This is a genomic window from Streptomyces sp. NPDC045778 (assembly GCF_056431945.1).
Genome location: NZ_JBWKJZ010000004.1, coordinates 1 through 57,347 on the forward strand (window position 1 = coordinate 1; position 57,347 = coordinate 57,347).

At 74.0% G+C, this 57,347-nt stretch carries 46 protein-coding genes and 1 pseudogene (1 of these 47 running past the window's edge); 19 read left to right on the forward strand and 28 right to left on the reverse strand.

Annotation, left to right across the window (positions count from 1 at the left end; all coding sequences use genetic code 11):
- Window positions 1-263 precede the first annotated feature (263 nt).
- The 6 genes from AC07GB_RS06200 to AC07GB_RS06225 form a co-directional block, all read right to left on the reverse strand.
- Window positions 264-1,400 (reverse strand): acyl-CoA dehydrogenase family protein, encoded by a 1,137-nt coding sequence (locus AC07GB_RS06200; protein ID WP_478842083.1) that lies wholly within the window; start codon window positions 1,398-1,400, stop codon window positions 264-266.
- Window positions 1,397-2,578 (reverse strand): acyl-CoA dehydrogenase family protein, encoded by a 1,182-nt coding sequence (locus tag AC07GB_RS06205; protein WP_478842084.1) that lies wholly within the window; start codon window positions 2,576-2,578, stop codon window positions 1,397-1,399. The genes AC07GB_RS06200 and AC07GB_RS06205 overlap by 4 nt, the downstream gene beginning before the upstream one ends.
- Window positions 2,575-3,552: an NADPH:quinone oxidoreductase family protein gene (locus AC07GB_RS06210; protein ID WP_478842086.1), complete on the reverse strand. Its 978-nt coding sequence runs from the start codon at window positions 3,550-3,552 to the stop codon at window positions 2,575-2,577. The genes AC07GB_RS06205 and AC07GB_RS06210 overlap by 4 nt, the downstream gene beginning before the upstream one ends.
- A 75-nt stretch (window positions 3,553-3,627) precedes the next feature.
- Window positions 3,628-4,257, reverse strand: a complete 630-nt coding sequence (locus AC07GB_RS06215) for a helix-turn-helix domain-containing protein (RefSeq protein WP_478842088.1) — start codon at window positions 4,255-4,257, stop codon at window positions 3,628-3,630.
- A 65-nt stretch (window positions 4,258-4,322) separates the two neighbouring features.
- Window positions 4,323-5,084 carry a PIG-L deacetylase family protein gene (locus AC07GB_RS06220; protein WP_478842090.1) on the reverse strand — a complete coding sequence of 254 codons (762 nt, stop codon included), beginning with the start codon at window positions 5,082-5,084 and terminating at the stop codon, window positions 4,323-4,325.
- 170 nt (window positions 5,085-5,254) lie between these two features.
- The gene (locus tag AC07GB_RS06225) at window positions 5,255-6,556 is read right to left on the reverse strand and encodes an alpha/beta fold hydrolase (RefSeq protein WP_478842092.1); all 1,302 of its coding nucleotides are present in this window, start codon (window positions 6,554-6,556) and stop codon (window positions 5,255-5,257) included.
- A 146-nt stretch (window positions 6,557-6,702) separates the two neighbouring features.
- On the opposite strand from AC07GB_RS06225, the gene AC07GB_RS06230 reads away from it, so the two are divergent.
- Genes AC07GB_RS06230 through AC07GB_RS06245 form a run of 4 tightly spaced genes read left to right on the forward strand, consistent with a single transcriptional unit; the run spans window position 6,703 to window position 10,784 of the window.
- Window positions 6,703-7,470: a (Fe-S)-binding protein gene (locus AC07GB_RS06230; RefSeq protein ID WP_478842094.1), complete on the forward strand. Its 768-nt coding sequence runs from the start codon at window positions 6,703-6,705 to the stop codon at window positions 7,468-7,470.
- Window positions 7,467-8,942: a lactate utilization protein B gene (locus tag AC07GB_RS06235; protein WP_478842096.1), complete on the forward strand. Its 1,476-nt coding sequence runs from the start codon at window positions 7,467-7,469 to the stop codon at window positions 8,940-8,942. The genes AC07GB_RS06230 and AC07GB_RS06235 overlap by 4 nt, the downstream gene beginning before the upstream one ends.
- Window positions 8,939-9,598, forward strand: a complete 660-nt coding sequence (locus tag AC07GB_RS06240) for a LutC/YkgG family protein (protein ID WP_478842098.1) — start codon at window positions 8,939-8,941, stop codon at window positions 9,596-9,598. Before AC07GB_RS06235 ends, AC07GB_RS06240 begins: the two co-directional genes overlap by 4 nt.
- A gap of 22 nt (window positions 9,599-9,620) precedes the next feature.
- Window positions 9,621-10,784 (forward strand): ABC transporter ATP-binding protein, encoded by a 1,164-nt coding sequence (locus tag AC07GB_RS06245; RefSeq protein ID WP_478842100.1) that lies wholly within the window; start codon window positions 9,621-9,623, stop codon window positions 10,782-10,784.
- 153 nt (window positions 10,785-10,937) lie between these two features.
- Here the strand turns inward: AC07GB_RS06245 and AC07GB_RS06250 are convergent, their stop codons facing one another.
- The 3 genes from AC07GB_RS06250 to AC07GB_RS06260 are packed head-to-tail and all read right to left on the reverse strand — an operon-like array spanning window position 10,938 to window position 13,299.
- Window positions 10,938-11,942: an ABC transporter substrate-binding protein gene (locus tag AC07GB_RS06250; RefSeq protein ID WP_478842102.1), complete on the reverse strand. Its 1,005-nt coding sequence runs from the start codon at window positions 11,940-11,942 to the stop codon at window positions 10,938-10,940.
- Window positions 11,939-12,625: an ABC transporter permease gene (locus AC07GB_RS06255; protein ID WP_478842104.1), complete on the reverse strand. Its 687-nt coding sequence runs from the start codon at window positions 12,623-12,625 to the stop codon at window positions 11,939-11,941. Before AC07GB_RS06255 ends, AC07GB_RS06250 begins: the two co-directional genes overlap by 4 nt.
- Complete coding sequence (locus tag AC07GB_RS06260; protein WP_478842106.1) at window positions 12,622-13,299, reverse strand: ABC transporter permease; 678 nt, start codon at window positions 13,297-13,299, stop codon at window positions 12,622-12,624. Before AC07GB_RS06260 ends, AC07GB_RS06255 begins: the two co-directional genes overlap by 4 nt.
- A gap of 122 nt (window positions 13,300-13,421) precedes the next feature.
- On the opposite strand from AC07GB_RS06260, the gene AC07GB_RS06265 reads away from it, so the two are divergent.
- The 8 genes from AC07GB_RS06265 to AC07GB_RS06300 all read left to right on the forward strand — a co-directional run bounded on the left by AC07GB_RS06265 (window position 13,422) and on the right by AC07GB_RS06300 (window position 25,062).
- Complete coding sequence (locus AC07GB_RS06265; protein WP_478842108.1) at window positions 13,422-14,438, forward strand: peptidyl-alpha-hydroxyglycine alpha-amidating lyase family protein; 1,017 nt, start codon at window positions 13,422-13,424, stop codon at window positions 14,436-14,438.
- Window positions 14,439-14,725: 287 nt separating this feature from the next.
- The gene (locus AC07GB_RS06270; RefSeq protein WP_478842110.1) at window positions 14,726-16,234 is read left to right on the forward strand and encodes a glycoside hydrolase family 3 protein; all 1,509 of its coding nucleotides are present in this window, start codon (window positions 14,726-14,728) and stop codon (window positions 16,232-16,234) included.
- 509 nt (window positions 16,235-16,743) lie between these two features.
- Window positions 16,744-17,775: a phytanoyl-CoA dioxygenase family protein gene (locus tag AC07GB_RS06275; RefSeq protein WP_478842112.1), complete on the forward strand. Its 1,032-nt coding sequence runs from the start codon at window positions 16,744-16,746 to the stop codon at window positions 17,773-17,775.
- A gap of 14 nt (window positions 17,776-17,789) precedes the next feature.
- Complete coding sequence (locus tag AC07GB_RS06280) at window positions 17,790-19,121, forward strand: DUF6271 family protein (RefSeq protein WP_478842114.1); 1,332 nt, start codon at window positions 17,790-17,792, stop codon at window positions 19,119-19,121.
- Between the two features lie 19 nt (window positions 19,122-19,140).
- A complete protein-coding gene (locus AC07GB_RS06285; RefSeq protein WP_478842116.1) occupies window positions 19,141-20,361 on the forward strand; it encodes a type III PLP-dependent enzyme in 1,221 nt (406 codons plus the stop codon).
- Window positions 20,358-20,894 carry a GNAT family N-acetyltransferase gene (locus AC07GB_RS06290; RefSeq protein ID WP_478842118.1) on the forward strand — a complete coding sequence of 179 codons (537 nt, stop codon included), beginning with the start codon at window positions 20,358-20,360 and terminating at the stop codon, window positions 20,892-20,894. Before AC07GB_RS06285 ends, AC07GB_RS06290 begins: the two co-directional genes overlap by 4 nt.
- Window positions 20,895-20,899: 5 nt before the next feature.
- Window positions 20,900-22,105, forward strand: a complete 1,206-nt coding sequence (locus AC07GB_RS06295; protein ID WP_478842120.1) for an MFS transporter — start codon at window positions 20,900-20,902, stop codon at window positions 22,103-22,105.
- A gap of 164 nt (window positions 22,106-22,269) precedes the next feature.
- Complete coding sequence (locus tag AC07GB_RS06300; protein ID WP_478842122.1) at window positions 22,270-25,062, forward strand: alpha/beta hydrolase; 2,793 nt, start codon at window positions 22,270-22,272, stop codon at window positions 25,060-25,062.
- A 69-nt stretch (window positions 25,063-25,131) separates the two neighbouring features.
- On the opposite strand, the gene AC07GB_RS06305 is transcribed toward AC07GB_RS06300, so the two are convergent.
- The gene (locus tag AC07GB_RS06305) at window positions 25,132-25,674 is read right to left on the reverse strand and encodes a hypothetical protein (protein WP_478842125.1); all 543 of its coding nucleotides are present in this window, start codon (window positions 25,672-25,674) and stop codon (window positions 25,132-25,134) included.
- 291 nt (window positions 25,675-25,965) lie between these two features.
- On the opposite strand from AC07GB_RS06305, the gene AC07GB_RS06310 reads away from it, so the two are divergent.
- On the forward strand, window positions 25,966-26,469 hold the full coding sequence (locus tag AC07GB_RS06310) for a nucleotide triphosphate diphosphatase NUDT15 (protein ID WP_478842680.1): 504 nt from the start codon (window positions 25,966-25,968) through the stop codon (window positions 26,467-26,469).
- 128 nt (window positions 26,470-26,597) lie between these two features.
- Here AC07GB_RS06310 and AC07GB_RS06315 read toward each other — a convergent pair whose 3' ends face one another.
- From AC07GB_RS06315 to AC07GB_RS06350, 8 genes are all read right to left on the reverse strand, one after another.
- A complete protein-coding gene (locus tag AC07GB_RS06315) occupies window positions 26,598-28,052 on the reverse strand; it encodes a glyceraldehyde-3-phosphate dehydrogenase (RefSeq protein WP_478842127.1) in 1,455 nt (484 codons plus the stop codon).
- Between the two features lie 99 nt (window positions 28,053-28,151).
- Window positions 28,152-28,781, reverse strand: coding sequence for a Pycsar system effector family protein (locus tag AC07GB_RS06320; RefSeq protein ID WP_478842129.1), 630 nt, complete (start codon window positions 28,779-28,781; stop codon window positions 28,152-28,154).
- Entirely contained in the window at window positions 28,778-29,926 is a 1,149-nt protein-coding gene (locus AC07GB_RS06325) for a hypothetical protein (protein ID WP_478842131.1), read from the reverse strand. Before AC07GB_RS06325 ends, AC07GB_RS06320 begins: the two co-directional genes overlap by 4 nt.
- A 1-nt stretch (window position 29,927) precedes the next feature.
- On the reverse strand, window positions 29,928-32,315 hold the full coding sequence (locus tag AC07GB_RS06330; RefSeq protein ID WP_478842133.1) for a hypothetical protein: 2,388 nt from the start codon (window positions 32,313-32,315) through the stop codon (window positions 29,928-29,930).
- Complete coding sequence (locus AC07GB_RS06335) at window positions 32,312-33,109, reverse strand: hypothetical protein (protein ID WP_478842135.1); 798 nt, start codon at window positions 33,107-33,109, stop codon at window positions 32,312-32,314. The genes AC07GB_RS06330 and AC07GB_RS06335 overlap by 4 nt, the downstream gene beginning before the upstream one ends.
- A gap of 68 nt (window positions 33,110-33,177) precedes the next feature.
- Window positions 33,178-33,885, reverse strand: a complete 708-nt coding sequence (locus AC07GB_RS06340; RefSeq protein ID WP_478842137.1) for a Crp/Fnr family transcriptional regulator — start codon at window positions 33,883-33,885, stop codon at window positions 33,178-33,180.
- A gap of 341 nt (window positions 33,886-34,226) precedes the next feature.
- On the reverse strand, window positions 34,227-34,619 hold the full coding sequence (locus AC07GB_RS06345) for a VOC family protein (protein ID WP_478842139.1): 393 nt from the start codon (window positions 34,617-34,619) through the stop codon (window positions 34,227-34,229).
- A gap of 66 nt (window positions 34,620-34,685) precedes the next feature.
- Window positions 34,686-35,729: an EamA family transporter gene (locus tag AC07GB_RS06350; protein WP_478842141.1), complete on the reverse strand. Its 1,044-nt coding sequence runs from the start codon at window positions 35,727-35,729 to the stop codon at window positions 34,686-34,688.
- Window positions 35,730-35,798: 69 nt separating this feature from the next.
- Between AC07GB_RS06350 and AC07GB_RS06355 the strand changes: the two genes are divergently transcribed.
- Complete coding sequence (locus AC07GB_RS06355) at window positions 35,799-36,671, forward strand: LysR family transcriptional regulator (RefSeq protein ID WP_478842143.1); 873 nt, start codon at window positions 35,799-35,801, stop codon at window positions 36,669-36,671.
- Window positions 36,672-36,841: 170 nt separating this feature from the next.
- Complete coding sequence (locus tag AC07GB_RS06360) at window positions 36,842-37,831, forward strand: NADP-dependent oxidoreductase (RefSeq protein WP_478842145.1); 990 nt, start codon at window positions 36,842-36,844, stop codon at window positions 37,829-37,831.
- Here the strand turns inward: AC07GB_RS06360 and AC07GB_RS06365 are convergent, their stop codons facing one another.
- A complete protein-coding gene (locus tag AC07GB_RS06365; protein WP_478842147.1) occupies window positions 37,832-38,245 on the reverse strand; it encodes a Fur family transcriptional regulator in 414 nt (137 codons plus the stop codon).
- Between the two features lie 294 nt (window positions 38,246-38,539).
- On the opposite strand from AC07GB_RS06365, the gene katG reads away from it, so the two are divergent.
- Window positions 38,540-40,762 carry a catalase/peroxidase HPI gene (gene katG, locus AC07GB_RS06370; RefSeq protein WP_478842149.1) on the forward strand — a complete coding sequence of 741 codons (2,223 nt, stop codon included), beginning with the start codon at window positions 38,540-38,542 and terminating at the stop codon, window positions 40,760-40,762.
- A gap of 63 nt (window positions 40,763-40,825) precedes the next feature.
- On the opposite strand, the gene AC07GB_RS06375 is transcribed toward katG, so the two are convergent.
- Window positions 40,826-42,220 carry an NAD(P)/FAD-dependent oxidoreductase gene (locus AC07GB_RS06375; protein WP_478842151.1) on the reverse strand — a complete coding sequence of 465 codons (1,395 nt, stop codon included), beginning with the start codon at window positions 42,218-42,220 and terminating at the stop codon, window positions 40,826-40,828.
- A gap of 267 nt (window positions 42,221-42,487) precedes the next feature.
- On the opposite strand from AC07GB_RS06375, the gene AC07GB_RS06380 reads away from it, so the two are divergent.
- Both AC07GB_RS06380 and AC07GB_RS06385 read left to right on the forward strand, forming a co-directional pair.
- Window positions 42,488-42,919, forward strand: a complete 432-nt coding sequence (locus AC07GB_RS06380; RefSeq protein ID WP_478842153.1) for a PPOX class F420-dependent oxidoreductase — start codon at window positions 42,488-42,490, stop codon at window positions 42,917-42,919.
- A gap of 149 nt (window positions 42,920-43,068) precedes the next feature.
- Window positions 43,069-45,957 (forward strand): ATP-binding protein, encoded by a 2,889-nt coding sequence (locus tag AC07GB_RS06385; protein ID WP_478842155.1) that lies wholly within the window; start codon window positions 43,069-43,071, stop codon window positions 45,955-45,957.
- A 60-nt stretch (window positions 45,958-46,017) separates the two neighbouring features.
- Here AC07GB_RS06385 and AC07GB_RS06390 read toward each other — a convergent pair.
- Window positions 46,018-46,953, reverse strand: a pseudogene (locus AC07GB_RS06390) (chitinase); the annotation flags it as partial.
- A 456-nt stretch (window positions 46,954-47,409) separates the two neighbouring features.
- Between AC07GB_RS06390 and AC07GB_RS06395 the strand changes: the two are divergent.
- Window positions 47,410-48,006 (forward strand): hypothetical protein, encoded by a 597-nt coding sequence (locus AC07GB_RS06395; RefSeq protein ID WP_478842157.1) that lies wholly within the window; start codon window positions 47,410-47,412, stop codon window positions 48,004-48,006.
- A gap of 70 nt (window positions 48,007-48,076) precedes the next feature.
- Here AC07GB_RS06395 and AC07GB_RS06400 read toward each other — a convergent pair whose 3' ends face one another.
- From AC07GB_RS06400 to AC07GB_RS06430, 7 genes are all read right to left on the reverse strand, one after another.
- Window positions 48,077-48,841, reverse strand: coding sequence for a methyltransferase domain-containing protein (locus tag AC07GB_RS06400; protein ID WP_478842159.1), 765 nt, complete (start codon window positions 48,839-48,841; stop codon window positions 48,077-48,079).
- A gap of 4 nt (window positions 48,842-48,845) precedes the next feature.
- Window positions 48,846-49,601, reverse strand: coding sequence for an SDR family oxidoreductase (locus AC07GB_RS06405; RefSeq protein ID WP_478842161.1), 756 nt, complete (start codon window positions 49,599-49,601; stop codon window positions 48,846-48,848).
- A complete protein-coding gene (locus AC07GB_RS06410) occupies window positions 49,598-50,437 on the reverse strand; it encodes a TauD/TfdA family dioxygenase (protein ID WP_478842163.1) in 840 nt (279 codons plus the stop codon). Before AC07GB_RS06410 ends, AC07GB_RS06405 begins: the two co-directional genes overlap by 4 nt.
- 57 nt (window positions 50,438-50,494) lie before the next feature.
- A complete protein-coding gene (locus AC07GB_RS06415) occupies window positions 50,495-51,751 on the reverse strand; it encodes an aspartate aminotransferase family protein (protein WP_478842165.1) in 1,257 nt (418 codons plus the stop codon).
- A gap of 81 nt (window positions 51,752-51,832) precedes the next feature.
- Entirely contained in the window at window positions 51,833-56,068 is a 4,236-nt protein-coding gene (locus AC07GB_RS06420; RefSeq protein ID WP_478842167.1) for an amino acid adenylation domain-containing protein, read from the reverse strand.
- An 8-nt stretch (window positions 56,069-56,076) separates the two neighbouring features.
- Window positions 56,077-56,661 (reverse strand): DUF6309 family protein, encoded by a 585-nt coding sequence (locus AC07GB_RS06425; RefSeq protein WP_478842169.1) that lies wholly within the window; start codon window positions 56,659-56,661, stop codon window positions 56,077-56,079.
- A 16-nt stretch (window positions 56,662-56,677) separates the two neighbouring features.
- Window positions 56,678-57,347, reverse strand: partial view of a phytanoyl-CoA dioxygenase family protein gene (locus tag AC07GB_RS06430; RefSeq protein WP_478842171.1) — the 3' portion only. 131 nt of this gene lie beyond the right edge of the window; the window shows 670 of its 801 coding nt (coding positions 132-801); its start codon lies off the right edge, out of view; its stop codon occupies window positions 56,678-56,680.

Here is a 57,347-nt window from a genome sequence, read left to right on the forward strand (position 1 = left end):
GGTTGGGGGTGGCGAGCACGAAGAAGAACGAATACCCCCGTACCCCCCCCAGCCCCTCTTCTAACACCGACGCCCGCCCCGCCCCCACACCCACCCCCCCACCCCCCCTCCCCCGCGACCGCGCCCGTGGTCCGTATGGATCGGGCCCTCATGCTCCACACCCCTACTGAAGATCAATCCTTCTTGCGAACAGCTCGCAATTATGCCTCAAGTAATGGGCGTGTAAGGCACGGGTGCCCTACGGATTCCGGACTACGCCCAGGTCAGGGCGGGGGCAGCGCGACGAGGGCGGCCAGGGCCTCCTTGTGCCGCCCGGCCGTGCCCAGGGCGATGGAGTCGGCCTTGGCGCGTTTGAGGGCGAGATGGACAGGGTGTTCCCAGGTCATGCCGATGCCGCCGTGCAGTTGCAGGGCCTCCTCGGCGGCGCGTACGGCGACGGGGGACGCGTAGGCCTGCGCGAGGGCCGTCGCGAGGGCGGGCTCGTCGCCGGTGGCCAGGGTGTCGCCGCCGGCGGCCAGGGCGTCGCCGCCGGTGGCCAGGGTGTCGGCGGCGTGCCGGGCGGCGGCGCGCAGGTTCACCACGTCCAGCCAGACCTGGGCGAGCCGGTGCTTGAGCGCCTGGAAGGAGCCGACGGGGCGGTTGAACTGGTGGCGCTCCTTCGTGTGGCGCACGGTCTCCGTCAGGCACCACTCGGCGAGACCGAGCTGCTCCGAGGCGAGCAGCCCCGCCCCGGCGCGCAGGCCGCGGCCCACCGCCGCGTCCGTGTCCGCGGTGAGCAGGCGCCCGGGAGCCGCGTCGAAGGTGACCGTGGCGAGCGGGCGGGTGCGGTCGAGGCAGGTCAGCGCGGTGACGGTGACGCCGCCCCGGTCGGCGTCGACGGCGAACAGGCCGCCGTCGCACGGGACGAGGAGCACGTCGGCGGCGGCCGCGTCCGCCACGCCGGGCACCTCGCCGCGCAGGACGCCGTCCGCGTACCGCGCGAGCGGATACGCGTCCCCGGGAGCGGCGGCGAACGGCACGGCGAGCGCGCCGACCGTGCGGCCCGACGCCAGGGCGGCGAGCAGGCCCGCGCCCGCGTCACCGCAGGCGAGCAGCGTCTCGGTGGCGATGACGGCGCTCGTCAGATACGGCACGGGCGCCACCGCGCGCCCCAGCTCCTCCAGGACCACGGCCGCCTCGCGGTGCGTGGCGCCCTGCCCGCCCCGGTCCTCCGGCACCAGGAGGCCGGCGAGGCCCATGCCCTCGGTGAGGGCCTTCCACAGCTCGCGGTCGTGCGGCTCGTCCGATTCGGTGCGGGCGAGGACGGCGGCCGGGTCGCAGCGGTCGGCGAGGAGGGCGCGCACGGCGGAGCGGACCGCCTCCTCTTCCTCCGTGTAGAGCAACTGGCTCGGCGAGGTCATCGGTTCAGGTCCTTCCAGGCGACGTCCTTGTCGGTGCGCGGTTCCTGCGGCAGACCGAGGACGCGCTCGGCGACGATGTTCAGCAAGACCTCGCTCGTGCCGCCCTCGATGCTGTTGCCCTTGGCGCGCAGATAGCGGTAGCCCGCCTCGCGCCCGAAGAAGTCGACCGCCTCGGGCCGCCGCATGGTCCAGTCGTCGTACAACAGCCCCTCCTGGCCGAGGAGTTCGACCTCCAGGCCGCTGATGGCCTGGTTGAGGCGGGCGAAGCCGAGCTTCATGCCGGAGCCCTCGGGGCCCGGCCTGCCCGCCACGAGCTGCTGCCGCAGGCGCTCGCCGGTGAGCCGGGCGACCTCGGCCTCCACCCAGAGGGTGAGCAGGCGCTGGTGCAGGTCGTGGGTGCGCAGCTCCGGGCGCTCGCGCCAGGTCCGCGCGAGGGGCTCGATCATGCCGCCCTCGCGCGGCAGACGGGTGCCGCCGATGGCCACGCGCTCGTTCATGAGCGTGGTCTGCGCGACCCGCCAGCCGTCGCCGGCCTCGCCGAGCCTGCGGTCGTCGGGGATGCGGACGTCGGTGAGGAAGACCTCGTTGAACTCGGCCTCGCCGGTGATCTGGCGCAGCGGGCGCACCTCGACGCCCGGGTCGGTCATGTCGCACACGAAGTACGTGATGCCGCGGTGCTTGGGCACGTCCGGGTCGGTGCGGGCGATGAGGATGGCCCAGCGGGCGAGGTGCGCGCTGGACGTCCACACCTTCTGCCCGTTCACCACCCAGGTGTCGCCCTCGCGCACCGCGCGGGTGCCGAGCGCCGCGAGGTCGGAGCCCGCGCCGGGCTCGCTGAACAGCTGGCACCACACCTCGTCACCGACCCACAGGGGCCGCAGGAAGCGGCGCTTCTGCTCCTCGGTGCCGAAGCCGAGGATCGTCGGCGCCGCCATGCCGAGGCCGATGCCGATGCGGCGCGGGTCGTTGTCGGGGGCGCCCGCGGCCTCCAGCTCGGCGTCCACGACGGCCTGGAGGGAGCGGGGCGCGCCGAGGCCGCCGAGGCCCTCGGGGTAGTGCACCCAGGCGAGCCCGGCGTCGAAGCGGGCCTTGAGGAAGGCGCCGCGCTCCGTCGTCCCCGGCGGGTGCGCGGCGAGGAACTCCCGAGTGCGGCGGCGCAGTTCGGTGGCCTCACTCACGCGGCCGCTCCGTCCGCGAGGCCGGGCAGCACGACGACGCGCCCGGTGGTGGCCCCGTCGGCGACGCGCTGCACGGCCGCCGCCGCTGCGGCCAGCGGCACCCGCTCGCTCACCAGGGGCTTGACCACGCCCTTGGCGGCGAGAGCGGTGAGGTGCTCGTGGCAGTCGAGGACGGCCCGCGGGTCCTTCGTGGCGTACAGGCCCCAGTGCAGGCCGACGCTCGAGTAGTTCTTCACCAGGGCGTGGTTCAGGGCGGGCGCCGGGATGGTGCCGCTCGCGAAGCCGACGACGAGGACGCGGCCCTCGAAGGCCACGCACTTGGCGGACTGGGTGTACGCGGCGCCGCCCACGGGGTCGTAGACCACGTCGGCGCCGCGCCCGCCGGTGGCGACCTTCACGGCCGCCACGACGTCGTCGGCGTGCCGGTCCACGACCGCGTCACAGCCCAGTTCGCGCGCGACAGCGGCCTTCCCTGCGCCGCCGACGACGCCGATGACGCGGGCGCCCGCGGCCTTGCCGAGCTGCACGGCCGCGCTGCCGACGCCGCCCGCCGCCGCGTGCACCAGGAGCGTCTCGCCCGCCTGGAGCCGGGCGCGCCGGTGCAGCCCGAACCAGCCGGTCTGATAGCCGATGTGCAGGGCCGCGGCCTCGGCGTCGTCGAGGACGTCCGGGGCCGCGAGGAGGGCGGCGGCGTCCGCGACGGCGTACTCGGCGAAGCCGCCGTACGGCAGCACGGGGTTGGCGATGACGCGACGCCCGTCCGCCGTCTCGCCGCAGATCTCCACGCCGGGCGTGAACGGCAGCGGCGGGGTGATCTGGTACTGGCCGCGGCACAGCAGCGCGTCCGGGAAGTTGACGTTCGCTGCCCTGACCCTGAGCAGCACCTGACCGTCGCCGGGTACCGGCGTGGCCGCCTCTTCGAGCCGCATCACCTCGCCCGGCTCGCCGTTGCGGGGTACGTGCCATGCGTGCATGCGGGGCCTCCACGGGGCGTCGGTGGACCGTGCTCCAGCGCATACTAAGCGGTCGCTTGCCCCAAGGGAACAGGGTCAGGCCTCCCCCGCCTTCCTGGGCTTGGCCCGTACGTGCATGCGCTCGCCCTGCGGCCCGAACAGGCTCAGGAACTCGGCGGGGCCCTCACCGGTGGAGCCGAACCAGTGCGGCACCCGGGTGTCGAACTCGGCGGCCTCGCCCGCGGTCAGCACCACGTCGTGCTCGCCGAGCACGAGGCGGAGCCGCCCGGACAGGACGTACAGCCACTCGTAGCCCTCGTGCGTCCTCGGGTCGGGTTCGACCGTGCGCTGGGGCTCGATGACCTTGTACGCCTGGAGTCCGCCGGGCTGGCGCGTCAGGGGCACCATCGTGCGGCCGTGCCGCACGATGGGTTGGGCGCGGACGCGGGGGTCGCCGACGGGCGGGGCGCCGACCAGCTCGTCCAGGGGCACCTGGTGGGCGCGGGCGATGGGCAGGAGCAGTTCGAGGCTCGGCTTGCGCCCGCCCGACTCCAGGCGCGAGAGGGTGCTGACGGAGATGCCGGTGGCGGCGGAGAGCCCGGCGAGCGTCGCGCCGCGCTCCTTGCGGATCTTGCGGAGGCGGGGGCCGACGGCGGTGAGGACCTGGTCGGTCTCGCCGCCGTCCGCCACCGGCGCCTCAGGGGGGTGTGTCTCTTCGCGTGCCATGCGCTCATTGCAGAATCGGCAACGCGTGATGTCAAACCCGCATCAACAGCCCCCGCCCGGAGGCGTCAGCGGGCGAAGACCTGGAACGCCACCGCGGGGACCCCGCCGAAGCGGGGCGCGAGCTGCTCGGCGATGCCGCCGAGGAAGGAGCGGCAGTATTTCTCCGGGTCCTCGTCGGTCAACGCCTCCAGGTAGGCGCGGTGTTCGAGCAGCGACTGGACGGAACGCTCCAGGCCCGGGCGCGCGTCCGCCGCGTGCGTGGGCCGGTCGGTCCCGGCCACGGCGATCCAGCGCACCCCGTTCCACGGCTGAAGGCCCTGCTCGATCAGCTCCGGGAAGATCCAGCGGTTGCCCGCGTCGGCGACCGCGTCCAGGGTGGCGCGGCCGACGGCGACGTGGTCGGGGGTGTTCCAGGCGACGCCGCCCCACGTGTCCTGGTAGTTGAGCGTCACGACCAGTTCGGGCCGGTGCCTGCGGATCGCGGCGGCGATGTCGCGGCGCAGCGCCGTGCCGTACTCGATCACGCCGTCCTTGTGGTCGAGGAACTCGACGGTGTCCACGCCGACGACGGCGGCGCTCGCGCGCTGCTCCCGCTCCCGCACGGGCGCGGCCTCGGCGGGCGCCAGGGTGTCGATGCCCGCCTCGCCGCGGGTGGCCAGGAGGTAGGCCACCTCGCGCCCGGCGTCCGTCCAGGAGGCGATGGCCCCCGCGCAGCCGTACTCCAGGTCGTCCGGGTGGGCGACGACGGCGAGGGCGCGCTGCCAGTCCTCCGGCATGGGGGCCAACTGCTCGGGCGCGCTCGTACTTGTGCTCTGCGGCTCGGTCATGCGCGCAGCCTAAGCGCTCCGCTGGGTTCACCGTGCCGTGCCGTCGTTCGCCTGCGGGGTCTTCGTGGCTGGTCGCGCCCACGCGGCGGAGCCGCATCTCGGCACAGCCCCGCGCCCCTTCGGGGCGCTTCCACCGTGCAGCGGGCTTCATCATGCCCGCTCGGCCGGTGTCAGATCTCGCCCCGCACCAGGTCGAGCAGCCGCCCGACGACCCGGTCCCCGCTCGCGCGGAGCCCGTCGTGCTCGTACTCGTCGGTGACCCAGGTGCGCAGGTGCCCGATCGCGCGGGCGGTGCGCAGGGACGCGGCGGTGTCGACGTACAGGTCGTCGTGGTAGACGGCGGCGGCCGCCGGCACCTCGTTCGCGGCCAGGCGCTCGGTGTCGTACAGCGGGGCCCAGTCGGCGCGTTCGGCGAGCAGGTCCGCGGTCTCGCGCAGCGGGCGGAGCGTCGGGTCGCAGTCGAACATCCAGCGCTGCACGGCCTCCCCGGTGAACAGGACCGGTTCGCCGCCCGCGAGGCTCTTGCCCGCGTCGAACGCGGGGAACTCGCCGCGCACCCGCTCGGCCGACCACGCGGTGGGCCGCCCGCCCTGGGCGTAGCAGGCCTCGTGCAGCAGCGCGTACAGCGGGTGGCCGGCGTACGACAGGAGGGCCTGGACCCGCTCCTGGAAGGCGTCCGACAGCTCATGCCCGCCTGCGGTGCGCACGAAGGCGTCTTCGAGGAGGTAGTGCAGGCGGTGGCTGCCGTCGCCGGTGCCGAGCAGGATGCCCAGGGACTGGAAGGCCTCGACGGTGAAGCGGTAGCCGCCGTTCAGGACCGGCTCGTGCTCGGCGGCGTACTCGGCGACGCGGCGGGCCCGTTCGGCGTCCTGGGGGTAACGGGCGTAGTGGGCGAGGGACTTGCGCTCCATGCGCGGGTAGGCCGCGCGGTACACGTCGTCCGCGTGCCCGTCGAGCGTCGGCAGGCCGCCGGTGATCAGCGCGGCCTCCAGGCCCTCGGGCGCGGCGGACAGGTAGTGCGTGGCGCAGAAGCCGCCGAAGCTCTGGCCGAGGACGGTCCAGGGGGCGCCTCCGGTGACCTCGCGTCTGACGGCCTCGCAGTCGCGCACGATCGCGTCGGCGCGGAAGTGGCCGAGGTAGTCGGCCTGTTCGCGGGGGCCGCCGCGCAGCGGCAGCGTCTGGCGTCCCGCGGGCGTGGACGCGCCGGTGCCGCGCTGGTCGAGCAGCAGGACGCGGTAGTCGCTGAGGACGCGGCCGAGCCAGGCCTGCTTGCCGCTGAAGCGGTCGGCCCCGAAGCCGGGGCCGCCCTGGAGGTACACCAGCCAGGGCAGGTCCGCGTCCTGCCGCGCCGCCGCCACGCACTCCCGCGCGAACAGCTCTATCCGCTCCCCCGCCGGGTCCGCGTGGTCGAGCGGGACACTGAACCGGCGGTCGGTGAGCACGACTCCGGGCTGACGGTAGGTGTGGCTCAAGGCGTCTCCTCGACAAGGTGTGACAGGGAACGGTCCCGGGGGAAGCGGAACCGTCCTAGTTGAGCACACCGACTTCCGGGGCTCGTGTGGCGCCGCCCGCGCAAGTACGCTCGGGCCATCCGATGATCGACGAGGAGGAACGCACCATGCGTGTCGCACTCTTCCTGACCTGCGTCAACGACACGCTCTACCCCCGCACCGGCCGCGCCACCGTGAAACTCCTGACCAGGCTGGGCGTCGAGGTGGACTTCCCGGAGGCGCAGACCTGCTGCGGGCAGGCGCACTACAACACCGGCTACCGCCGTCAGGCGGAACCGCTAGCCCGGCATTTCTCCGATGTCTTCCAGGGGTACGAGGCGATCGTGACGCCGTCCGGCTCGTGTGCGGCGATGGTGCGCGAGCTGTATCCGCGCCTCGGTGAGCGGGCCCGGGCCGAGGGCCGCGGCGGCGGGCTCGCGGCGGCGGTGGCGCCGGTGGTGCCCCGGACGTACGAGCTGACCGAGTTCCTGGTGGACGTCCTCGGCGTCACGGACGTCGGCGCCTGCTACCCGCACACGGTGACCTACCACCCGACGTGCCACGGCCTGCGCTCGCTCGGGCTCGGCGACCGGCCGGAGCGGCTGCTCGGCGCGGTCAAGGGGCTCGACCTCGTGGAGCTGCCGGGTGCCGAGGAGTGCTGCGGCTTCGGCGGCACCTTCGCGGTGAAGAACGCCGCCGTGTCGGCCGCGATGGGCGCCGACAAGGTGCGGAACGCGGAGTCGACCGGCGCCGAGGTGCTGTGCGCGGCGGACAACTCCTGTCTGATGCACATCGGCGGCACGATGTCCCGGCTGCGGACCGGCATGCGGACCGGCATGCGGCCCGTTCACCTGGCCGAGATCCTGGCGAGCACGGAAGAGGAGCCCCTGACATGAGCGGCACCTTCGTGGGCATGCCCGCGTTCCCCGAGGCGGCGCGGGCCGCGGTCGGCGACGCGAGGCTGCGCGCCAACCTGCGCCACGCCACGCACACCATCCGCGACAAGCGCGCCAGGGCCGTCGCCGAACTCGACGACTGGGCACTCCTGCGCGAGGCGGGCAAGCGCGTCAAGGACCACACGCTGCGTCACCTCGACCGCTATCTGTTGCGCCTGGAGGAGGCGGTGACGGCGGCGGGCGGCACCGTGCACTGGGCCGCCGACGCGGACGAGGCAGGCCGCATCGTCACCCGGCTCGTCCAGGAGACCGGCGAGACCGAGGTCGTCAAAGTCAAGTCGATGGCCACCCAGGAGATCGGGCTCAACGAAGCCCTGGAGGCGGCGGGCGTGCGCGCCTACGAGACCGACCTCGCCGAGCTGATCGTGCAGCTCGGCCGGGACCGCCCCTCGCACATCCTGGTGCCCGCCATCCACCGCAACCGCGGTGAGATCCGGGACATCTTCGCCACGGAGATGGGGCGTTGGGGCCGGCCCGCCCCGGACGGACTCACCGACACGCCCGCGGACCTCGCCGAGGCGGCGCGCCTCCACCTGCGGGAGAAGTTCCTGCGCGCCAAGGTCGGGATCTCCGGCGCCAACTTCATGGTCGCCGAGACCGGCACGCTCGTCGTCGTCGAGTCCGAGGGCAACGGCCGCATGTGCCTGACGCTCCCGGAGACCCTGATCTCCGTCGTCGGCGTCGAGAAGGTCGTACCGACGTGGCGGGACCTGGAGGTGTTCCTCCAGACCCTGCCCCGCTCGTCCACGGCCGAGCGCATGAACCCGTACACGTCGATGTGGACGGGCACCACGGACTCCGACGGCCCCCGGGCCTTCCACCTGGTGCTGCTCGACAACGGCCGCACCGACGCGCTCGCGGACGAGGTGGGCCGCCAGGCGCTGCGCTGCATCCGCTGCTCGGCGTGCCTCAACGTGTGCCCGGTGTACGAGCGGGCGGGCGGGCACGCCTACGGCTCCGTCTACCCGGGGCCGATCGGGGCGATCCTCAGCCCGCAGCTGCGGGGCACGGCGAGCGCGGTCGACGCGTCACTGCCGTACGCCTCCTCGCTGTGCGGCGCCTGCTACGAGGTGTGCCCGGTGGCCATCGACATCCCCGAGGTCCTGGTGCACCTGCGGGAGCGGGTCGTCGAGGGCGGCGAGGTGACCCGGCGCGGGGTGAAGGTGCGGCTGCGGCCCGCCAGGGGGCACGCGGCGGAGCGGGCGGCGATGCGGGCCGCGCGGTGGGTCTTCGGGCATCCCGGCGCCCTGCGCGCGGGCCAGCGCCTCGCCTCCCGCACCCGGGCCGCGCACCCCCGGTCGCTGCCGGGGCCCGGCCGGGCGTGGAGCGCCACGCGGGACCTGCCGCCGGTGCCCGCGGAGCCGTTCCGCGACTGGTGGCGGCGTACGCGCGGCGAAGGGAGCGGGACGTGAGCGGCAGGGAGGTGATCCTGGGCCGGATCAGGCGCGCGCTCGGCCCGGAGCCGGACGGCGCCCACGATCCGTACGCCGACTACGGGACGGCCGTGCCGCGTGACTACCTGCGCGAGCACGGGAAGCGCACCGAGGCCGCGACGGTCGACCTGCTCGCCGAGAACCTCGCCGACTACCGGGCGGTCGTGCACCGCGTGGACGCGGACGGCCTCGCGGAGCTACTCGCCCAGCTGCTCGCGGCGCGGGGCGCGGGGACGGTCCTGGTGCCGCCCGGCCTGCCGCCGTGGTGGCTGAAGGCCACCGACGCCGTCCGCGTCCACGACCGGGCGGCCGACACACCGCAGGACCTCGACCGGGTCGACAGCGTCGTCACGGGCTGCGCGGTCGCCATCGCCGAGACCGGCACCATCGTCCTCGACGGCTCCCCCGACCAGGGGCGCCGCCGGATCACGCTGGTCCCCGACCACCACGTCTGTGTCGTACGCGTTCCCGAGCAGGTCGTCGCCTCGGTGCCGCTCGCCCTCGAACGGCTCGATCCGCGCCGCCCGCTCACCTGGGTCTCCGGCCCCTCGGCGACCAGCGACATCGAACTGGACCGGGTCGAGGGCGTGCACGGCCCGCGCACCCTTGAGGTGGTGCTGGTGAGCGGGGTGTGACCGGCGCGGTTAGCGTGAGGGAATGATCCGGTTCGAGCAGGTGACCAAGCGCTACCCGGACGGCACGACGGCCGTGGACGACCTCTCCTTCGAGGTCGCCGAGGGCGAGCTGGTCACGCTCGTCGGCCCGTCCGGCTGCGGCAAGACGACCACCATGATGATGGTGAACCGGCTGATCGAGCCGACGTCCGGCCGCATCTACGTGGACGGCGCGGACATCGCGGGCGTCGACCCGGTGCGCCTGCGCCGCCGCATCGGCTACGTCATCCAGCAGGTCGGCCTCTTCCCGCACCGCACGGTCCTCGACAACACGGCGACCGTGCCCGCGCTCGTCGGCTGGAAGCGGGCCAGGGCGCGGGCCCGCGCCGCCGAACTCCTCGACCTGGTGGGCCTCGACCCGAAGACGTACGGTCCGCGCTACCCCGAGCAGCTCTCCGGCGGGCAGCGCCAGCGCGTGGGGGTCGCCCGCGCACTGGCCGCCGACCCGCCGGTGCTCCTGATGGACGAGCCGTTCGGCGCCGTCGACCCGGTGGTGCGCGAACGCCTCCAGAACGAGTTCCTGAGCCTTCAGCGCACCGTCCGCAAGACCGTCCTGATGGTCACGCACGACATCGAGGAGGCGGTGCGGCTCGGCGACCGGGTCGCCGTGTACGGGCAGGGCCGCATCGAGCAGTTCGACACGCCGGGCGCGGTGCTCGGCACGCCCGCCACCCCGTACGTCGCCGAGTTCGTGGGCGCCGACCGGGGGCTCAAGCGCCTTTCGGTGACCGTGATCGAGGCGGACGACCTGGAGCAGCCGCCGGTCGCCCGCCTCGAGGAGCCGGCCGCGCAGGCCGCGGCCCGGCTGCGGGCCGACGGCGCGCGCTGGGCGATGGTCCTGAACGCCGAGGGCGATCTGCACGGCTGGGTCGGCGTCGACGAGGTCGCGCTCGCCGGGGACGGCGCCACGGTCGGTGACCTGGCCCACCGCATGAACGCCTGGCTGCCCGTCGGAGCCTCCCTGAAGCAGGCCTTCGGCGTGATGCTCCAGCACGACGCCGGGTGGGTCGCCGTGGTCGACGGCGCCCGCTTCGTGGGCGTCCTCACCCCCGCGAAGCTCCACGAGGCGCTGCGGCGCTCGGTGGACGCGGATGCCCAAGGGGTGGGCAGGGACGAGGTGGAGTTCGACTCCGTCGCCGACGCGTGACGCTGCGCTGTGCTGGGGCGGTTCCCGGTGGGTGCCGCCTTGTGTGGTCTCTCGGCCGCGCGCCTGCTGTGGTTGCCCGCGCAGTTCCCCGCGCCCCTTCGGGGGCTCTCCTCAGACGCGGCGGGCCAGGGTGGCAGGTGCGGTGCCGCCGTCCTACAGCAGGCCCTTGGCCTGGAGGTACTTCTTCGCCACGTCCTCGGGGAGTCTGCGCCAGCTGTCCACCTGGCGGTTCATGTCGGCCAGGTCGTCCGTGGTCAGGACCGTGTTGAGGCGGGCGAGCGCGCGGGCCACGCCCTCGCTGCCCGCGCGGGAGCGGTTGACGACAGGAACGACGTAGTCGGCGTTCTGGAGGTGCTTGTCGTCGGCGAGCAGCACGAGGCCGAACTCGTCGAGGGTGGCGTCGGTGGACGTGGTGAGCACCATCTGGTCCCGGCCGCTCTGCACAGCCTTCTTGGCCTGGGTGGTGCCGACGCCCTTGGGGTCGACGGAGGTGACGTCGATGCCGTACACCGTCTTCAGGCCGGGCTCGCAGTAGGGGCGCCGCACGCACTCGTCGCCCGCGGCGAGCCGCACCTTCAGGCCCGATCTGCCCAGGTCGGTGAGCGTTTTGAGGCGGTGCTCGCGGGCATAGGAGGCCGCGACCGCGAAGGCGTTCTGGTCGACGGCCCGCCCCGGGTCGAGGACGCTCAGGCCGCGCGGGGCGGCGAGGTCGCGCAGGGCCTTCATGGTGGTGTCGAGGTCGGGTGAGCCGACGGGCTCGGCGTCGGCGCCGTTGACCTTGGCGTTCAGCCAGTCCGCGAAGGTCGCCGCGTACTCGGGCACGACGTCGATCTGGCCGGACTCCAGGGCGGGTTCGTACAGCTCCCGGTTGGCGACGGACAGGAACTCCGTGCCGTAGCCGGCCTTCTCCAGGAGCTGGGCGTACATGTGCGCGAGCAGATCGCTCTCGGTGAAGCCCGCCGAGCCGATGACGAGGTGCTTGCTGTCGCCCGGCGGCAGGCTGGCCTCGCCCCGGTTCTCCAGGGAGGGCCCGGAGTCGCAGCCGGAGGCCAGCACGGCGGCCGCGAGGAGCACGCCGGACAGCAGGCGGGTGCGCCGGGCCGTCGCGGCGGGCCGCCCGCGCCGGGGGCCCCGGGCACAGCGGACGCGCCACGTCATGGAGTTCTCCTTCCGCGCGCCGTGCGGGACCGGCCGGGTGTCAGCCGCTCCGCCGCCTCGAAGCACGCCTCGACGACCAGGGCGAAGGCGGCCACCAGGACCGCGCCCGCCACCACCTGCGGGGTGCTGGCCAGGTTGAAGCCCGCGGTGATGATCCGGCCGAGCCCGCCGCCGCCCGCGAGCGCCGCGATGGTGGCCGTGGCGACCAGCTGCACGGCGGCGATGCGCACCCCGCTCATGATCAGCGGCAGCGCGAGCGGCGCCTCGACCCGCCACAGCATCTGCCATCCCGTCATGCCCATGCCGCGCGCGGCCTGGACGACGCCCCGGTCGACCTCGCGCATCCCCACGTAGGCGTTGGTGAGCAGCGGCGGCACGGCGAACAGGACGAGCGCGACCACGGTGGGCCCCTCGCCCCACTTGCCGACCGGTGTGAGCAGCAGCAGGACCAGGACGGCGAAGGTCGGCACGGCCCGGCCGACGTTGGAGATGTTCACGGCGAGCGCCCCGCCCCTGCCGAGGTGGCCGAGCACGAGGGCGACGGGCAGCGCGACGAGGCAGCTGATCAGCAGGCACACCACCGTCAGGACCAGGTGCTGGACGAGCCGGTGCCAGATGCCGCCGTCGCCCGACCAGTGCGCGGACGTGCTGAGCCAGTCCCAGGCGTCGCCGAGGGTCTTCACGCGCGCCCCGCCCTGGTCCAGGGGGTGAGCAGGCGCTGGACACCGAGCAGCGCCACGTCGGCGGCGACGGCGATGACCACGCACAGCACGGAGGCGGTGAGGACCTGCGCCTTGAAGTAGGTGTTCATGCCCGCGTAGATCAGGTTGCCGAGGCCCCCGAAGCCGACGATCGCGCCGACGGTGACGAGCGAGACGGCCGAGACCGTGGCGATGCGCAGGCCCGCCATGGCGGCGGGCAGCGCGAGCGGCAGCTCCACCGTGAGCAGCAGCCGGATCGGCCCGTAGCCCATGCCGCGGGCGGCCTGCCGGGTCTCCTCGGGCACGGCGCGAAGCCCGGCGAGGATGTTCCGTACGAGCAGCGTCAGGGAGTACAGGACGAGCCCGGCCACGACGAGCGACGCGGACAGGCCGTACACGGGCAGGAGCAGCGAGAACATCGCGAGCGACGGGATCGTGTAGAGGACGGTGGTGACGGCGAGGACGGGTCCCGCCGCGATGGCCCAGCGGCGGGCGGCCACGGCCAGGGGCAGCGCGACGGCAAGCCCGATCAGGACGGAGACGGCGGTCAGCTCCAGGTGCTGGAGCACGGCGTCGAGGAGGATCCGGCGGCGGGTGCTCAGGTACTCGCCGCAGATCCACTCGTTGCGGGCCAGGCAGTCGTCCGGGGGCGTCATCCGTCCATTCCACCGGCGGCGACGCGGTCCGGCGCGTCGTGCTGGCCCGTACGGGGGCCGCGCCCTGTCGGCCGGACGGCCCGAGGCCCTAGATTGTGGGCCGGTGCGTCCAGGGAGGACTGTTGGCTGTCGGACCCGCGACCGGCGAGACCGTCTACGAACCGGTGCCCTGTTGGGCGAGGATCCCGCACGGGATCTGGCTCCAGGAGGCCACGTCCGTCGCCGTCGACTCGGCCGACCGGGTGTACGTCTTCAACCGCGGCAACATGCCGGTCCTGGTCTTCGACCGGGACGGGAACGTCGTCGGCATGTGGGGCAACGACACGCCGTTCGCCGGCACTGAACTGATCGAGAACCCGTACGGCACCCTGACCCCGCGCTGGAAGGGCTGCCGCTTCCTGCACCCGCACGCCGTCACCGTCGACCACGAGGACCACCTCTGGCTCGTCGACGACATCGGCAACAAGATCACCAAGACGGACCGCGAGGGCACCCCCCTGCTCGTCCTCGGCACCGGGAGCCCCACCGGCTTCCAGAGCGGCGAGCCCTTCAACCGGCCCACGGACGTGACCGTCTCCCCGCTGACGGGCGACGTCTTCGTGACCGACGGGTACGGCAACTCCCGGGTGCACCGCTTCGACGCGCGCGGCCGCCATCTGCTGTCCTGGGGCGCGCCCGGCTCCGACGAGGGCCAGTTCAGCCTCCCGCACAACATCGCCCTCCTCGGCGACGACGCGGTGATCGTGTGCGACCGCGAGAACCACCGCGTGCAGGTCTTCTCCCTGGACGGCGAGTTCCGCGCCTCGTGGCACGCCCACAAGGCCGTCGCCGTCTGCGCGGGCAAAGGCGCGGACACCCGCGTGTACGTCGCCGAGCAGGGCCCGCCACCGGTCCAGTACGGCGTGCCCGGGCTCGGCCACCAGGTGCGGGTCCACGACCGGGAGGGCCGCCGCGTCGCCTCGCTCGGCGCGGAGCTGCCCGGGGAGGCCCCGCACCAGTTCAACTGGCCGCACAGCGTGGCCGTCGACTCCGAGGGCAGCGTGTACGTGGCGGAGGTGTCCTACGTCGAGGTGGGCAGCAAGCTCACCCCGCCGCGCGAGCTGGTGAGCCTGCGCAAGTGGCGCCGCGCCCGGGGGTGAGGCCCTCCGAGGGCCCTCGGCCCCGGCACCGCGGACCGCCGGGGCGGCACGAGCGGCGGCCGACCGGTTCCCCGTGTACGCCTTCGCGAATCGCCGCCGGGTGGGCGGGACCCCGCCGGATGGCATGAACTCGCCCTTCACCCAGGGCATTTAAGGCCATACCGCCGCAACGGGACTCCTTGACACCCCGGATTGGTATAGGCCAACATCCGGCACGGTCGCCCGCTTCGCCGCGGTCAACCGATCCCGACCGCACTGCCCGTCGCGCGCCCCTGTGGAGGTCTCCCATGGCAAGCTCCCGTCACCCCCACCTCACCCGCCTTGCCAACTCCGTCCTCCAGCCGGGGTTCGTGGGCACGACCGCGCCGGACTGGGTGCGGCGCAGGATCGCCGACGGGCTGGCCTCCGTGGTGTTGTTCGGGCGCAACATCGAGAGCCCGGAGCAGGTCGCCGCGCTCACCGCCGCGCTGCGCGCCGAGAACCCCGACCTGATCGTGGCCATCGACGAGGAGGCGGGCGACGTGACCCGCATCGCCGCGCGCACCGGCGCCTCCTGGCCCGGCAACCTCGCCCTCGGCGCCATCGACGACCCCGACCTGACCGAGCGCGTCGCACGCGACATCGGCCGCCAGCTCCGCGAGATCGGGGTGTCCCTCGACTTCGCGCCGAGCGCCGACGTCAACTCCAACCCGATGAACCCCGTCATCGGGGTGCGCTCCTTCGGCGCCCGCACCGACGTCGTCTCCCGGCACACGGCCGCCTGGATCCGGGGGCTCCAGTCCGCGGGGGTCGCCGCCTGCGCCAAGCACTTCCCCGGCCACGGCGACACCAACGTCGACTCGCACCACGGCCTGCCGCGGTTCACCGCCGACGCCGAGGACATCGCGCGGACGGCCCTGCCGCCGTTCACCGCCGCGATGGAGTCGGGTGTACGGGCCGTCATGACCGCCCACATGCTGGTGCCCGCGTACGACCCCGAGCTGCCCGCGACCCTCAGCCCCGCGATCCTCGGTGACGTGCTGCGCGGCCAGTTGGGCTTCACCGGGCTCGTCGTCACCGACGGCATCGAGATGAGCGCCGTGTCCGGCCCCTACGGCATCGCGGGCGCCACCGTCCGCGCGGTCACCGCGGGCGTGGACGCGGTGTGCGTCGGCGGCGAGAGCGCCGAGCAGTCCACGGCCGACGACCTGCGCGACGCCCTGGTGCGGGCGGTGCTCGACGGCACGCTGCCCGAGGAACGCCTGACCGAAGCGGCCGCCCGCGTACGGGAGTTCGCCGCCTGGTCGGCCGGTCTCGCCCGGGAGGCCGCCCCGGCCGCCGACGCCTCCGACATCGGCCTGGTCGCGGCGCGGCGCGCGGTCCGCGTCCACGGCGAGTCCGCCGCCAGGCTGCCCCTGGCCGCCGCCCCGCACGTCGTCGAGCTGTCCCCGGCGATGAGCCTCGCCGTCGACGGCGCGACCCCCTGGGGCGTGGCCGAGCCGCTGCGCGCGCTGCGCCCCGGCACCACGTCCGTGCGCGTCGGGGAGGCCGAACTCACCCGCGCGGCCGACCTGCTCGACCGCGTCGCCCTCGCCCCCGCCGGCGGCCGGGAGCTGGTCGTGGTGGTCCGGGACGCGGCCCGGCACCCCTGGATGGCCAAGGCGCTCACGGACCTGGTGAACAGCCGCCCCGACGCCGTCGTCGTCGAGATGGGCGTGCCCGCGGGCGACCGGGTCGGCGCCGCCTATCTGACCACCTACGGCGCCACGCGGGTGTCCGGGATCGCGGTCGCGGAGGTGCTCGCCGGGGCCGCGTGAGCGTAGTTCCGCCGCCACGGCGGCCTACTCACACGTGCCGACACGTGCCGATACGAAGCACTCAGCCGCGCCCGTGCAACGCCGCGCACCAGGCGCGCGAGCGGCGTGCGGGAATCCCTCCCGCACGCCGCTGACCAGTACAGACGCCGCCATTGCGGACGTCAGGTGAGCAGCCGGTCACACCAACACAGCCCCTGGGGACGGGTCTTGACTCCACCGGTGGCCTAGTCCATCTTTGGAGCACCCAAGAGCTGGTCTAGTCCTTTGCGGCCCCGCGTCGGGCCGCCGTCCCGCCACGCCACCACCGTCGCTCGAACCGACCCGCCGGGGCGCGCCGCGCCCGGCCCCTTCCCTCACGGCCAGAGGAACATCGCCGTCCCCCTCGCCGCGTCGGCGACAGCGCTTCCCCGTTTCCGAACCGCCTCCGCCCGAGGCTCCCCCACGCCCGGAACCACGAAGCCGCGGTCGCTCCTGCCCGCCCGCCCCCTCACCACGCCAGGAGTACGCGCATGCCCGCACCCGCCGCCCACTTGCACCGCGCCGCCTCGCCGACCCCGTACTTCAGCGCCGACGGCGAGACGTACCTCGCCCCGACGCCCCTGAAGGACATCCGCAAGTCCCTCCCGCTGCGCGTCCTGTCCGAGGAGCACCACGCCTTCTGGCAGACGTACGGCTACGTCGTGGTCGAGGAGGCGATATCCGCCGGGGCCGCGCGCCGGCTCCTCGACTTCACCTGGGAGTTCCAGGGCCTGGACCGGGGCCGTCCCGAGACCTGGTACGAGGAGCGGGAGTTCCGCAGCGACCTCGACCGGGACCTGTACGTCTACGGCTTCGTCGAGGCCTACCACCATCAGCTGATCTGGGACAGCCGCCAGACCCGGCGCGTCTACGACGCCTTCGTCGACGTGTGGGACTGCGAGGAGCTGTGGGTGACGCTCGACCGGCTGAACCTCAACCCGCCCAACGTCAAGAACCGCTCCCGCTCTCTGATCGCGCCCACGGACACGGGCTTCGACATCGAGCTGCACTGGGACGTCGACTCCACGCTCAGCGTGCTGCCGCAGCGCGTCCAGGGCATCATCGCCCTCCACGACACCGAGGCCGGCCTGGGCGGCTTCCAGTGCTCGCCCGAGCTGTTCCGCCACTTCGACCGCTGGCGGCTCGACCAGCCCGCCGACCGCGACCCGGTGCGGCCGGACGCCGACCGCGCGCTGTTCCCGGTGATCCGGCCCGAGCTGAAGGCCGGCGACCTGCTGATCTGGAACGGCATGCTGGCCCACGGCGTGGCGCCCAACACCTCCGCCGACGGGGTCCGGGCGGTGCAGTACCTGTCGATGATGCCCGCCCTTGAGGAACACCACGCGCTGCGGAAGTCCCGCGTCGAGTCCTGGCGGCACCTGAGCACCCCGGACTGGAACGCGACACTGCTCGGCGACGCCCGCCGGCCCGAGTCCGAGCGCTACGGCACCGCCACGCTCACCGGCCTCGGCGAGAAGCTCCTGGGGCTCACGCCCTGGCACGGCACCGGCGGCCACCGGTGAGGCGGGGAGCGGACATGCGCAAGATCTGCCTCACCCTGCCCACCGACCGCGCCTGCGCCCCCATGGTGGCGGCGCTCGGCCGGGAGGCCGCCCACGCCGCCGCGCGCTTCGACGTCGAGGTGCACCTGCTGATCCTCGACTCCGCGGAACCGGCCGCGTTCGCCGAGCACTCGCGGGCCGCACGCACCCTCATCGGCACGCCCAACGTCGTCGTCCACCACCTCGGCGAGGCCGCCCAGCGCCTGTTCCTGCGCCAGGTGATCCAGCGGTCCGGCCTGCCGAAGCCCGAGCTGCTCCTGGACCTGATGCTGCCCGCCGAGCCGTCGTACGGCGCCTGCACCAACCGGGCCTTCCTCATCGCGAGCGCCCTCGGCTGCTCCTCCGTGCACCGCAGGGACTCCGACAGCAGCTACCAAGTCCTGGACGGCACCCCCGTGTTCCCCGTCGACCACGAGCTGACGTCGCTCGGCAAGCGCTCGGGCGACGCCGCATCCGGCGTCACCGAGACCGCGCTCGCCCCGGCGCACGCGGACAAGCCGGTGTCCCTCGTGGGCGGCTCCTTCATCGGTGAACTGTCCGTCGACATCAGCGAGATCCGCGACCTCGACCCCTCGGTTTACCACGACGTCGTCAGTCTCTGGGCCCCCGCCGACTGGTCCCAGGACGACAAGCGCGCCCTCGTCGAGGAGTCCTTCATGGGCGCGGGCACCGCGCCGTTCACCGAGGACCACGCGGTCCTCACCCTCGTCGACCCCATGCGGGTGGACATGTGCAACATCAGCTTCCACCGGGTGCACGAGCGCGTGCCGCTGCCCCCGGCCACCAACACCATCGGCAGCGACTACTTCCTCCTGCACGTCGTCCACCACAGCACGCTGCCGGGCGTCCTGCACAACCGCAACATCGTGAACTTCTACACCGGCGAGCGGCGCACCGACCCCGGCTTCCTCGCGTACCAGACGCGGTTCACGAAGTTCTTCCTGTCCATGCTCCACCTCAACCACGTCTACGCAGGGCTTGCCCGGGCGGGAGCGGCGCTCCTCGACGGCCGGCACGGGCTCCGGGCGGACCGCGTGGCCGCTCTCGTGCGGGCGAGCACCCGCCTCGACACGGCCGAGAACGAGGCCCGCCTCGACGTCATCGAACGCTCGTACCGCAAGCTCGGCGGCCGGTACGCCGAGTTCGCCGCCACGCTGCCCGCCCGCCGCGCCCGCCTGATCGACGAGGCGCGCCAGGACATGGAGGACTTCGCGCTGCTCATCGAGGACTGGGCCGCCCTGGTGCGGGCGAGCGCGTCGACGGGCGTCCCGCGCCTCGACGGGCACGCCCCCGAGCTGGACCGCTAGCGAGGGGCGGAGCATCGACATGAACACCACGTACGTCACCCCACGGCTGCGCGCCGCCCTGGAGGCCGCGGCCGAGGACCAGCTCGTCTTCGACCTGCCGGGCATCGCGGAGCGGTACGCCTCGCTGCGGCACGAACTGCCGGGCGTGTCCGTCCGGTTCGCGATGAAGGCCTGCCCGCTGGACGAGGTCCTCACCGGCCTGGCCCGGCAGGGCGCGGGCTTCGACGCGGCGAGCCCCCACGAGATCGCCCAGGCCCTCGCGACCGGCGTACCGGCCGACCGGGTCCACTACGGCAACACCGTCAAGTCCGACCGGAACATCGCCGAGGCCCACCGCCTGGGCATCAGGGACTTCGCCACGGACAGCGTGGAGGACGTCCTCGCGATCGCGGCGCTGGCCCCCGGCGCCCGCGTCTTCTGCCGCCTCGCCACCGACGGTGAGGGGGCGCTGTGGGGCCTGAGCCACAAGTTCGGCTGCTCGCCCGCCGACGCGCTGCGCGTCCTGGAGACGGCGCGGGACGCGGGCCTGACCCCGGCGGGCCTGTCCGTGCACGTCGGCTCCCAGCAGATGACGGCCGGGGCCTGGCACGGCGCCCTGGAGCGCATGGCCGACGTGATCGCGGCCCTGCGGCCGCGCGGCATCCACCTGGACCACGTCAACCTGGGCGGCGGGCTGCCCGCCCTCGGCTACCGCGACCGCCACGGCACCCCCCTCGAACCGCCCCTCGACAAGATCTTCGCGGTGATCCGGGAGGGCATGCGACGGCTCAGGGCCGTGTCGCCGACCCCTCTGGACTTCGTCATCGAGCCGGGCCGCCACCTGGTCGCCGACCACGGCGCGGTGCGGGCCCACGTGTCCCGGCTCTCCACCCGCCGCCAGGGCACGGGGGAACGCCGGCACTGGCTGTACCTGAGCTGCGGCAAGTTCAACGGCCTGTACGAGATGGACGCGCTCCAGTACGCCCTCGTCTTCCCCACCCACCGCGGCGCGGACCGCGTCCCCGCCGTGATCGCGGGGCCCACCTGCGACAGCGACGACGCGTACGGCCACGAGCGCGGCCTGGTCCAGGTGCCGCGGCAGGCCGCGTCGGGCGACCCCGTCTGGGTGCTCTCCACCGGCGCGTACGCCACGAGTTACACCACGCAGGGCTTCAACGGCTTCCGGCCGCTGCCGCACACCTGGATCCGCGGCGAGCGCGAGGCCCTGGCGGGCTCGGCGGCGGGCAGGTGCGGCGAGTGAGCACCGACCTGCGGATACGGCCCATCGACGACGCCGACTGGGACGACATCGCCGCCCTGGAGGCCTCGGTGTACACGCCCCTCGGCCTCTCCGAGGGGCGGGCGGCTCTCCAGTCCCGGGCCGCGTCCTCACCCGGCACCTGCTTCGTCCTGGCCGGCGGCCGGGGAGCCGCGGGCTATGTGCTCGCGCTGCCCTACCCCCTCTTCCAGTGCCCCGACCTGAGCCTGGGCGAGGCGTCCGCCTTCCCCTCCCGCAATCTGCACCTGCACGACCTGGTCATCACCGAGCGCCTGCGCGGCGGCGGGCTCGCCCGGCGCCTGCTGCGCCATCTCTCGGCGACCGCGCGCTCCTTGCGGTACGAGCGGATCTCGCTGGTCGCCGTCGGCGGCAGTCACACCTTCTGGTCGGCGCACGGCTTCGCCGCACACGCGGAGGTCCCGCTCCCGGACAGCTACGGCACCGACGCGCTCTACATGTCGAAGGCGCTGCCGGTCACCACTCTTCGGGCTCCATCCGAACGACGAGAAGGCTGATGCACATGTCGCGTGTTCGCGATGACTTTCGCCGGACACAGATCGCCATCGCGGCGTTGTTCTGCGCCCTCGGCTTCCAGTACGCCACGTGGGCCGCGCGGCTGCCCGCGCTCAAGGCCCGGCTCGATCTGAGCGAGGCCGAACTCGGTCTGCTCCTCATGGCCTGCGGGGTGGGCGCCGCGGTGTCCTTCCCGCTGGTCGCCGTGCTCACCCGGCGGTGGGGGTCGCGGCGCCTGGCTTTCGTCTCCGCCGTCTTCCTCGGCCTGCTCCTGCTCGCCCTGGCCGCGGCGCCGAACTATCCGATGGCCCTGCTCGTCATGTGCGCCGACGGCGTGGGGGTCGGCTGTCTCAACGTCGCCATGAACGCGCAGGGCGCCGCGCTCGAAGCGCGCCACGGGCGCACCGCCATGGCCAAGCTGCACGCCACGTTCAGCGCGGGCTCGCTCGGTGCGGCCCTGCTCGCCTCCGGCATGAGCGCCCTGACGTCGTCCGTGGCCGCGCACTTCGGCGTGGCCGCGCTCCTGGTCACGCTGCTCGCGATGTACGCGGACCCACGGCTCCTGACGGAGGATCAGCCGACCGAGGCGCCCCGGGAGAAGAAGCGGCGCGGCTTCGCCCTGCCCGCCGCCGTCACGCTCTGGCTGGGGTTCGCCATGGTCTTCGGCACCGTGGCGGAAGGCGCGATGAACGACTGGTCGGCGCTGTACCTCAAGGACGTCGCCGACGCCTCGTCCCGTGTCGCCCCGCTCGGCATCGCCGTGGTGTCCGTGATGATGGTGCTCGCCCGCCTCTGCGCCGACGGCTTGCGCACCCGCTGGGGCGACGGCCGCGTGGTGCGCGCGGGCAGTGTGCTCGCCGCCGCGGGGCTCGCCTTCGCCCTGCTCGCGGGCGGCGTCGTACCGGCCCTCATCGGCTTCGCCTGCATGGGACTCGGCCTCGCGGCCGTCACCCCGTGCGTGTACGTCGCCGCCGCCCGGCAAGGCTCGCGGGCCCTCGCCCTGGTCGCCGCGATGGGCACGACGGGCCTGCTGGCAGGCCCCCCGGTCATCGGCTTCGTCGCCGGTGGCAGCAGCCTGGCCTGGGGCATGGCGGCCGTGGCGGTCTCGGCCCTGCTCGTGTCCTGCTGCGCGCTGCGCGTCGACTGGACTCCCGCAGGACGGACGGCGGACGAGCTGGCAGCCGTGGACGGGCGCACGACAGCCGCGACTTGACCAATTTTGTCCGATCTCTATCGATATCCGCCTGGAATCCGCCTCATCTTGTACGAATCACCACTCCCACGAGGCAACCCCGCGGCCCCCGTTGCCCTCTCCTGGTCCGGAGGAGCCCTGTGACGTGAGGGCTCTCGGGGGAGCAAGTGACAAGGAGGACTGTCTTGATCCGTGTCCCGCGCTTGGCGACTGCCACGTTCACGGCACTCGCACTGGCGGTGGGCTTGCCGGAGCTCGCGTTCGCGTCGCCGGACCAGCCGCGCGCGCAGCGTTCCGACGACCTCATATCGCCCGGTCAGGCGGACAGACCCGGGGACCGGCTGCCGCCGGGCTGGGAACTCACCGGCGACGGCGCCGAGCAGCACCTGGTGTGGCGCGCGCCGAAGCCGGTCCCGATGGGCGACGCCCGGGTGGAGTTCTACGCGGGCGACCGGCTGCTCGGCAGGCCCACGGCCACCGACGACCAGCGGACGTTCCGGCTGAAGCTCGACGACGACGGCGTCACCGCCAAGGACGCCCTGGGTGACCTCCAGGCGCTCGCGGGCGGCCGCCGCCTCGACAAGCCCGAGCCGGCCGCGCCACCGCGCGACCCGGCGCCCGCCCCCGCCCAGCTGCCCGCGGGCGGGGTCGACCCCGGCAAGCCGGGCCAGTACCGCACCGTCAAGGGCGAGTACGACCTGGAGTCGGTCAAGCTGCCCGGCTTCCCCAAGAAGGTGGAGATGCGGGCCACGGTCGTGGGCCCCGTCGACGCTCCGGGGAAGCGGCCCCTGGCCCTGTTCCTGCACGGCCGCCACGGCACCTGCTACAAGGGCGACCAGGCGGACGGCAGCTGGCCCTGCAAGTCCGGCTGGAAGCCGATCCCGAGCTACCAGGGCTATCTGCACGACCAGAAGCTGCTGGCCTCGCAGGGCTATGTGACCGTCTCGATCTCGGCCAACGGCATCAACGGCCAGGACGACGTCGCCCCCGACGGCGGCGCGCAGGCCCGCTCGTCGCTCGTGCGCCAGCACCTCGGCCGCTTCGCCGACTGGGCCGCCGACCCGTCGAAGGCGCCCGGCGCCGTCCGCGGGACCGCGCCGGTCGACCTGGACCGCGTCATGCTGGTCGGGCACTCCCGGGGCGGCGAGGGCGTCAACCGCGCTGCCTTCGACAGCCGTTACCAGCCGCCCGCCACCGAGGACGGCTACCCGCACAAGGCCCGCTGGCAGATCCGCGGCACGGTCCTCATCGGCCCCACGATCTTCGGCCAGAACCCGGACCCGGACGTGCCGTCGATGACGCTCCTGCCGGGCTGCGACGGCGACGTCTCCGACCTCCAGGGCCAGCTCTACGCGGACAACACCCGGGGCGTGGGCAACGGCTCCGCGCTGCACAGCTCGGTGTACATGGTCGGCGCCAACCACAACTTCTTCAACACCGAGTGGACGCCGGGGCAGGCGCAGGCGCCCGCCGACGACGACTTCTCCACAGGTCCGCGCCCCGACCCGGTGTGCTCGCCGGGCCACGGCCCCCGGCTGAAGGCCAAGCAGCAGCAGAAGGCGGGCTCCACCTACATCGCCGCCGCCGCCCGGCTCTTCGTCGAGGGCGACGACGAGGCGCGTCCGCTCCTCGACGGCTCGGGCAAGGGCGCGCCCTCGGCGAACCCGGCCCGCGTCCTCACCCACGCCGTCGGCGGGCAGCGCACTCCGGCCGTCGTCCCGGGCCGCTCGCTCGCGGTGACCGGTGGCACGCTGTGCGACCAGACCTCGTCCGGGGCCAAGGGCTGCCTCAAGCGCGGCTCCAAGGGCCAGTCCCCGCACTTCGCGGGCTTCGAGGTGTCCCCCGACCCCGGTCGGTACGCCCTCGCGATGGGCTGGTCCCGCACGGGCTCCACGATGTCCGTCAAGAACGCGCGCCCGGTCTCCCTCGAGGGCTCCGAGTCGCTCGCCCTTCGGGTGATCGTGCCGCCGAACACCAAGGGCACCAAGCTGGACGTGACGGCCGTCGACGCCTCGGGCCACCGGGCGAAGCTCGGCCAGGTCCGCGCCGACGGGCTGCCGGGCACCCGCTACATGGCCACGTACTGGGGCCAGGAGCTGCGGGTTCCGCTCAAGGCCGCCGCGCGCGCCGGGCTCGACCTGAAGCAGATCTCGTCCCTCGAGCTGACCTCGCGCACCCGCTCCGGCAAGGCGTGGCTGATGGACGCCTGGGGCTGGCGCCCCGGCACCGCCGAGGCGCGCCCGTCCAAGCTCGCGCGCGTCGACGTCGGACAGCTGCGGGTCGACGAGGGCGACTCCGGCGTCCGCACCTACCGCGCTCCGGTGCGGGTGACCGGTGACGGCAACGGCAAGGTGCGGCTGTTCGTACCGGGCCCGGACGCGGACAAGTTCGTCGCCAAGACGGTCACGGTGCGCCCCGGCGACACGTCCATCGGCGTGCCGTTCAAGGTCAAGGGCAACAAGACCTACGGCGGCCCGAGTTCCCAGGACGTGTTCGCCAAGACGATCAGCGGCGCGGTCGTCGGCTCGTACCACGGCGGGGTCTACGTCCGTGAGGACGACCCGATGCCCAAGGTCAGCGTCAAGCCGGTCGCGGCCAAGGTCGCCGAGGGCAAGCCGCTCAAGTGGCGCGTCTCGCTGTCCGAGGCCGCCGGCGTCGAGACGTACGTGGCGTTCCGCTTCGAGCGCGTCAGCGGTGGCAAGGAGCTGTCCACCAAGGACGTCGACAAGGCCTGGCTCAAGCGGGAGTTCGACAGCAAGCCCACCCCGGTACGGGCCCTGTCGAAGGTGACGTCGGATCCGTACCTCTCGGTGGAGGTCGAGGCGGGCAAGCGCACCGCGGACGTGAGCATCCCCACCGTGAAGGACCGGATCCGCGAGGGCCAGGAGTCGGTGCGGCTGCGGCTGTACACGTACGACGAGAACTGGAACCAGCACCGGGGCCCGGTGTTCACCGGCCGGGTGCGCGACGCCGGATAAGCACGGCGCGGCGCACAGGGCGGGCGGCTCCCACGGGGGGCCGCCCGCTCCGGCGTTCCGCGGTGCCGCTCAGCTCCAGGGGTTGGCGGGCTGGTCGTTGATGTACGTCCAGAAGCGGGTCCCGACGGGCACGTCCCCGTACGCCCAGAAGCTCCAGCCGCCCGAACTCGACAGGTTCGGGCCGTACTTGCCGTCGTGGAACTCGGCCATGCGCCAGCCGGTGCCGAAGGTGTTCGCGCACAGCCCGTCGGCCGCCGCGAGGCTGGTCAGGCGGGTGCCGCGGATGGGGTTGGTGGCGGCGACGGTGCCCTTGGCCCAGCCCGCGTAGAAGTCGGGCGTGATGCCCGCGGGCGTGGGGCTGCCGTCGACCTTCAGACAGAGCACGGGCAGCGCCGTGGTGGTGGCGGTGTCGCCCTGGTACGGATTGCTCAGCGGGCCGCCGCCCACGCGCACGGTGCCGTCAGGTCCGTCGGCGAGGAAGGTCCACGTCATGGCCTTGGTGTTCCGGGCGTCGGACGGCGCGGCGGCCGCCGGGGTCACGGTGCCCGCCGCGAGTGCGACGGCGGCCGCGGCGAGGCATACGGAGCGCAGGGACAGCTTGATCGAACGCAAGGCTTCTCCTCATGGCTGATGCGGAGCACGGCTGGTGCGGAGCGGGGCCCTTGAGATGCCGGTCGATCGAGGATTCTTCACTTCCTCCACAGCTTCTCCTAGAGCCATAACCGGACATCCACAGGCTCTTGGACGCGGCGGCCCCGGCCGGGATGATCGACACGGCACGGCTCAAGGAACGGGAAGGACCGGGAGGAAGACGGGTGGGACACACACAGCGGCACGACCCGGGCGACGGCGACACCGCCGCTCACCTACGCCGACAGCCGCCGCCCCACCGCGCACGCGCTCATCGGCGCGGGCGTCGTCGTCACGGACAGGCGGGGCCGGGTGCTGCTCGGGCACGCGCGCAGCGGGCCCTGGGAGCTGCCCGGCGGCAAGCCCGACCCGGGCGAGTCGTTCGCGGAGGCCGCGGTGCGCGAGCTGCGCGAGGAGACGGGCCTGACGGCCGCGCCCGCCGACGCCCGGGTCCTCGCGGTCCTCATGGACGCCGCCCACGGCATGCCCCGCCTGACGGCGGCCGTCCACGTCACCCGCGTCACCGGCACGCCCACCGTGACCGAGCCCCTGCTCGTCCACCGCTGGGAGTGGCACGAGGTGAGCGCGCTCCCGCGGCTCGGCGCGGCCCTGTTCACCCCGAGCGCGCACGTCCTGGACACGGTGTGGCCGGGGGTCCTGCCCGGCCTGCCGCCGGTGCACCGGTACGCGGTGGCACCCCACGCGGGGCCGCCGGGGGCAGCCGGATCCCCCACCGCGGCAGAGGGGGCAGCGGGCGGAGCGGCGTACTCCGGATAGGGAGGAGTGGAACCTGTTCCACGAAGGGGGACATCCGTTGGCATGGCCCCGACGTCACCGGGTACCAGACGTGTGGGCCCCGCCGCGCTCCCCCGTCGCGGCGGGGCCTTTCTCGTGCGTCCGGCGGGTCAGACCGCCGGGGCCGGGTAGGTCGGGTACTCCACCCCGGAGACGTACTGGACGACGCGGATGACCTGGCAGGAGTAGCCGAACTCGTTGTCGTACCAGAGGTAGAGGATCGCGTTGTCGCCGTCGACCTTGGTGGCGCCCGCGTCGACGATCGAGGCGTGCCGCGAGCCGATGAAGTCGTTGGAGACCGCGTCGGGCGCGCTGGTGAAGTCGATCTGGCGGCGCAGCGGCGAGGTCAGGGACACCTCGCGCAGATGGTCGAGGACCTCCTCGCGGGTGGTCTCGCGGCCGAGCCGGAGGCTGAGGATCGCGATCGAGACGTCCGGCACCGGGACGCGGATCGAGCTGCCGGTGATGGGCGCCTTGAGGTCGGGCAGCGCCTTGGCGACGGCCGAGGCGGCGCCGGTCTCGGTGATGACCATGTTGAGCGGCGCGGAGCGGCCGCGGCGGTCGGCCTTGTGGTAGTTGTCCAGGAGGTTCTGGTCGTTGGTGAACGAGTGGACGGTCTCCACGTGGCCGCGCAGCACGCCGTATTCGTCGGCCATCGCCTTCAGCGGCGGGACGATCGCGTTGGTGGTGCAGGAGGCGCAGGACAGGATCTGCTCGTCCGGCTTGATCGTGTCGTGGTTGACGCCGTGCACGATGTTCGGCACGTCACCCTTGCCGGGCGCGGTCAGGACGACCTTGTCGATGCCCGGGCGCAGGTGCTGCGACAGGCCCTCGCGGTCGCGCCACTTGCCGGTGTTGTCGATGAGGATGGCGTCCTTGATGCCGTACGCCGTGTAGTCGACCTCCGAGGGGTCGCCGGCGTAGATCACCTTGATCTCGTTGCCGTTGGCGATGATCGTGCTGTTCGCCTCGTCGACGGTGATCGTGCCCTGGAACTGGCCGTGGATGGAGTCGCGCCGCAGCAGCGAGGCGCGCTTCACGAGATCGTCCGCGGCCCGCCCGCCACCCGGTCGCACCACGATGGCCCGCAGCCGAAGCCCGTTCCCGGACCCCGCCTTCTCGATCAGCAGGCGGGCCACGAGGCGGCCGATGCGACCGAAGCCGTACAGGACGACGTCGCGGCCCTTGCGGCACTCGATCTTGTTCGCGCCCGTGGCCCCGGCGACGGCCTCGGCGGTGAACTCCTCCACCGAGAGACCGCGGTCGTCGGCCTTGTGCGTCGCGGCGAGCATGCCGATGTCGATCTGCGAGGGACCGAGGTCGAGCGTGGTGAGGGCCCGCAGATACGGCAGCGTCTCGGTGACCGAGAGCTCCTCACCGGCTATCTGCCGGGCGAATCGGTGGGTCTTGAGGATGCTGACCACCGACTTGTTCACCAGGGAGCGGCTGTGCAGCAGGACCGTGACGTCCTGCTCGCGGTGCAGCTTCCCGATGAGCGGGATCATCGACTCCGCGGTTTCCTCGCGGTGCTTCCAATTGGTGAACGAGTCGTCATTGACAGTCACAGGAGTATCTTTCGAGCTAGGCGGCGCTCATATGCTAACCCCACGCTCCTCGGCCCCTGCATGGGGTTCGTCACAGCGGCCCGGGGCGGGCCGGTGGCGTCAGCCGAGCGCCGTGGCCGCCACGGCCGTCCCGCCCGCCACGAGGCAGCCCACGGCCCACCGCAGCCACCGGTACTTGACCGTCAGGATGGCCCCCAGGGCGCACGACTGCTCCAGGAGCCAGCCGCCGGGGTCGCGCCCCGCGGCGAGGACCGCCGCCGCCACATCGCCGGGGTCGGCCCCGCGGTGGAGCGCGGCCACCGAAGGGCCGGCCCCGGGCGCCCCGGGCCCGCCGCCCGGCCTCGTCCGCGGCAGGACGACCAGGGTCAGCATCACGATCCCGGCCAGCCACAGCGCCGCCCCGGCCACGCCCACCAGTCCGGAGCCGAACCCTCCGGGGTCGGCCGACACGACGAGCGCGGGCAGCGCCACCGCGCCCGAGAGCAGGATCGAGGCCTTGGTGTCGGCCCGTGTGACCTCCTCGCGCGCGGTGGTGAGCAGCCGCTCCGCGACGAACCGGCAGCCCGGCTCGGACAGCGGCGACACCGCGGCGCCGCGCACCGCGGCCCTGCGGTGGGGCGCGGTGCGCGTGCCCGTACCGGTGCCGGAGCCGGGCCCGGTGCCGCCGTCCGAGCCGGTCCCGGTGCCGCCGTCCGGCGCCTGCTGTGCCTGCTGTGCCTGCTCGGTCACCGGGGCGCCCGCTCGTCCGGGCCGTCGGTGCGCGTCCCGGAGGGGTCGCCGCCCGGCGCGTCGTCCGCCTTCTCCCAGAAGCGGGTGCGCCGGGCCTCGCCGCCGCCCGGCGCCGGTTCGGTCAGGACGTGGCGCGCGCTCGACCGCAGGAACTCCACGACCACCATGGCCTGGTCGCCGAGTTCCCAGCGCTCCAGGAGGCCGCCCTCGATCAGGCGGGACATCAGCTCCATGCCGTCCTGGCGCTCCTCGCGCTGCTCCTTGCGGAACAGCTGCCGGATCTCGCCCAGGTCCTTGGGGTTGCGCGCCATCATCTGCGCCATCACGGCGTGGTCACCGCGCTCGATGGCCCGCTGGAAGTCGGCGGCCCACTGCCGGATGAGTTCCCGCTGGTTGTCGTCCCTGAGCTGGCGCAGCTCCTGGTTGAGCCGTTCCAGGTCGGTCTGGTGCAGCACCCGGCCGAGGCTCCTGCCGTGGTCCTGGACGAGCTTGTCCCAGGAGATGGTCACGAAGACGTCCATCTCCAGGCCGAACCGGCCGCCGAGCCGCTCCTCCGCCAGCGCCGCGTGCACGGCGTCGCGGGCCTCCTCCGCCCGGTTGATGGAGTAGCCGCGGGACACGTCGCGCAGCCGCTGCTCCAGCTCCGGCACGAGCAGCGCGGCGACGTCGGTGACCTGGCTCCTCGCCACCAGGTAGGGGTCGCTCACCCGCCAGCGCACGCGCACCTCCGCGGGGAAGGACCTGCCGTGCTCCGCCGCGGGCAGCTCGACCTTGAACGAGCCCGTGTGCCAGCCCAGTTGCAGCTCGAACGCGGTGTAGGGCCGGGCGAACCAGCGCAGCAGGAACTTCTCCTCGCCCTCCGGCCCCACCGTCCGGGGCGGTCGCCCGCGGTAGTAGAGCACGACCGCGACCTGGGCGCTGCGGTGCCGGTAGGGCCAGTCCGGGCGGTACTCGCGCAGGAAGGGTCCCGCCAACTCCTGGGCGGCGGCGGGGCGTTCGGCGGGCGAGTGCCATGGGCCCGGGTCCGGGGAGCGCGGCGGGGGCGGCGCCACCGCCCGTATCGGGGCGTCACCGAAGCGCGGGGGCGTCATGGGCCGTGCCGCGGGGGCGGGCACAAGGGCGTGCGGCGGGTTCTGCGTGTTCATCTCACTCCGTCTCCTCGGTTCGTGGACCGGGTGTTCCCGGCTGGACGACCACGTCGGGCCGCCCGTCGATCGCGGCGCGCAGCCTGCGTACGGTGGCGGGCGCCACGGATTCGTCGGGGTCCCGCTCCAGGCCCCGTACGAGGTTGTGCAGGCGCTCGGCGTCGCCCGGGCCGCTCACCAGGCGGGGAAGGAAGTCGCACAGGACGTCCAGGAGCCGGGGGTCGTCGTCGGCGCGCCGTATCCACTCGCACAGCGACCACTGCACGTCCTGCCGCCAGCGGGCGGTGTCGAGGCCCGACCACACCAGGTCCGCCAGCATCCCGGTGTGGCGCGGGGACGCGGTGAGGAGCGCGGCGGCGAGCGGCCAGTCGGTGTGCTCCCTGAGCGCGGGGTTCTCCTCCAGGCCCCACAGGTGCGCGGCGCGCTGCCAGACGAGGCGGTCCACGGTGAGCAGGGCCAGGTCCCTGCGGTTGGTGCGGCGGTCGCCCATCCAGGCGCCGAGCCGCCGCAGCACCGTCTCCGGCTCGGCGCCCGCGAGCAGCCGTCCCGCGCTGAAGGAGGCGTGCACGAGCAGGTCCCAGTCCTCCCGGCTCGCAAGGCGGCCCAGTTCGTCCAGGGAGGCGGGCACGGACCTCTCCACGGTGCCGAAGCCGTGCACGAGGGCCGCCGTGCTGAGCCGCGCCTCGTCGTCGGCGCGCGCCCACTCCCGCACGGTGTCCCGCACGACCGGGCGTACCGGCTCGCTGAGGGCCGCCGCCTGGGCGAGGACGGTGGCGGCGGCGAGGCGCTGCTGGACGGAGTCGCTGGAGGCCATCGGCAGGACGATCTCCTCCAGGGCGTAGAAGTACTCCAGCGCGCACAGCGCCCCCGCGGTGATGGCCGCGGGCACCCATACGGCCGGCCTGGCGTCGTCGCACTGGGTGCGCAGCCACAGGCACAGCGGCCTGCGCGCGTTGTGGTAGTCCTCCCAGACGTGTGCCAGGACCGCCCGGGCGAGCGCGCTGCCCTGGAGCCGCACCTTGCGGGTCTCCAGGTGCCTGCCGTTGAACGTGACCTCGCCGGTGAACAGTTCGGCCCGCGCGGCGGCGAGCCGGGCCGGGCGGTGGTCGCCGAACAGGGCGCGGCCCGGCTCCCCCTCGGGGTCGGTCAGCTGCGCCCATTCCCAGGCCAGTTGCTCGGCCGCCTCGGCGGCCACGCTGTAGGGCGAGCCGTTGTAGACGGCCACCGCCGTGCGGAAGGCCGCCTGCCGCAGCGCCGTCGGCACAGCGTCGCGGTGGCGCGGGACGGCCCGTCCCGTGGTGGCGAACCAGGTGCGGGCCTGCCGGTGGGCGAAGGTCCGCAGCTCGCCGAGGAGTTCGTCCTCGGAGGTCTCGTCCTTGAGGCGCCCGACCAGGAGGCCGGCGAGGGACTCCACCTCGTGGGGTCGCAGCGGGTCGAGCCCCATGGCTCGCACCACGTGGGGCTCGCGCGCGAGGGCGAGGGCCCGCTCGACGCGGTCCTGCTCGGTGTGGCCGAGGAGGACCAGGAGGTGCTTGCGCAGCATGCCGTCGGCCGATGGGGCGCGGAAGAGCTGTCCGTAGCGGCCGCGCAGCAGTTCGTCGGCGAATCCGCCGGCCCCGACGACGAGGATGGCGTACGCCCCGCGCCGGTCGAGGAGGGTGCTGAGCCGGTCCAGGTGCAGTTCGGCGGGGTGGGCGGGCTCCCATCGGGGCTTGCGGTCCGCCGCGTCCCGCTCGTCGGCCTTCGGGCGCCGCGGCGCGGTGATCGCCTCCTCCCCGGTGATCTCCACGACGTAGCCGCAGCCCTCCTCCAGGTCCGGCTCGCTGATCCGGTCCAGTTCCGTGCGCGGGTCCATGCGCGCGACGCGGCCGCGCGTGACCTCGTCGAGCAGGGAGAGCGCCGTGTAGCCGCGCCCGCTGCCCGGGTCGCCGCACAGCGCGATCAGCCGCTGCCGCTCCAGGAACCCGCGCAGGTCCGCGTAGCCGGGCGGCTCCTCGAAGACGAGGCGCAGGCGCCGCAGTTCGTCGCGGGGCACGGTGCCGGACACCAGGCGGGGCACTCCGGCCCGGGCGTCGTGGTAGTGGTGGTGGTCGCCCAGGTGCACATCGCCCTGCGTGCCGTCGAGGATCGCGCTGCGCCCGTTCACGTCGACGAAGTTGGCGCGTGCCTGTCGCACGGCGTCGTACGCGCCCGCCGCCGACCGGTCCCCAAGGGGGCCGGAGCGGGCCGCGCCGTGCTTGCGGCCGTCGTCGGCGCCCGCGGCGCCGGCGCCGCTCGCGCGACCCGGCCCGCCGCCCCCCGCCTTGTCGCCGCCGCCGTGCGCCGGGCCGCCGCCCGCCTTGCCTCCGCCGCCGCCCTGCGGTCCGGCGCCTCCCCCGTCGTCGCTCACTTCGGCCCGGCTCCTTCCGCGCTGCCGTCGTCGGGCGTGACGCGCACGCCGACGATGTCGCCGTGGACCTCGGCGCCGTCCACGACCTGGTTGTGTCCGTTGACGTTGATCCAGTACTTCGTCGGCCACTGCCTCGGCTCGTCGACTCCGGCCCGCCCCGCGGGAGTTGTGCCCGGATCCGGCGCCGCGGCGGGCGACGGCGCGGGCGCGGGAAGGGGCGGCCGGGTCCTGCGGGGCACGTGGAACCACGCGACCTCGTCGGTCTCCTTGGCCCGGACCGCCAGCGGCAGATAGTGCTCGGGCTCCACGAACCTGCCGCCCTCGGCGACCACCGAGCGGTAGAGGACGTCGGAGACGACGAAGACCACGTCGACGCCGTCGTCCGCGTCCAGGACCGCCCTGGCCGGTTCGCTGTCGCACAGACGGCACGTCAGGTCGACCGCCCGGCCCACCAGGCCCCTGCCGTCGTGGCTGACGGGGCCGCCGTGCATCGCGATCCGCAGCCGCAGCGGCTCGCTCGCGCCCGCGTTGTGCTCGCGCACCCCCTGGTGGACCTCTTCGAGCCACAGCCCGACCATGGCCGCGGGCGGCACCTGCGGGGCGAGGGCGGCCAGCACGCCGTCGCCCCGGTCCTCCAGATGCACCTGGCCGCGCACGCCCACGGCGGCGAAGGCGGCCTCGAAGACCTCGTACATCCCCCGGCGCGACCGGAGCTTGGCCTGGTGGCCGAGGCGCCCGGAGCCTTTGACGTCCGCGCTCACCACCAGCCGGTGGACGGCCTCGTGACTGCTCACTGCAACCCCCTCGACGACGCTGCGGCACCACCAGGATGAGCCGGGACGGCCGCGGTGTATGTAGCCGTTTACACAACCGGGCCCGTCCCCGCGGGGCCGTCCTGCGCGAGCAGCCGCAGCGGTTCGGCGTCGGTGACGACCAGGCGCCTGGTGGCGGTGCGGACGATGCCTTGCTCGCGCAGCAGCCGCAGCGCCTTGGCGACGGCTTCCCGGGTGGAGCCCACCGAGGCGGCCAGGTCGTGCTGCGGCAGCGGCAGGTCGATGGTCACGCTGCCGTCGGGGTTGCGGCGCCCGGCGCGGTGGGCCAGCTCGACGAGCCGGGCTGCGAGCCGCTGCAACACGTTCTCCGAGGCCAGCGAGCGGCGTTCGCCGTCGGAGCTGCGCAGCCGGGAGCTGAGCTGCCGGAGCACGAGCACGCTGACCGCGGGGCTGGAGCCGAGGAAGCCGCGGAACCGGTCCCCGGGGATCACGACGGCGTCGACGCGCCCGAGCGCCGTGACGGTGGCGCTGCGCGGGCGCCGGTCCACGGCCGCGAGTTCGCCGACCAGTTCGCCCGCGCCGCGCAGCGCGAGGATGAGCCGCTGGCCGCGTTCGGTCTCCACGGAGACCACCGCCCAGCCGCCGAGGATCGCGACGACGTACGAGGTGGTGGCGCGCTCGGGCAGGAGCACCTCGCCGGACGCGTAGGCCCGCGCGGCCCCCAGGGCCAGCAGGGCGGCCCGGTCCCGCGGCCGCAACGCGTCGAGCAGGGGCTGTTCCTGTTCGATGAGGCTCAAGCTGACCGTCCCTGGACCGGCGCCTACGGGGAATCGACCCGCCTTCGACCCGGACGGCCTCCCGCGCGTCCCCTCGCACCGCACCGCACGGCGTCGCACCCCATCAAGCGGCGTCGAACGGCGTCGAGCTGCGTCGGCTTGGTCGTCCTCGAATCGCGACAGCACGCTAGGGAGCCGGCAAGCGCACGTCAATGAGATCGGTGCGGTTCGCTTCCGGCCCGCCCGCGGTCGTCGCGTGCCGTACTCAGCCTCCGCCGGCGGCCATTCGGCCCGCCTTCACGTACACCGGCTGAGCAGACGGAGGGCCGGGGGCTGCCCGGCCCTCCGTGGTGCGCGGCGCGTCAGGACTGCGTGGCGACCTTCCACAGATGCCCGTCGGGGTCGCTGAAGTAGCCGTCGTAGCCGCCCCACTCGGCCGCGGTCGCCTCCTTGACCGCGGTGCCGCCCGCGGCCACCGCCGCGCTCATGATGTCGTCCACCTCGTCGCGCGAGCCGGTGACGAAGTGGAACGAGCAGCCGCGGAACCCGGATCCCTCCGCCGGGACCCCGGCGTCCTGTGCCGCCGCCTCCCGCGGGTAGAGCGCGAGGGAGGTGGAGCCCCCGCCCAGGCGCAGCCGGACGAAGCCGGGGACGTCCTGCTCGACCTCGCAACCGAGTCCGACGTAGAACTTCTTGGCGCGGGCGACGTCCTCGACGCCCAGCATGATGGTGCTCACCTGCAATGTGATGGTCATGACGCCCACGGTAGGCAGCCGCCGGCGGCAACCGCTTCTCCGAAACTGACCGTCTGCGACACGGGCTCAGCGCCCGCCCGTGCGGACCGCGCCCGCGCTCGCCGCCACCACCAGCGCGATCGCCGCGCATTGGAGGGGCGAAAGGCCCTGGTCGAGGACCAGGTAGCCGGCGAGCGCGGCCAGCGCGGGCGACAGGCTCGTCAGGACCGCGAAGGTCGCCGCGGGCAGGCGGCGCAGGGCCAGCAGCTCAAGGGCGTAGGGGATGCCGGAGGACATCACCGCGATCACCAGGCCCAGCGCGAGCACGCCCGGTTCGAGCAGCGTCCCGCCCGCGGCCCCGATGCCCAGGGGCAGGCTGACCACCATGGCGACGGTCATCGCGATCGCCAGCGCGTCCAGGCGCGGGAAGCGGGCCCCCGCGCGGGCGCTGAACACGATGTACGCCGCCCACATCGCCCCGGCCCCCAGCGCGAAGGCCACCCCCGCCGCACTGAGCCGGCCGAACCCGCCCTGGCCCAGCAGATACACCCCGCTCAGCGCGAGGCCTGCCCACAGCAGGCTGGCCGCGCGGCGCGAGGCGACGACCGAGAGCAGCAGCGGCCCGAGCACTTCGAGGGTGACGGCCGCGCCCAGCGGGATACGGTCGATCGCCTGGTAGAAGAGGATGTTCATGCCGCCGAGCGCGAGGCCGTAGCCGCCCGCCACCGCCAAGTCGGCGCGCGTGTGGCCGCGCAGCCGGGGCCGCGTGACGACCAGGAGCAGCACCGCCGCGAAGGTCACCCGCAGCGCGACCGTGCCGAGCGCCCCTGCGCGGGGGAACAGCAGCGCCGCGACGGCCGACCCGAACTGCACGGTCACCGCCCCGGCGAGCACCAGGCCGACACCGCCGAGGGTGCCGCGCCCCGTGGCGTGGCGGAGGACGGGGGGCGCGGCGGTGGTGGCGGGCGCGGCCACCGTGGCCGCCGTGGTTGCCGTGGCCGCCGAGGACCCGTCGGTGGCAGTGGCGGTGGCGGCCCCGGCCCCGGCCCCGGCCACAGTCCCGGCCCCGGCCACAGTCCCGGCCACAGTCCCGGTCCCGGTCCCGGATGAGGTGTGCGTCATGGAAGTCATGCACCTCACGCTAGAGAGCCACGCACGCCCCGTGAAATGCCTGTTTCACTGCGGTTATGCTCTGGACGCATGACCATTGAGCTGCGGCACCTGCGTGCCTTCCTCGTCATCGCCGAGGAAGGCAACGTGACGCGCGCCGCCGCCCGCCTCCACGTGGGCCAGCCCGCGCTCTCCCGCACCCTGCGCCAGCTGGAGGACCACCTCGGCGCCCGCCTCGCCGACCGCTCCACGCACCACCTGGAGCTGACCGCCGAGGGTCGTACGTTCCGCGACAAGGCCGCCGCCGCCCTCGCCGCCGTCGAGACCGCCCTCGACCCGGCCGGGCTCACGAGCTGGCCACTGCGCCTCGGCCACACCTGGGCGGCGCTCGGCGATCACACCGTCGCGCTGCTGCGCCGCTGGGACGAGACGCGCCCCGGCGTCCCGCTGGAGCTGCTGCGCGTGGACGACCGGACGGCGGGCCTGACCCGGGGCACGGTGGACGCGGCCCTGCTGCGCGGCGCGGTCGCCGCGCCCGGCCTCCGCACCGAGCTGCTGCGCATGGAGGAGCGGGTGGTGGTCATGCCGAGGGACAGCCCCCTCGCGGAGCTGCCCCGGCTCACCCTCGCCGACCTCACGGATCTCCCGATCGCCCTCAACACGGTCTCCGGCACCACCACACGGGACCTGTGGCCCTCGGCGGCCGGGCCCGCCGCGACCCTTGAGGTGACCAACACCGACGAGTGGCTCATCGCGATCGCCGCGGGCCGCGCCGTGGGCGTCACCACCTCGGCCACGCCGAGCAACTACACCCACCCCGCGCTGGTCTACCGCCCGCTCGCGGACGCCCCGCCCGTCCCCCTCGTGCTCGCCTGGCGCGAGGGCCTCGGCCACCCCGCCGTCACGGACCTGGTGACCCTCGTGCACGAGATCCTCGCGACCGGGCCGGCCACGCCCGCGTGAACCGCCTCGCCAGGTGGCCCGTGACCCGTGACCCGATCCTGTCGCTCCCTGGCCATCAGGCCCCTACTGGCGCCCTCTTCGCCCCGGCACGCTGAGCACGGCGCCCCGGCCGCACCGGCGCGCGTCACCGCACCATCCGCAGGAACGACCGCCGAAGAGGGCACCACACCATGCACCAGGCCACCACCCCCACCCCCGCCACCATGCGCGCCGTCTCCCAGGACGCCCCCGGAGGGCCGGACGTCCTCAAGGTCGTCACGGTGCCGCGACCGGATCCGGGCCGGGGCGAGATCCTGGTCCGGGTGCACGCGGCGGGCGTGAACCCGGCCGACTGGAAGACCCGCGCGCGAGGCGTGTTCGCCACCGGCGCGACGCCGCCCTTCACCCTCGGCTTCGACGTCTCCGGGGTCGTCGAGGCGGTCGGCCAGGGCGTGACGCTCTTCCGGCCGGGTGACGCGGTGTTCGGCATGCCGCGCTTCCCTCACCCGGCGGGCGCCTACGCCGAGTACGTCACCGCCCCGGCCCGGCACTTCGCGCCGCGCCCCGAGGGCCTGACCCACGTCCAGGCGGGCGCCCTGCCGCTGGCCGCGCTGACCGCGTGGCAGGCGCTCGTGGACACGGCGGACGTCCAGCCGGGGCAGCGGGTCCTGATCCACGCCGCCGCGGGCGGAGTCGGCCATCTGGCCGTGCAGATCGCCAAGGCCCGGGGCGCGTACGTCATCGGCACGGCCAGTGCCGCCAAGCACGGGCTGCTGCGCTCGCTCGGCGCCGACGAGCTGATCGACCACCGCGCCCAGGACTTCGCCGCGGTGCTCCGGTCCGGCGACGTCGACATCGACGTCGTCGTGGACGGCATCGGCGGCTCCCACTGGGCCCGGTCCCTGCGTACGCTGCGGCCGGGCGGCACGCTGGTCTCGCTCCTTCCGCCGGACGACGCCTTCCCCGCGCGGGAGGCCGAAGCGGCCGGGGTGCGGGCGGTGTTCATGCTCGTCGAGCCCGACCACGGGAGCCTGCGCGCGATCACCTCGCTCGTCGAGGAGGGCCGGCTGCGCGTGCTCGTCGACGCGGTGCTGCCGCTCGAAGAGGCCGCCCGAGCCCATGCGTTGGGCGAGACCGGCCGTACCACCGGCAAGATCGTGCTCTCCGTCACCCAGGGGTGATCAGGCCGCGCAGCTCGGGCACAGCCCCCGGTAGGTGACCTCGGCCCCGGACACCGCGAACCCGAAGCGCTCCGCCTGCGGCAGGGCGGCCAGCGGGTCGCCGGTCGGGTGGACGTCGCGGATGGTGCCGCAGCGGGAGCAGACCAGGTGCTGGTGCGGGTGGTGGGCGTTGGGGTCGTAGCGCTTGGCGCGGCCGTCGGTGGAGACCTCCATGACCTCACCGAGGGAGACCATCTCGCCCAGCGTGTTGTACACCGTCGCGCGGGAGATCTCCGGCAGTCTCTCGGCCGCGCGCGCGTGCACCTCGTCGGCCGTGAGGTGCACATGGTCGCCGTCGAGTACCTCGGCGACGACGCGTCGCTGGGAGGTCACCCGCCAGCCACGCCCGCGCAGTCGCTCCAGCAGGTCGCTCATATGTCGGTTCACCTACTCGGTTCGGTGGAGTCTCCGGAGTTTACGGCAGCGCTACTTGCTCCGAATGAATATGGATCAGGTGAGCTTCTTGACCTGGATCCCGTCCATCGTAGGATCGGTTCCCGACGATGGCCAAGGGCAGCCTCGCCCCTGTTCCCAGGACGCGTCAGGGACAACCACCACAAGTCGTACGGAGTCGTCGCTGACGTCGATCACGCGGTCGGTGCGGCCCCTTCCACCGCCTGCAGTTCTTCGAGTTCCACGTTTCGCCTAGACCGATCCGAGAGGATTCCCATGGCTGAGAACCCCGACGCAATCGTCACCGACCCGAAGACGGAGGAGACAGGCGGCTGCCCGGTCGCGCACGGACGCGCCCCGCACCCGACGCAGGGCGGCGGGAACCGCCAGTGGTGGCCGGAGCGGCTGAATCTGAAGATCCTCGCCAAGAACCCGGCCGTGGCGAACCCGATGGGCGAGGACTTCGACTACGCCGCGGCGTTCGGCTCCCTCGACCTGGCGGCGGTGAAGCGGGACATCGCCGAGGTCCTGACCACGTCGCAGGACTGGTGGCCCGCCGACTTCGGCAACTACGGCCCCCTGATGATCCGCATGGCCTGGCACAGCGCGGGCACGTACCGCATCAGCGACGGCCGCGGCGGCGCCGGCGCCGGTCAGCAGCGGTTCGCCCCGCTCAACAGCTGGCCGGACAACGTGAGCCTGGACAAGGCCCGCCGCCTGCTGTGGCCGGTGAAGAAGAAGTACGGCAAGAACATCTCCTGGGCCGACCTGATGGTCCTCACCGGCAATGTCGCCCTGGAGACGATGGGCTTCGAGACCTTCGGCTTCGCCGGTGGCCGCGAGGACGTGTGGGAGCCGGAGGAGGACGTCTACTGGGGCCCCGAGGTCAACTGGCTCGACGACGCGCGCTACACCGGCGACCGTGAGCTGGAGAACCCGCTCGGCGCGGTCCAGATGGGCCTCATCTACGTCAACCCCGAGGGCCCCAACGGCAACCCGGACCCGGTCGCCGCGGCCCGCGACATCCGCGAGACGTTCCGCCGCATGGCGATGAACGACGAGGAGACCGTCGCCCTCATCGCCGGTGGCCACACCTTCGGCAAGACCCACGGCGCGGGCCCCTCGGAGCACGTCGGCGACGACCCCGAGGCCGCGCCGATGGAGCAGCTGGGCCTCGGCTGGAGGAGCACGTACAACACGGGCGTGGGCAAGGACGCCATCACCTCGGGCCTCGAGGTCACCTGGACCGAGACGCCCACCCGGTGGAGCAACCAGTTCTTCAAGAACCTCTTCGAGTACGAGTACGAACTGACGCGGAGCCCGGCCGGCGCCCACCAGTGGGTGGCGAAGGACGCCCCGGAGATCATCCCGGACGCCTTCGACCCCGCGAAGAAGCACCGCCCGACGATGCTCACCACCGACCTGTCGCTGCGCTACGACCCGATCTACGAGCCGATCTCGCGCCGCTTCTACCAGAACCCGCAGGAATTCGCGGACGCCTTCGCCCGCGCCTGGTACAAGCTGACGCACCGTGACATGGGCCCGGTCGTCCGCTACCTCGGCCCCGAGGTCCCCTCCGAGGTGCTGCTGTGGCAGGACCCGCTGCCGGAGCGCACCGGCGAGACCGTCGACGCCGCGGACGCCGCCCAGCTCAAGGAGCGGATCCTGGCCTCCGACCTCACGATCGCGCAGCTCGTCTCCGCGGCGTGGGCGTCGGCGTCCTCCTTCCGCGGCAGCGACAAGCGCGGCGGTGCCAACGGCGCCCGCGTCCGCCTGGAGCCGCAGCGCAACTGGCAGGTCAACGACCCCGCGGACCTCGCCCAGGTGCTGCGGACCCTCGAAGGCATCCAGGAGTCCTTCAACTCCGCCCAGGCGGGCGGCAAGCGGGTCTCCCTCGCCGACCTGATCGTCCTCGCGGGCAACGCGGCCGTCGAGCAGGCGGCCAAGGACGCGGGCGTCACGGTCGAGGTGCCCTTCTCGCCGGGCCGGGTGGACGCGGCGCAGGAGCAGACGGACGTCGAGTCGTTCGCCGCCCTCGAGCCCGCCGCCGACGGCTTCCGCAACTACGTGGGCAAGGGCACCCGCCTGCCCGCCGAGTACCTGCTGATCGACAAGGCGAACCTCCTGACCCTCAGCGCGCCCGAGATGACGGTCCTCGTCGGCGGCCTGCGCGTGCTCGGCGCGAACCACGCCGGGTCGAAGCACGGCGTCCTCACCGACCGGCCCGGCACGCTCACGAACGACTTCTTCGTCAACCTCCTCGACCTGGACACGACGTGGAAGTCGACGTCCGAGGCGCAGGACACCTTCGAGGCCCGCGACGCGAGCGGCGCGGTCAAGTGGACCGGCACCCGCGCCGACCTGGTCTTCGGCTCGAACTCCGAGTTGCGCGCGCTCGCGGAGGTCTACGCGAGCGACGACGCGAAGGAGAAGTTCGTGAAGGACTTCGTCGCGGCCTGGGCCAAGGTCATGGACCTCGACCGGTTCGACCTCGTCTAGTCGCTGCCCGATCCACCCTCCAGGCCGGGCCCGCGCGGGCCCGGCCTGGCCTTCCACCGAAGGCTAGCCCGCGCGCCCCGCCGCCCGGCCCGCGCGGCGCGGGAGCGCGTGCCGGGCCACCTTGGCCAGGACGGCCGGGTGGAACAGCAGGGAGGGCGGTGCCGTCATGTTCAGCACGCGGACGAACCGGGCCCACACACCCGGGTCGTGGACGGCGAGCGCGAAGACGCGCTGGTTGTACCAGTGGGCGAAGCGCGCGGGCAGCGGCTGCCGCTCGGCGGCCCACATCAGGTCCGAGCTGCTGGCCATGGTCCACGGGACCTGGATGACCCGGGCCGCCCCGCGCTGGTAGGCGCGGCTGAGGCCGTCGAGCCCCGACCCGTTCGTCCGGCGGTGGCGCAGCAGGCGGCCGAGCAGTTCCACTTCCAGGGCGGCGACCGTGAGGCCCTGGCCGTACACCGGGTTGAAGACGCAGACCGCGTCCCCGACGGCGATGAGGCGCTCGGGCCAGCGGGGGTTCTTGTGGTGCAGGCGCCACTCGTTGCCGGGGTTGGTGTAGCGGTGGATCTCGCCTTCCCTGGTACCGCACTTGATCTGTTCGGCGAGGCGCGGATTGCCCAGGGAGCGGGCGAAGTCGAGGTAGCCCTCGTCGTCGGTGGGCGGCACGTGCCGGTCGAAGCCGAACAGCGAGCACATCCAGCGGTGGCCCTCCACGGCGAGCACCACTCCGCCGCGCGGCACGCCGGGCGCGAAGGTCATCTGGTACGCGACGTCGAAGTCCTGCCGGTCCTGCGGCGGGCGGACGTAGCACGCGGAGGTGTAGGTGATCTTCGCCTTGACGACGGTCCTGCCGGAGGCCGGCAGGCGCGCCTCGGCCAGCCAGCGGTCGACGGACGTGGAGCGGCCGGAGGCGTCGACGACCAGGTCGGCGGTGACGTCGGTGGGCTCGGCGGCGCCGTGGGCACGGTAGCGGACCCGGTCGAGGCGGTCCGGGGCGCTGCCCGTCACCGTCTCGCAGGTCGTCGCGGCGAGCAGCCGCACGCCCGGCAGCTGGGCCACGCGTTGCCGCAGGCGCCGCTCCAGCTCGTCGCGGGTGAAGGTCTGGATGGACACGCCGACGGGGTCGGGCGGCGCGTAGCCGGTCGGCAGCAGGAAGCTGATCCGCTCGCCGTAGTCGAAGACGGGCGCGCCCAGGTCGGCGAGTTCGTCCCGCAGGCCCGGGAACAGCTCCTCCAACACGTCGCCGCCCTTGGCGAGGAGCGCGTGCGCGTGGTAGCCCTGCGGGACGCTCGGGTGCACCCCGCTGTCCGGCCGCACCGCGTCCCGCTCCAGGACGAGCACCTCGTCGAAGTGGTCGGCCAGGACCCGCGCGGTGACCAGGCCCGCGTACCCGCCGCCGACGACGACGGCCCGGCCCCAGCGGGCGCCGGACGGCAGACTGCGCTCGCTCTCGACCATGCCGGTCCCCTTCCCCTCGGTGCGGCTGCGCTGACACTTCATCCCGGGACACCGGGGCGATCAAGACCGGCCGGGGAGCGCACGGAAGCACACGGCGTCACACCCCGCGCGACCACGCGGGCGCGCCCGGCACGCGCGACGCGCCCGGCAGACCCGGCAGGCCGGCAGACCCGGCAGACCCGGCAGGCCCGGCAGGCCCGGCAGGCCCGGCAGGCCCGGCAGGCCCGGCAGGAATAGAGAACCCCCTTCCGCGCCTTGGCTCCAGACATGACTGACACGCCCTTCACCCCGCGCACGCTGCTCGCGCAGAGCCGGCTCGGCGTCCTCGCCACCATCAAGGCGGACGGCCGCCCCCAGCTCTCCCCCGTCATGCCCTTCTACGACCTGGAGTCCGACGTCCTGTACGTGTCGATGACCGAGGGCCGGGCCAAGACGGCGAACCTGCGCCGGGACCCGCGCGCCGCCCTTGAGGTCACCAGCGCCGACGGCCTGTCCTGGGCCACCGCCGAGGGCACCGTCACCCTCACGGGCCCGGGCACCGACCCCCACGGGCCCGAGGTCGAGGCCCTGGTCCGCTACTACCGCGCGGCCGCTGGCGAGCACCCCGACTGGGACGAGTACCGCGCGGTGATGGTCGCCGACCGCAGGGTCCTCATGACGATGGCCGTCAGCCACGTGTACGGCGAGCGCATCGGCTGACCCCTTCGCGCCTTCCACCCCAGCGGTCGCGCGGTGACGGGCGAAGCCTTGCTAGGCGCACGCCTCCCGGCATAGCTTCACGCTGTCGCCGTGGTGTCGCGCCCGTCGCCGTCGTGTGCGCCACGGTCCCCCACAGGCCGGAGTCACCCATGACCGCCCCCTTCCCGCGTGATCCGGAAGCGCCCGTTCTGGTCGGCCGGACGGCGGAGTTGCGCGCGTTGGCCGGCGCGGTGGCGCGCCCGCCGTCGGTCGCCCTCGTCGAGGGCGAGGCCGGGATCGGCAAGACCCGGCTGATCCGCGAGGCCCTGCGCCGCCGCTGCGGGCGCGGCCGCCGGGTCCTGGTGGGCAGTTGCCGCCCGCTGCGCGAGCCCTTCCCGTACGGTCCGGTCCTCGACCTGCTGCGCCGTCTGACCGACGGGCTGCCCGCCGCGCTCAGCCCGGTCTGCGGCGCGCTGCGCCCGTACCTGCCGGAACTCGCCGGGCGCCTGCCGCCCGCCCCCGAGCCGCTGTACGAGCCCCGGGCCGGGCGGCACCGCCTGTTCCGAGCCGTGCGGGCGCTGCTCGACGCGCTCGGCCCGGCCGTCCTGGTCGTGGAGGACCTGCACTGGGCCGACGACGGCACCCGGGACCTGCTGCGGTTCCTGGTGGACGACCCACCGGACGCGCTCTCCGTCGTCCTCAGCTACCGCCGCGAGGAACTGCCCGGCGCCCGGCTGCCGTTGGGGCACGCGTACCACAAGCCACCGGGCACCACCGCGGTGGTGATCCCGCTCCGCCCCCTGGACGTGCACGCCGTGCGCGCCATGTGCGCCGCGCTCACCGGAGCCCCGGAGGCCTCCGCGGCCCTGGCCGTCGAACTGCACCGGCGGACCGCGGGCATCCCGTTCGTGGTGGAGGAGGTCGTCCGCGCGCTGCCGGAGACCGTACGGCACGCGCCGCGCACGGGCCGTGAGGCGCTGGACGGCATGACCGTGCCCACGCCGCTCCAGGAGGCCATCGCCGACCGGATGAGCGGGCTCTCCCCCGGGGCCACCGCCGCCGTGCACGCCGCCTGCGTGCTGCGCGTCCCCGCGGGCGAGGCCCTGATCGCGAACGTCACGCGCGGCACGGCCGGGCGGCCGTCCGCGGCCGAGGACGCGGCGGGCGTACGGGAGGCACTGCTCGCGGGCGTGCTGTACGAGTGGGGCGACGACCAGTACGGGCTCCGGCACGCCCTCGCCCAGCAGGCCGTCTACGCGAGCCTGCCGGGGCCCGACCGGCACCGGCTGCACCGCCAGGCGATGCGCGCCCTGGCGGCGCAGGACCCGCAGCCCCTGGTCCAGCTCGCGTACCACGCCCGGCGGGCCGGCGAACTCACGCGCTGGCAGCGGTACGGCGAGGCGGCGGCGGCATCGGCGCGCGAGATGGGCGACCTGGCCCTCGCCGTGGAGCTGTTGGAGGAGTTGCTGTCCGACGGCCGCCTGGACCGGCTTGCGTGCGCCCGCGTCGCCGTGGACCTCAGCCGGGACGCGGTGGTCGGGCTCACCCACCGCAGGGCGACGGCGCTGCTGTGCCGCATCGTGCGCGACCAGCTCCTGCCGGAGGGCCTGCGCGGCGAGATCCGGCTCCACCTGGGCCTGCTGCTCTACAACCAGGCGGGCCGGCACGAGGAGGGCCGGATCAACACCGAGTGGGCGATCAGGGAGCTGCGCCACCGCCCCGCCCTCGCGGCCCGCGGCATGGCCGCCCTCGCGATGCCCGCCTGGGGCGATCACCCGTACCACGTCTACGAGCGCTGGATCGAGCAGGCCGAGCGGCTCGCGGAGCGGGAGCCCGGCCCTTCGGTGTGCACGGCCGTGCGGGCCAACCGCCTCGCGCTGGCCATGTACATGGGCGACCCGGCGGTCTGGGAGCAGGCGGAGCGCCTCATCGACGCCGCCGGGCCCGGGGGCGACCGCCGCCAGGTCGCCCGCGCCTGCGGCAACTTCGCGGACGCCGCCACCTGTCTGGGCCACTTCCGCGCGGCCCACCGCTTCCGCAGGCTGGGGCGGCGCCTGGCGGCCGAGTGCGGTGCCGCGTTCCTGTCGGGCATCGTGGAGGGCACCGCGCTGCGCCTGGACTGGTACGAGGGCCGCTGGCAGGGTCTCGCCGAACGGGCCCGGCACGTCCTGGAGATGATGCCGGACGTCTCGGGCATCGCGGCCGACGCCCACCTCGTCCTCGGCCTTCTCGCGTCCGCGCGCGGCGAGTGGGAGGAGGCGGCGGCGGAGCTGCGGGCCGCGGGCCTCACCGCCCCGCACAACGCGCCCGCGCCGGTCCTCGCCACCGCTTCCGGCGCGATGGTGCGGCTGCTGCGGGCCCGCGGCGACGCCGCCGAGGCGCGGATCGAGGCCGAGCGCGGCATCGCCAGGATCCGCCGCAAGGGCATCTGGTCCTGGGCGGGCGACCTGGCGCCGATGGCGGTGGCCTCGCTGGTGCGCGGCGGGCGCCTGCCGGACGCGGAGCGGGTCACGGTGGAGCTGGCCGACGGCATCGCGGGCCGGGACGCCCCACTGGCCGCGGCCGCGCTCCTGGCGTGCCGCGGGATCCTGGCCGTCGGCCGCGGGCGTCCCGACGAGGCCGTCGCGGCCTTCGACGCGGCCCGCACCGGGTACGCCGTGCTCCCGCTGCCCTACGCCGCCGCCCGGGCCGGCGAGGCGGCGGCGCGCTGCCGGCTCACGGCGGGCGACAGGGACGCGGCGGACCAACTGGCCGCGACGGCCGAGCGGTTCACCGAGCTGGGCGCCACCCGCGACGCGGCCCGCTGCCGCCGGGTGCTGCGCGGCCACAACGTCCCGCTGCCGTCCCGGCGCGGCCGCAGGGGCTACGGCGACCAGCTCTCGCCACGGGAGCGGGAGGTCGCCCGGCTCGTCGCGCTCGGGCACACCAACCGGGAGATCGCGGACGTGCTGTTCCTCTCCCCGCGCACCGTCGAGCAGCACGTCGCGAAGGTGCTGCGCAAGCTCCGCGTCAGGTCGCGGGCCGATGTCCACCGCGAAGGGCGGGCGATCGCGCCCTGACGCCCCGCTGCCACCGGACCGGTCCGGTGGCAGCGGGGCGCCTCGCGGGCGGGCCGGTGGTCAGCCGGTGAAGCCCGCGGTGATGGAGGTGAACTGCCAGGAGGGCCGGTCGCGGTTGACCGCCCAGAAGGAGAGCCTGCCGATGTGGTGGGCGTTGGACCAGTCGCGGATCTGCGTCCAGATCTGGGGTGTGGTGACCTCGCCCACGTCGCTGTTGCCGTTCATGCCCGAGATGCCGATGTGGGCGTAGGCCTCCGCGTCGGACCATCCGTACACGGACTTGAGCTTGGCCTTGAGGCCCTCGGTGGCCTTGACGGTGTTGCCGTACATGTCGGCGTGGCCGCCGAAGTTGAACGGCATGATCGTGAAGTTGTCGATGTCCGCCTGGAGGGCCCTGGACCGCTCGATGAGGCGGTTGCCCCAGGAGTTGGGCCCGGTGTTGAGCGTGGGGAAGGTGAGGATCGTCCTGAGGCCCGGGTTGTTCTGCTTGACGATCTTCAGGGCGCCGAGGATCCGGTCCTGGACCGCCGGGCTCTCGAATTCATCCGTGTTCTCGATGTCGACGTCGACCGCCTTGAGCCGGTACGCGTCGATGACCTTCTGGTACGCGCCCGCGAGGGCCTGCGGGGTGGAGCAGTTGGGGCCGAGCTTGTTGCCGCTCCAGCCGCCGATGGAGGGGACGACGTCCCCGCCGGCCGCGCGGATCGACTTGATGGTGGTCTCGTCCACGCCGCCGAGGAGGGGGCGCTGGCTGTCCCAGGCGGGGTTGCAGCCGTCCCGGGCGAGGATGAAGGCCATCGTGTACCACTTGATGCCGGTGGCCCTCATCACGTCGGTGGCGCTGGGCGGGTTGCCCCAGCCCAGATAGAGGTAGGGCGCGGCCTGGACGAAGCCGGGCGCGTGGCCTTCGCCTGCGGCGGCGGCGGGGGCGTCGGCGGCCCGCGCCGGAGCGGCCAGAGCGGCGAACGGGACGACCAGGCTGACGAGCGCCGTCGTGACCCGTCGGGGGAAGCGTCTGCGTGTGGGGGATCTCAAGGGGACTCCCTCGAGTGTCGGGTTCCGGATGGGTGGTTCGGACGGCGCGTCCGGACACTGCCGCCCGTCGCTCATGAGCCCGTCGGCCGCGGCACCACAGGGGCTCGCTCGGAGGCTATTGGCATGGACCAATCAGGTCAAGAGGTCTGGACCACGCGCCGCGCCCGGAATTCCGCGTACCCGTACCTACCGTTACCCGGATTGTTCTCACCTGTACTTCCGCCAACTCTGGGACTGCGCAACGTCGTTGGCCCAGACCAAACGACGCGCCGGTCGGCGATCCGCCGCCGACGCTCCCCCACCCACGGCAACGTGCCCCCCCAACACAGAACGCCACCCCCCACACACAAAGACCGCCTCCCCCCACACAGATCGCCTCCCCCCACGAAGCACGCCCCCCACACCAGGAGGAGAACCATGCGAAGGAACCTGCTCCTGAGATCCGTCGTCGCGGCCGTGGTGACGGTGGCCATCGGGTTCTTCGGCTCCGGGGCCCAGGCCACGCCCGACCCCCAGGCGCGGCCCGCCGCGGCGACGGACGTCACGGCCGAGGGCCACGGCATCACCGCCGACGAGCTGACGGCGCTCGCGGCGGCGGGCCCGCGGTCCTTCCAGCCGCCGCCGGGCGGCTGGCCCGTCCCCTCCGACCGCAGCTACCGCCTCACGGCCTCGTGCCAGCAGTACGCCGCGACCATCAGGCAGGGCGCGGCCGCCTGGGCGAACCTGGACGAGACCACCAACCGGGACACCCCGGTGGAGTGCCGCAACTCGTACATCACCGACTGCGGCGGAGGCGGCAGGATCGTCGGCTGCAACTGGGGGCGCGGGCAGCGCATCGCGCTCTACATGGGCGGCGTGCGCGACCAGACGCTCCTTGCCGCGCACGAGTTCGGCCACGACTGGTACGGCCACTCCGGTTACCAGTGCGCGGGCTGGAGCAGCGCGCAGCACGTGATGGCGCCCTCGATGTGCGGCTTCGGAGCCGGCACGAAGAACCCGGTCCGCATCGACTGAGGCACGCGGTCGGGCCCTCGCGGTTCCTTCCCCTTGATCGGGCCGGTGGCGGCACTCGCCACCGGCCCCTTCAACGTACGGGACCGGCGACGGGCTCCCCCGGCCCCAGGTGCCGCCAGCGCACCGGGTCGTGGGCGCCCGCGCCGGGCCGCGCGGTGGGCAGCGGGCCGCGGGCGGTGACGTCGAGCACGAGGGCCTCGTCGCCGCCCGGCTGGAACGCGTAGTCGACCCGGTCGAGCCGGGACGGCACGCCCAGGTCCGCGAGCGCGCCGCGCAGCCGGTCGAGGGCCGCGTACCGGCGGTCGCTGGTGTGCAGGAGCACCGGGAAGAGCCGCACTTCGCGCCGCGCCACCCGCACCAGCTCGATCAGCGCGCTCAGATGGAACTCCTCGCTCAGCTGCGCCCCGTAGGAGAACAGCAGGTGCGAGCTGAGCACGAGGTCGAAGGAGCGGTCCGCGAAGGGCAGGTGCGGCAGCTCGCCCGCGACGTAGCGGTCCGGGCGGGCCGCGAGGTCGGCGGCGAAGGCGCGCGCCGACGCGGCCCGCAGGCGGGTGTAGCGCTCGGGGCCGCCGAACCAGTCCCACACGAAACGCTCCGCGTTGCCTGCCACGTACGCGTGCTTGTGCTCGATCTCGCGCAGCGCGAGGGTGCCGAGGAGGCCCCGGCCCGGACCGTACTGCGGGTCGACGGCGACCGCGTCGGTGCCCCGCGCCCCGGCCTCGGCCACGAAGCTCGCGGCGCCGCCCGGGCAGTCGAGGATCCGCAGGCCGAGGTCGTCGTCCGTGAGCGCGAACATCGCCCGGTACTCGTCCAGGGAGCGGGCACTGACCAGCATCGCGTCACCCCCTGCCGATGTAGGGCATCGTCGTGGGCAGCACCGTCAGGGACTGCACGTTGGTGTCGAGCGGCATCGACGCCATCAGCACCAGGGCCTCGGTGAAGCGCTCCACCGGGATGGTCGCCTCCACGGCCATCGTGCCGTCGCCCTGCATCGAGGGCGGCTGCGGGCTTCCGTCCACCGGGGTCACGTTGCCCACGTCGATCTGTCCGCAGGCGATGCGGTAGGGGCGGCCGTCCAGGGACAGGCCCCGGGTGATGCCGAGCACCGCGTGCTTGGCCGTGGTGTAGGCGATGGCGTGGGGGCGCGGCGCGTAGGCGGACGGCGCGCCGTTGTTGATGATGCGCCCGCCCTGCGGGGACTGGTCGCGCATCACGCGAAACGCCTCCTGGGAGCAGAGGAACGTCCCGGTGACCGTGGTGGCCATGATCGTGTTCCAGTCGTCGACGGTCACCTCCCCGACCGGCTTGCGGGGCACGACCGCGCCCGCGTTGTTGAACAGCAGGTCGAGGCGGCCGAAGTGGTCGACGACCGTACGGAACAACGCCGTGACCTGGTCCGGTTCGCTGATGTCGGCGGGCACCGCGAGCACCCGGTCCGCCCCGGCGCCCGAGAGGGCCGCGGTCTCCTCCAGGGTCTCCTTGCGGCGCCCGGCGAGCGCGAGCGACCAGCCCTGGTCGAGCAGGGCGAGCGCGGCGGCGCGGCCGAGGCCGCTGCCGCCGCCGGTGACGACGCCGATCCTGCCGTCGCCGCTCATCGCTCGTTCATCCAGGCGCGCAGGATCCGCCGGGACTGCGGCCCCGGCTCGTCCACGTACGGGGAACGGCCGTGCAGCACGCGGCTGTTGCGGATCATCAGCAGGTCGCCCGCGCCGAGCTGGAGGCCGAAGGCGATCTCCGGGCGGTACAGCACCTCGTCCAGGTAGTCGAGGGCCTCCAGGCGCCGCGCGTCGAGGTCCGCGGACGCCCGTACCGTACGGGTCTGGTAGTAGCAGCCGATCGTCCCGTCGTCCTGGGTGAACAGGATGGGGGTGACTACGATCTGCTGGCCCGCGCGGCCGGTGCGGTCGAAGCGCCACTCCTGCTGCAACAGGGCGAGCATGTCGGGGCGTTCGCGCGCGATGATGTCGTACACGTGCCGGGCGCTGGCCAGCTTGGTGGTGCCGCCGCCGTCAGCCGCGGGTTGCAGACAGAGCAGGACGAGCAGGTCGCAGGTGTCGCAGTGGAAGCCCAGCTCGGTGGCGCCGTCGCCGTCGCGGTCGCGGAGGATGGTCCACAGGTCGCCCTGGGCGTTCTGCGGGATGGCCCCGCCGATCTCGTCGAGGACGCACGACAGGCTGGTGATGAGGTCGGCGTCGGACGCGTCCGGGGAGATGACGTTGCGCACGTTCACGAAGCCCACGGCGTCCAGGCTGTTGCTGATGAACGAGCGCACCGTTGTGTACGCGGCCGCGCCCGCGCCCCAGCGTCCGGTGAGGGAGTCGGGCCACAGCAGCCGCCGGTCGTCGTCGGAGACCGACAGCGACCACACGTCGCGCGCGGACTCCAGGTAGTCGCTGGTCCAGCCGATGTCGTCGATGGTGGTTCCGGTCATGGCGTCATCAGTCCTTTCGAAGGCGTACGGGCGGGGTGCTGTCGCGGCGGCGGGCCGTCACCGCACGGCCGCGGCGACGGCGGCGGACCACAGCGTCAGCGCCTCGTCGACCTGCTCGGCGGTGACGACGAGCGCCGGGATCATCCGTACGACGTTGCCGTGCACCCCGCAGGTCAGCAGGAGCAGACCCCGCTCGGCGGCGGCCTGTTGCACACCGCGGGCCAGTGCGGTGTCCGGGGACCCGTCGGGGCGGTGGAACTCACTGGCCAGCATCAGGCCCGTCCCGCGCACGTCGGCGATCGCCGGGACGTCGGCGGCGGCCTTGCGCAGCCCGTCCGCGAGACGGCGGCCCTGCTCGGCGGCGTTGGCGACCAGGCCCTCGTCGCGGATCACGTCGAGGGTGGCGAGGGCCGCGGCGCAGGCCACGGCGTTGCCGCCGTAGGTGCCGCCCTGCGAGCCCGGCCGGGCCTTGCCCATGAGGTCGACGGACGCGGCGATCGCCGACAGCGGGAAGCCGCTCGCCAGGCCCTTGGCGGTGATCAGCACGTCCGGCACGACACCGGCGGAACGCTGGTGCGCCCAGAACCGCCCGGTGCGGCCGAAGCCGGTCTGGATCTCGTCGAGGACCAGCAGGATCCCGTGCCGGTCGGCGCGTTCCCTGAGCCCCGCGAGGAAGCCCTCGGGCGCGGGCACGTAACCGCCCTCGCCCAGGACGGGTTCGACGAAGAGCGCGGCGGTCTCCTCGGGCGCGCTCACGGTGGCGAGGACGTGGTCGAGGCCGCGCAGCGCGTGCTCGACGGCCGTCTCCTCGCTCAGGCCGAGCCCGAAGGCGTGCGGGAACGGCGCCACCGCGACACCCGGCATCAACGGGCCGCTGCCCGCGCGGAAGCGGGTGCCCGCGGTGCTCATCGCCGCCGCGCCCATGGTGCGCCCGTGGAAGGAGCCGTCGAACACGATCACGTTCTGCCGGCCGGTGGCCTGCCGGGCGAGCCGCAGCGCCGCCTCCACGGCCTCGCTGCCGGAGTTCAGGTAGAACAGCGCGTCCAGGCCTTCGGGCAGGACCTCGCCCAGGCGCTCGGTCAGCGTGAGCAACTGGTCGTGCAGCACGGTCGTGTACTGGCCGTGGATGAGCCGGCCCGCCTGCTCGCGCACGGCCTCGACCACCCGGGGGTGGCAGTGGCCGGTGTTGGTCACGCCGACGCCGGCGGTGAAGTCGAGGTAGCGACGGTCGTCGGCGTCGTACAGGTACATCCCCTCGCCGCGGGTGGCGACCACGGGCGTGGCCTGCTGGAGCACCGGGGAGAGCTGGGGCATCGCGTCACTTCCTAGGGATTCGGTGGCCCGCCGGGGGGCGGGACCAGGTGAGGGTTCGGCCCGTCGGGCCGGGGGGGGAGGTCAGCGGGCAGGGTCGGCCGGGACCGGTGACCGGTGGGGCAGGAAGCCGGCGTCGGCGGCCCAGGACAGCGCGGCCGACCACCACTGCGCGGTCGGTTCGGCGAACCGCACCCCGAGCCGGTCGAGCACGGACTGGGTCCACGCGCTGTCGACGACGACGTTGCGGTCACCGAGCTGCGACCAGGTCGAGGCGAGCCGGGCCATGGTCGGGTGGTGCCGCTCCGCGCGGGCGAGCGCCGCGGCGAACGTGGCGTCGTCCGTCAGGCGGATCGGATAGCCGTGCCGGACCATCCACGCCACCAGGTCGTCGTGGGCGACGGTGTGGGGCGACTCCTCGTGGTAGACGCCCGGCGCCGCGTGCGGATGGACGGCGAGCGCCGCGATCCCCGCCGCCACCGTGTCCACGTGGGAGAACTCGAACGTCGTGGACGGCCTGCTCGGCGCTGCCCCGGCCAGGACGTAGCCGCGCACGGTCTGGTAGATCCGGTTGTCCGCCACGTTGCGCTGGAAGGCCCCGGTCCTGCTGTGCGCCGCGATGTGGCCGCTGCGGTGGACGTAGGCCTGGCGCCCGGTGGCGGCCCAGGCGCGCACGGTGTCCTCGGCGGCGAACTTCACCTTCTCGTACGGGGTGCGGAAGGTCTGCCCGATGCGCAGGTCGGCCTCGCTGAAGCGGCGCGCGGGCCCCTCCACCTCGCCCGCCACGGCCAGCGTGGAGACGTGGTGGAAGCGGGCGCCCGGGGTGTGGGCGTCGATCCACCGGAGCAGCCGGCGCACCGCGGTGTGGTTGGTGCGCTCCAGGTCGGCGGGCGAGGCCACCAGGCGGACGTCCGCCGCCGCGTGGACGACGACCCGGGCCGCGCGGGCGCGGGCGAGACCGGCCGGGGTCAGGCCGAGGCCGTCCGCGGTGATGTCACCGGCGATCACGTCGGCGCCGCCGAGCCGCCGGGCGGCCTCGGCATCGTTGTCGCCGCGGACCAAGCAGGTCACGCGGGCGCCGCGCGCGGCCAGTTCGGTCAGCACGTGCCCGCCGAGGTAGCCGGTCGCCCCGGTCAGGAGCACGGGCACGGGCTCGCGCACCACCGTCCAGTGGCCGCGCGCGGGGGCGCTGCCGGTGTGCACCAGCTGGCCGGAGGTGGACACCGCCGCCCGCACGTACGCGGGCGGGATAGCGTCCGCGGCGGCGGCCACCGCGCCGGCGAACGAGGCGACGATCCGCTCCGCGCTCTCGTGCGACAGACGCGGCCAGGCGTAGACCAGGTCGGTCACCAGGCGGCCTTCGACGATCCTCGCGGTGAGGCGCAGCCGGTAGAGCGAGTCCCCGGTGGCGCAGCGGGCCGCCCCGGCCTGCTCGTCGGCCACCGTCCAGTCGAGCGCGGGCGCGTCGGGCAGCCGGAAGGTGCCCAGGAAGTTGAACGCGGCCTCGGGGCGCGCCCCTTCGACGTCCATCGGCAGCTGGGGTGCCGCGCGGACGAGGTCCTCGACCTGCGCCGTGCGCGAGGGCGCGTCGGCCGCCTCGCCCGCCTCGACGGCCAGCCATTTGACGGCGGTGAACCAGCCGACCGTGTCCAAGTACTCCAAGTACTGGCCGTCGTCGCCGTCGGTCCCGCGGCCGTGGGTCTCCACTTCCACGCCGAGGCGCCGCTGCCCGCTCCAGGCGAGGGTGGCGTCGGCGAACGCCGCCAGCAGCACCGCCTCCAGGCGCTGGGCGCCGCCGTGGCGCTCCAGGAGCCTGCCGGTGGCCTCCTCGTCGAGGCTCCACACTAGGGTGGCCGGTTCGGTGCTCGACGTGGCGTCGTCCACCGGGAGCCGGGGCGCGACCGCCGGGTGCGACGCGGCGGTACGAGGTGTGGTGGCGGCCCACGCGTAGAAGTCGGCCGTCGGTGGCAGGTCGGCCCGGCGTCCGGAGAGCGCGGCCCGGTAGGCGGCGGCGAGGTCGTCGAGCAGGATGCGCCAGGAGAGCCCGTCGACGACGAGGTGGTGGGCGATCAGCGCGAGCCGGTCGTCGACGCCCGGCCCGCCGCCGAACAGATGCACCCTCAGTAAGCGCCCGGATTCCGGGTCGAGGCTGCGGTGCAGCTCGGTGCAGAGCGCGCCGACCGTCTCGGGGAGCGGCTCGTCGGACCGCAGCCGCGAGTGGCTCACCGCGTCGAGGTCGCTCGCGGGCCGCAGCGGTCCGATGCCGCCGGGGCCGAGGGGCCTGCGCAGGGCCGTGTGCCGGTGCAGCACGGTCTCGACGGCCCGCGCGAGGGCGCCCGCGTCCACCCGCTCCCGGCAGCGGAGCAGCACGGACTGGTTCCAGTGCCGGGGTTCGTCGACGGGCTGCCGGAACAGCCAGCGCTGGGCGGGTGCCAGGTGGCGCGGCTCGGCGGCCAGGGTCTCGGCGCGTGCCTGGGGGCGCCGCCGCGAGGAGGCGGCGACGGCCGCGAGCCGGGTGGGTGTCGGGTGGTCGTAGAAGTCCTCGAACGCGACGCGGTGGCCGCGCCGGCGCAGGAAGGCGATGGTGCGCATGGCGAGGATGGAGTCGCCGCCCAGGCTCAGGACGTCCGCGTGCGGGTCGACCACGGGCAGGCCGAGCGCGTCCGCCCACAGCTCGCACAGGGCGTGCGCGAGCGACGCGGCGGAGCGGTCGGCGGGCCGCCCGGCGGCGGCCGGCTCGGGCCGTGCGGTCCGGGCCCGGGACTCGATGAGGCCGGAGACGATGTCGCTCAGGCGGGCGCGGTCGAGCTTGCCGTTGGCGCCGAAGGGGAATTCCGGCAGCGCGAGGATCGGCTGCGGCACGGAGTAGCCGGGCAGCCGGTCGTGCAGGTGCGCGCGGAGCGCGGCGAGGGTCTCGGCCTCGTCGCTCCCGCCGGTCGGGCGTACGGCGGCCAGGAGCTGGTTGCCCGCCGGGGTGGCGCGCACGATGACCGCGCCCTGGCCGACGCCCGGGAACTCCTCCATGGCCCGCTCGATCTCGGCGGGGTCGACGCGGAAGCCCCTGACCTTGACCTGGCGGTCGGAGCGGCCGACGAAGACGAGGTTGCCGTCCGGCCTGCGGCGGCACACGTCGCCCGTGCGGTACATGCGCCGCCCCGCGTGCGCGACGAAGCGGCGCGAGGTCTCGTAGGGGCGCCCGAAGTATCCGGCGCTCACGCCGCGTCCCCCGATGTGCAGTTCGCCCTCCGCGGCGTCGGGTGCGGGGGTCCCGGGCGCCCGGGTGTCGGGCACGAGCCGCAGTTCGACCTCGCCGATGGCGGTGCCGATGGGCACGGTGGGCTCGTCGGCGGGCAGGTCGGCCGCGGCGGACGCGAGGAAGCAGGTGGCGCCGACGGTGGTCTCGGTCGGCCCGTAGTGGTTGGCGACCCGCGCGGCTATCCGCTCGTCGAGCAGGCGCGCGGCGAGCGACCGGGGCAGCGCCTCGCCGCCGAGCAGGACGGTGTCCAGGGCGGGCGCGTCGGCCGGGCGCCCGGCGAGCAGCGCCGTCAGGTGTGACGGCGTCGTCTTGAGCACCGACACCCCGGCCGTGCGCACCACGGCCCAGAACGCCTCCGGGTCCCGCGCGGACGCGTCGGGCACGACGTGCACGCAACCGGCGGTCACGAGGGCGAGCAGCCAGGAGGTGTGCCCGAGGTCGGCGGCCAGGGTGGTGACGTGGGCGACGCGGGGAGCGTCGGCTTCGGTCAGGCCGAGCCGGTCGCGCAGGGCGAGCGCGTAGTGCGCCGCGTTGGCGTGGGTGACCGCGACGGCCTTCGGCTCGCCGCTGGACCCGGAGGTGAAGGACAGATACGCGAGGTCGTCCGGCGCACAGGCCGGCGCGACGGCGGGGACGACCGGCGCGAGCGCGGCGAGCGCGGCCAGCTCGTCGACGTCGACGGCCTCGGTGCGGTACGGCTCCGGCGCGCGCAGCTGAGGCACGGTGGTCAGGGCGTGGCGGACCTTGACCGCGTCCAGGCGGCGGTGCACATCGCGCGGGCTCCACCCCGGGTCGATGAGGACGGCGGCGCCTCCCGCGCGCAGCACGCCGTACAGCAGCACGCACATGCGGGCGTCGCGGGGGCCGAACAGCGCGACCCGGTCGCCGCGCTCGATGCCGAGGCCGCCGAGGCGGGCGGCTATGTGACCGGACGCGATGTCGAGTTGCCGGTGGTCGAGGGTGCGTGTCCCGTCGCTGAGGGCGGGCCGGTCGGGGTGGGTCAGGGCGTTGTGGGCGAGCAGGCCGGGCAGCGTGGCGTCGGGCAGCGAGGCGGGGGATCGCATCGCTCGCGTCATGGGCGCAGACCTCCGGTGGTGGCGTTCGGTGCGTCCTCGCTGCCCGCGGCCGGGGCGAGCGGGGCGAGGTCACCGGCGATGGAGGCGGTCAGCTCCTCGCGCGGCGACAGGCGTTCTGCCAGCTCCCAGGCGAGCAGGCGGTGCAGGCCGTCGAGGTGGACCAGGCCGTCGTCGGTGGGCAGGTCCGCGTAGTGGTCGTGCGGGATCGGCCGGGTGGTGAGGTAGATCGAGGTGAACGCCGCGGTGCGGAACAGCTGGATCTTGGCCGAGCAGACGGGGTTGGCCGCCGTGAACTCCGCCTCGTGCGCGCGCAGCAGGTCCGCCGCCTGGCCGACGGTGAGGCCGGTGCGCGGGACGAGTTCGCGTCCGCCGCCGCAGCCGAGGTGCCAGGGCAGCAGCACCGAGCGGACGTCGGCGCGCGAGAGCCGGATCGTCGACCAGGTGCCGAAGGTCGCGTCGGCAAGGCGCAGCGCGCTGTCCGCGTCCTCGTTGGTGTTCACGTCGTGGGCGCGCCCGACGGGATGGTCCCGGTGGAAGCGGGCGCGCACCTCGTCGAAGGTGGTGGGGCCGATGATGTGCATCCGTGCTGTTCCCTTCTCACGCCGACCGGGCGTACTCGGTGAAGTGCCGTTCCGCGAACAGTTCCGGCCAGCGCCCGCCGTCGAGTCCGCGGGCGCGGGCCGTGGCCAGCATGTGTCGCCAGTACGGCTTCACGGGCCGCCAGCGCGCCCCGGTCTGGCAGTATGAGGCGTCGACGAAGTAGCGGGGTAGGGTGCCCGGCGGGCTCGGCGCGGGCCTGCGGGCGTGCAGCAGCGCCGAGTTGATCAGCACGGTCGAGCCGGGCGGCAGCGCGTCGACGACCAGCTCCCCGGGCAGCTCGGTGGTGCCGAGGTGGGCGAGCGCGGACTTGCTCCAGGGGTTGTGGTGGGAGCCGGGCACCAGGGTGAGGGTGCCGACCGTGCCGTCGAGACCGCCGAGGTAGTGCAGCGCGTGCACCATCACCAGGTCGCGGTCGCCCTGGTCGTTGGGTTCGTGGTCGTGGTGCCACGGCTTGCCGGGCGCTCCCGGGTTGTGCCGGTCGCTGTGCAGATGGTGGAAGACGAACGGCGCGCCGAGGAGATCCTCGATGATCTTCAACAGCGGTTCGTATGTGAGCAGTTCCCCGTGCGCGGGAAGTTCCAGCTCCATGACGGGCGGCGGGTCGCCGTCGGGCCCCGGGTCCAGGCAGGCGGCTATCGAGCGGGAGCGCAGCCCGTCGTCGACCCAG

Bases quoted from the DNA above. Each gene is read 5' to 3' on its own strand.
- AC07GB_RS06385 (WP_478842155.1), top strand. From the start codon at position 43,069: ATGACCGCCCCCTTCCCGCGTGATCCGGAAGCGCCCGTTCTGGTCGGC.
- AC07GB_RS06375 (WP_478842151.1), bottom strand. From the start codon at position 42,220: ATGGTCGAGAGCGAGCGCAGTCTGCCGTCCGGCGCCCGCTGGGGCCGG.
- AC07GB_RS06280 (WP_478842114.1), top strand. From the start codon at position 17,790: ATGCGCAAGATCTGCCTCACCCTGCCCACCGACCGCGCCTGCGCCCCC.
- AC07GB_RS06230 (WP_478842094.1), top strand. From the start codon at position 6,703: ATGCGTGTCGCACTCTTCCTGACCTGCGTCAACGACACGCTCTACCCC.
- AC07GB_RS06355 (WP_478842143.1), top strand. From the start codon at position 35,799: ATGACCATTGAGCTGCGGCACCTGCGTGCCTTCCTCGTCATCGCCGAG.
- AC07GB_RS06360 (WP_478842145.1), top strand. From the start codon at position 36,842: ATGCACCAGGCCACCACCCCCACCCCCGCCACCATGCGCGCCGTCTCC.
- AC07GB_RS06425 (WP_478842169.1), bottom strand. From the start codon at position 56,661: ATGCACATCATCGGCCCCACCACCTTCGACGAGGTGCGCGCCCGCTTC.
- AC07GB_RS06350 (WP_478842141.1), bottom strand. From the start codon at position 35,729: ATGACTTCCATGACGCACACCTCATCCGGGACCGGGACCGGGACTGTG.
- AC07GB_RS06325 (WP_478842131.1), bottom strand. From the start codon at position 29,926: ATGAACACGCAGAACCCGCCGCACGCCCTTGTGCCCGCCCCCGCGGCA.
- katG (WP_478842149.1), top strand. From the start codon at position 38,540: ATGGCTGAGAACCCCGACGCAATCGTCACCGACCCGAAGACGGAGGAG.
- AC07GB_RS06295 (WP_478842120.1), top strand. From the start codon at position 20,900: ATGTCGCGTGTTCGCGATGACTTTCGCCGGACACAGATCGCCATCGCG.
- AC07GB_RS06245 (WP_478842100.1), top strand. From the start codon at position 9,621: ATGATCCGGTTCGAGCAGGTGACCAAGCGCTACCCGGACGGCACGACG.
- AC07GB_RS06215 (WP_478842088.1), bottom strand. From the start codon at position 4,257: ATGGCACGCGAAGAGACACACCCCCCTGAGGCGCCGGTGGCGGACGGC.
- AC07GB_RS06380 (WP_478842153.1), top strand. From the start codon at position 42,488: ATGACTGACACGCCCTTCACCCCGCGCACGCTGCTCGCGCAGAGCCGG.
- AC07GB_RS06200 (WP_478842083.1), bottom strand. From the start codon at position 1,400: ATGACCTCGCCGAGCCAGTTGCTCTACACGGAGGAAGAGGAGGCGGTC.
- AC07GB_RS06260 (WP_478842106.1), bottom strand. From the start codon at position 13,299: ATGACGCCCCCGGACGACTGCCTGGCCCGCAACGAGTGGATCTGCGGC.
- AC07GB_RS06250 (WP_478842102.1), bottom strand. From the start codon at position 11,942: ATGACGTGGCGCGTCCGCTGTGCCCGGGGCCCCCGGCGCGGGCGGCCC.
- AC07GB_RS06410 (WP_478842163.1), bottom strand. From the start codon at position 50,437: ATGACCGGAACCACCATCGACGACATCGGCTGGACCAGCGACTACCTG.
- AC07GB_RS06400 (WP_478842159.1), bottom strand. From the start codon at position 48,841: ATGCTGGTCAGTGCCCGCTCCCTGGACGAGTACCGGGCGATGTTCGCG.
- AC07GB_RS06220 (WP_478842090.1), bottom strand. From the start codon at position 5,084: ATGACCGAGCCGCAGAGCACAAGTACGAGCGCGCCCGAGCAGTTGGCC.
- AC07GB_RS06210 (WP_478842086.1), bottom strand. From the start codon at position 3,552: ATGCACGCATGGCACGTACCCCGCAACGGCGAGCCGGGCGAGGTGATG.
- AC07GB_RS06405 (WP_478842161.1), bottom strand. From the start codon at position 49,601: ATGAGCGGCGACGGCAGGATCGGCGTCGTCACCGGCGGCGGCAGCGGC.
- AC07GB_RS06395 (WP_478842157.1), top strand. From the start codon at position 47,410: ATGCGAAGGAACCTGCTCCTGAGATCCGTCGTCGCGGCCGTGGTGACG.
- AC07GB_RS06235 (WP_478842096.1), top strand. From the start codon at position 7,467: ATGAGCGGCACCTTCGTGGGCATGCCCGCGTTCCCCGAGGCGGCGCGG.
- AC07GB_RS06415 (WP_478842165.1), bottom strand. From the start codon at position 51,751: ATGCCCCAGCTCTCCCCGGTGCTCCAGCAGGCCACGCCCGTGGTCGCC.
- AC07GB_RS06285 (WP_478842116.1), top strand. From the start codon at position 19,141: ATGAACACCACGTACGTCACCCCACGGCTGCGCGCCGCCCTGGAGGCC.
- AC07GB_RS06420 (WP_478842167.1), bottom strand. From the start codon at position 56,068: ATGCGATCCCCCGCCTCGCTGCCCGACGCCACGCTGCCCGGCCTGCTC.
- AC07GB_RS06345 (WP_478842139.1), bottom strand. From the start codon at position 34,619: ATGACCATCACATTGCAGGTGAGCACCATCATGCTGGGCGTCGAGGAC.
- AC07GB_RS06275 (WP_478842112.1), top strand. From the start codon at position 16,744: ATGCCCGCACCCGCCGCCCACTTGCACCGCGCCGCCTCGCCGACCCCG.
- AC07GB_RS06365 (WP_478842147.1), bottom strand. From the start codon at position 38,245: ATGAGCGACCTGCTGGAGCGACTGCGCGGGCGTGGCTGGCGGGTGACC.
- AC07GB_RS06270 (WP_478842110.1), top strand. From the start codon at position 14,726: ATGGCAAGCTCCCGTCACCCCCACCTCACCCGCCTTGCCAACTCCGTC.